The sequence below is a fragment of the Thioalkalivibrio sp. ALJ2 genome (assembly GCF_000378325.1).
Taxonomy (GTDB): domain Bacteria; phylum Pseudomonadota; class Gammaproteobacteria; order Ectothiorhodospirales; family Ectothiorhodospiraceae; genus Thioalkalivibrio.
Genome location: NZ_KB899560.1, coordinates 64,946 through 122,616, shown reverse-complemented (window position 1 = coordinate 122,616; position 57,671 = coordinate 64,946). Strand labels below are relative to the sequence as shown.

Below are 57,671 nucleotides of genomic sequence, written 5' to 3'. Positions count from 1 at the left end.
GAAATGGCCACTCGGCCAATCCCTATGGAGGATGTCGAATCCTCGGGACTCATCGCACGCGAAATGAAGAAGCGCAAGATCCGTTTCCTCGGATCAACAACGATCGAGTCACTCCAAGTGACAGAGGATGGCGTCGCATGCGAAGTGGGCGGTGGATCCACGATTACAGCCGAACGCGCTCTGGTAGCATTCGGGAGACGGGCGGCCGGGAAAGAGCTGGGGCTGGAAGCGCTGGGTGTGAAACTGGGTCGCAACGGTTCCGTATCTGTCGACCCCTTTCTTAGAACTTCCCTCCCTGGCGTTTATGCGGCGGGTGATGTCACCGGGCAGATCCAGCTAGCACATGCCGCCTCGGCACAGGCCAAACGTGCTGTGGATCATATGCTCGGCCGCCCAGTGTCTATTCTGGATCCCGCCCTGATACCTCGGGTGACCTTCACTGATCCGGAAGTCGCCAGTATCGGCATGACCGAGGCTCAAGCGCGGGAGCAACACCCCGTTCGCACGGGAAGCTTTCAGTTTCGCGCACTGGGCAAGGCCCACGCGCTCGATGCCCTTACAGGTTTCGTAAAGGTCATCACGGACGAACGCGACGGGCGGCTCCTGGGCGTACACATCGTGGGAAGCCATGCCTCGGAATTAATCCACGAAGCGGTGGTACTGATGCAGCAAGGTGCAAACGTACGCGCGCTCACGGACGCCATCCACGCCCACCCGACCCTGTCGGAAGCGGTCTTCGAGGCGGCGGAAGACGCACTCGGGCATTCGATACACAAGCCACCCGTACCTAAGGCTGAACCCAAGGAGGACCTCTATGAGCGTACCGCCGGATAGCTGCCTCTTTCATGAAGACCACCTGTGGTGCCTTCCATCAGATGACGGGACCCTGCTGGTCGGCATAAGCGACCACGCGCAGGACAAGCTAGGAGACGTACTCTACCTCGACCTGCCGGAGGTCGGTAGCCAGGTTGAGTGCGGCGTCCCAATGGGGACCGTCGAGTCCGTAAAGGTAGTCAATGACCTGATTTGCCCCGTTTCCGGCGTGATCACAGCACGAAACGACGACCTTGAAGACCAGCCGGAACTCGCCAACAGCGAACCCTATGGAAGTGGCTGGCTTGTCAGAATCAGACCGGCTTCCGCGGATGCAACCGTTGGACTCATGGACGTCGACACGTACCAGAGGCATGTGGACGACTGACTGCCGTAGATTCGGACATTCTATCAATGGGCATTCTCCGCACTCGGTGCCCTCTCTGCCTACGCACGGGAGCCTTCCGACCGTAACAGTTCTACTCGCTACGCCTGCACTGCCGCATTGCGAGCACCAAGTGTTCTACCGCGTTTAATGTGCTTAACTGCTAATTATGGAGTCCATACCCTTCGACTACCTCTGGATCGTAGGCGCTGCCGTAATCCTGGTGGCCTTGGGCGCAATTCACACGTTTCGCCTCAATGTCCGCCTCCGACGCACGGCACAGGAGCTGCAGCGCGAGGTGAACGAAAGGCACCGAACGGAAAACCGTCTAGCTGAACATGAGGCACGCCTGCGACAGATAATCGATACTGAGCCAGAGTGCGTCAAGCTCCAGAATCTAGAGGGCCGACTACTTGAAATGAATCCAGCAGGCCTTGCCCTCCTGGATGCCAATAAACCGCAACAGATCATTGGCACTTCCGTTTATCAGATGGTCGCCCCCGAGTTCCGTGAGGCCTATCGCGACCTGACTCGCCGCGTGTTCGACGGCGAATCGGGCGTTCTCGAATTCCAGATTGTAAGCCTTAAGGGAAGGCGGAGGTGGATGGAAACCCACGCTGCGCCGCTACTTGACGCCGATGGTGCCATTGTTGCGCTGCTCGGAATCACGCGTGACATCACGCCCCGTAAGCTCGCTGAGGATGGTGTGCGCCTGCACTACCGAGAGCTCGCGCGTGCCGCCCGCATCAATACTATGGGCGAAATGGCATCTGGCCTAGCACACGAGCTTAATCAGCCTCTTGCCGCTATCGCTAACTACGCCAATGGCTGCCTACGCCACTTAAATTCCAACGCATGTACACCAGACGAACTCACCTCCCCTCTCGAGTCTATTAGCAGCCAGGCCAACCGTGCCGCTGAAATCATCCAAGGCTTACGTCACTTCGTAAACAAGGATCCGCCCAAGAAGTCCCTGGAAGACCTCAATCGCATCCTTCATAGCGTAATTTTGATCGCCCGCCCGGAGATCAACCTTCACCATGTCCAGCTGCACCTAGACCTCGAACCTGAACTTCCCTGCATCGAAGTTCAGCCAATCCAGTTAGAACAGGCCTTACTTAACCTTATCCGAAACGCTGTAGAAGCCATGGACGAGACACCCCCGTCCCTCAGACATCTCGTGATACGCACATCGTCAGAAAGCCACAAAGTATTCCTTGACGTCCAAGACACAGGCCCTGGAATGCCCTCCCATGTTCTGCTGCGTGTATTCGAACCTTTTTTTACTACGAAAGAAACGGGAATGGGTATGGGACTGCCCATCAGTCGCTCAATTATCGAAGGCCATGGAGGCGAGCTCAATGTCCAGTCGGATACGAAAGATGTGGGCCTTTCGATTCAAATCACCCTGCCAACTGTTACAAACCCCATGCACCAACACTTCCAGGCCCTCAAAGCTGATTCGCCTACTCCACCAAACGAAAACAAATAGCACAAAGCCAGAAAGACAACCAAAACACGGTTTTAGATATAGCGTCATGTACTCTAGGCTAGCGGAACAACCCGAATGAAGTGCATCCCCTAAAACAATACCGCAAGACCGATATCCGCTATAATCAAAACTATCCCGACACATTTACATCCCGACCCTGTCGCGAGGGCGCCCGATTCCACTCTTGTTCAGAAACGGATCAACCAAACGAGGCCTTTCCATCCTGCATAAGGCCACGTGCGTTTTAATCAAGACCCCATTAGGAAGGACAAGATCCGGAGCGATCTCAGCTAGCGGATACAATACAAAACTTCGCCACAATAGATACTGATGAGGAACGATAAGCCGCTCGCATGCGATGTCCTCGTTCCCATAAAGAATCAAATCCAGATCAAGAGTACGGGGACCCCATACTTGCCCCCGTGCACGCTGATGGATGCGTTCGATTTTCTGAAGATGATCCAGCAAATCGAAGGGCGAAAGCTCGGTCTCTAAACATGCCACTGCATTGATGAAATCCGGTTGCCCTGATGGCCCTACTGGCTCAGTGCGGTAGAGTGAGGAGATACGATCTACGCGGGACTGCGGAATTTCGCCAAGTCGGTCCTCGGCTTTGGTTACTTGGGTAATCGGACCATCCAGATTGCTCCCCAAAGCCACATACGAACGGATCCCATTGATGCGTACCATTACTCATCCTCATCGATAAACGCCAGAGTCGTCCAAGCTCTTCCCTCGATCGATCGCCAGTCAGGTTGCTTCAGTGCCCGGAATGGTCTGGGGCTGCTCTGCTTGTAATCGGCACTCTAGACGCAATTTCTACGCCACCTGAGATTAGCCCTCATGTGGCCTGTGCAAGTCTCCCGGCTGGCGCTCCGACTCATGTCAGTCACTGGCTCTGGGCCAGAACAAGTGTCACTGTCTGTGTCCCGAAAACGGTACAGAATGACAAGGTGCTGCCTCAGCAAGGAGCCCCCTTGCCTTGCCACTACATTGAACACATTGACCGAAGACCTCGCATACCCATCGGTACGCGTTGGCATATTATTTGCTGCCCTTTTGATGCCATCTCTTTCGCGAGAACCCTTCCGACATGAACCGCGCACTCCGGGCACCGCCCATCACAACCAATCCGTCTCGACCTCTCTTCCTTGCCAGTGTGCGTGATCGCTCTGAAGCCGAGATTGCGATGAGAAATGATGTTGATGTGATCGACATGAAGGAACCGTCGAACGGAGCCTTGGGCGCTGTCAAGCTGTCCGAATTGAGAAAGGTCATCCGGTTCACAGCAGGACGAAAGCCAATCAGCGCCACCATAGGCGAGCCTGGCATGAACCCAGCATCGATGCGGCGCGCCGTGATGGAACGCTTTGACGCAGGCGCAAACTACGTAAAAGTAGGCTTTCCACGAATCTCTGACGTGAATGAATTCGTATCGACGTTACCGCACGGATATTGTGCCACCCACAACCTGGTTGCCGTATTGCTCGCAGACTTGGAGCCTTGTCTTGGTTGGCTTACTCTATTAAGGGACATGGGATTCGCTGGTGTAATGTTAGACACCAACGCAAAAACATCCGGCAGCCTTTGCCAGCACTTGTCTACTTCAACGCTTGCTCGGTTTATTGACCGCTCGCATGATCTCGGGATGTTTTGTGGCCTTGCCGGCTCCTTGCAAGGTCACGAGGTTCCACGTTTACTGCGTCTAGGACCCGATCTAATCGGCTTTCGATCGGCTCTATGTACAGAGGGTAGATCGAGCACACTCGACCACGAACGTGTCCGCAATGTAGGCCGCATTTTCACGGCTCCCCACCGGGGCCCAAGCGATTACATGTCTGAGCAGGGGCTGATAAGTTATCCTTGAGCCTTCGCTCTTGGGTGGCCCCAGAAAGCTTACTCGCGGAAGTGCAAAGGCACGGACATGGGAGACGATGTGTCATGATAGCCCGAGCGGTCCCACGAGGTGGTCATACGACCGTACATTAAGCCTACCGATCAAAAGCCTTGCCGGGGAGCACCTGCGCAATGAAGGTAATTCCGGTCATTGACCTTCTGAGAGGCGAGGCAGTCCACGCTCGCCGCGGACATCGAGACACCTATCAGCCGCTACGGACTCCAACGTGCGCAGACGGAGATGCACTGACGCTTGCACGATATTATACGGTCGTGCTCGGCCTGGATCTGATCTACATTGCGGATCTCGATGCAATCCAGGGGCGCGGCTCTCAAGCAGGTTTGCTCCACGACATCGCCGCCGAGATTTCACCAGCAACGCTTTGGGTTGATGCGGGAATCCGGCAGCATGGGGATCTTGAACCCCTGCTTTCTAAACCTGGCATCCTGCCCGTTATCGGTAGCGAAAACCTTGTGGATACATTCTACTTGGCCGACCCAGAATCGGGTAGACAAACGGTACTTTCACTGGATTTTGCCGAAGGACAATTTCTGGGTCCGCCGACACTGGAGGAGCAGGCATGCTTCTGGACGGGGGAAACCATTTTGATGGACATCTCGCGTGTCGGCACTGCGCATGGGCCGAACCTAACGAGGCTGTCGAGATATCAACGCGCGGCCCCTTCGGTTGGGTGGTTCGTCGCTGGAGGGATAAGGAATGCCCGAGATCTAGCTACACTGAAGAAACGTGGTGCGGCGGGCGCGTTACTTGCCACATCTTTGCATAACGGACAGATCACCCATAAGGAGGTTGCAGCATTGGTCGGAAGCGATTAAGCCTCAAGTCGATGCTCAACGACTCCCGGCTCGCGCGCAAACAACATTGCCCGTAGCCATCTTGACCGCTTCGCCAGAATCGTTCGAGTCTCCAGAGCGGATCGGCCTTCTCCCGATATAGAGCATATTGGCTCACCCACCCCCACTAATGTGCCAGTCGCGGGTCGATCTTGACTCCAGCCCGGCCACTGAACGGGTCCGATGCGAACTTCCTGCTTCGCGAACAGGATGCGAAGGCCCCGGGTCAGACTGTCGACTGGAAGCGGCTTCGGTAGTTGTCCCATACATGCCCGCAGGTGATATGCAACCAACCCTCCCCTCCGCAACCGGGGCTCATGCAATTCCATGGTGGCGGTAGGACGCGGATTAAGTTCCAGAAACCAGGGCCTTCCTGCTGCATTGACCATGAAGTCCACACCATTAAAACCCCGCAGCCCGAGCCTTGCTGTAAGCGCCGTCACCCAATGGCTGACGGTACTCTCCAGAGAAGCTGGTACGCCTTGCATTGCTACTGCACCAGCGTACAGGTACGGCCGCCCAGGCTTCCGGGTCAGCAAGAGATGGTGATAGCCCAGAATTTGAGCTCGATGCCCATCCGCAACGAACAAGACCGATGCGGGTTTACCTGTGATATATCGGCGATAGCAGCCCGATTGACTGATACCCTTCTTCGCCGGGTAAACACCCATGCCTCCGCAACTCGAGCGAGTCTTGAAAAGCCAGCCATCCAGTTGCTCCGGCTCGTCCATTCGAGTTTCGGGATAAGGAATGTCCAAGTCGTCCAGTACCTTTGCGAACCTATCCGGTGTGTCTACCATGTTCCACACTTCAGGGAGATTCCCCACTACATGGAACCGGCGTTCTAACTCCACTAGTGAGCCTCCTTTTCCTTCGAACCCCGCCCCTGCTATCAGCATTGCGGACTCGAACGGCTTCCCCAATGTGCCAAGCAAGAGTTGCTCTGGGGTCTCCCCGATCGTTCCTTGAACCTTTAGCACCCGCCACGCGGCCTCGCGAGTGTCCAGATCGGAATAATTGTCGACCGCGACAACTCGTAGCCCACTTGCACTCGCGGATTGCGCCAATGAACGTACGCTGTGCCCAGCCAGAACAAGTGTCGGCTCAGGATCCTGCATTGCCGCGCGCAGCTTCAAGAGCGTGGTCGAAATGCAGGTAGACCGGCGTCTCCGTCGTAAGCATTTGCTTCAGAAGCGCTTGCTGCGCCTTGTATTTGACGTTGCCAACAGCAAGTGCCCCAATCGCTCGAGCACAACCTGACCTCGCTTCTAGAGGCTCACTACTGGACGTCACGCCAACGCCCTCGATCCCCTCCGGAGGTACCGCGTTGACGTCGCACGCGACGAGAAGCCGAGCAGCATACTGGAGATGACCGGCGTTCAAAACCTGAATTCCTGCCTTGGCTGCCCCGAAGACAACCTCTGCATCTGCAAGGAGTGTGTGTATTTTTCCGTCATTCGATCCGTCTGCACCCTCGAGGTTCGTTCCGAAACGCTCGTTGCATTGCTGTGCAACCTCATTTGCCTTGGTCAGGCTCTCATGGCTCACAATGCTCACATCCGCGCCTGCTCGCGACGCGAGCGTCCCGCATACCGACCCAACCGGACCCGTTCCACCGAACACCAGCACCTTTCTGTTAGCAAGCCCTTCTTCCTCGACGCGAGAGAGCGAATCCTCGACGCAAGCAATCATCCCGGCCGCGGTCGTGAAGGCTCCGCTCGGATCAGCAAATACCGAGATCTCAAAAGGTGGCACCATCGACCTGCGTGCTGCATCTAGCATGTCCATTGCCAGGAACTGATCCCTTCCACCGACGAACATACCTGTACGGCGTACTCCTTTCGGGCCGCGCGAGAAGATGGCGTCCTGTGTCAGGCCAGAAATCTCCGCCAGTTCCAGGTTGTTATATGCGAGGCAGTGCTCCCAGCCAGCATCGATCGCCATATTGGCGTCAAACGGACTCAAGTTCGCCTCAGGCGTTACCATATGTAATATCGCGGGTCGGGTCATTCGTTTCCTCGCCTTCTGTGTGAATTAAAACTAGAGGGATACAGCTGGCCGGTTAGAGCGAAGCCTCCGGGCAGACTTCGGACACCCTGCGGCCGTGATTGGATGCTGCAACAGTGCGGAAATGCAGTGACTTCTCATCCGAAAAACGGCGATTGGCCTTCGCGCTGACCTCTTGAGCTGTCCTTTCATCAGGCAAGATCACAAACCCCGTTGGGCCCCAGGAACTCTGCCCAACACCCTCAAAGCCAAGCGATTGAGCCCAGGCGAGAACTCTTGCGACCGCGGGACTGGCGAACCTCCCTCCCTGTGCCGGCGCGAAGTGCTCGCCCACCGTGCGCTGGATCTCCCCAATCCCTCTACCAAATCCGTCCAGATCCCGTTCCATTAGAGCCGGCGCTACCTGCATCAGGGCAATGTGACACAGATGTGCTGCTCGTTCCTGGGGAAACACCGGAAGTTGCGCAAAGCCTCCGGACTCCGCACTCCCATGCAGGCCCTGAACATCATTCACCAAAATCAGAAGAATCCGCCACTCACTCGGAAATTCTATCCGCGACAGGATCGGAGGAGGTTCCCCCCCTTCCGTTCGACCGCAATCCATCAGGAAACCGCCGAGATCAAACGCACCTATTCCAACCCCCGAGCGCCCTCCACGATCGAGGATCGTCGCAAGATTTCTCGAATTCGTTTCTAGGTTCGCCAATCGCTGTAGCGCTGTCCCTACCGCCAGAGACATCTGGGTACCCGAGCCCATGCCCGAATGTGCTGGGATAGATTCCTCTACACAGACACGCCACCGCCGCGGCGATAGACCAAAATGAGTCGCCAGCCGATCCAAGTAAGTCTCGGCACGTCGCTGGGATTGTGTATGACCCTCAAGATCCGGCCGCGCAATCTCTTCCAGGTATTCACCGTCACTAGCCACCACGACACGCGTCTGAAACGTATCGATGGCGAGTCCGAGGCTGCCAAACCGTCGGCCAAGGTTCCCGTTGAGATCGAGGAATCCAAGATGCAAACGCGCTGGGGCGCACACCCTTGCAACCGCACCGTGGAATTCCCTGGCATTACAATAATCTAGCATCAGGCGCTCCCAGGTCTCGTCACCTTTCCACCCCTACTCCTCGCCCATTCGTCCGAGCACTGCCAAACGCAACCACGTTGATTGGCTGGGGACACCAAAACAACGACCGTGAACGACGCCCACCCTCGAAACCGCTCACCCGCGATTACAGAGCCAACCTGACCTTGCTCGCCCGACGCCAGAGGTGCTCCTTGTACGGACCTAGAGAACCCCTGCGACTTCATGTTACTCCTTCACAGTAAAAGCTTTCGCTGGGCAAGCGGACACCACCTTAAGAACCTCCTCCCAGCTGGCATTCTCCGGCTTCACAATCAGCTTATCATCTTGAATAAAGAACGCCGTGGGCAAACTGTTCACGCAATTCCCACTATGAATGCACTTATTGCTATCCCAAATCACCTTCATCGTGCTCTCCTTTCTCACTTTTACCCGCATCAGTCGCGGCTTGCAATATACCTAGCGCGATAACAATGCACGTTCTCTTTGGAACCCACTAGCGACCTCACTTCCGGCCCTCGGCTTGTGGGAGCTGTCCAGAAACTTGTCGAAGTGAATTTTTGACTCTTCCAGACCAGCTCGTCTCAGGACCGATATTCCAGCATCTACCATCGGGGGTGGCCCACAAAGATACGCTTCGTACCCATCCAGATTCGATATCACCTCCGTTATCGTGTCGGTAACGTTACCCCGCCGACCTTCCCAATCGCTCTGCTCCGATTCAAGCGACAAAACAGGAACAAACTGAAAGTCACCCGCGCCTTTGGACTCGAAGGCTTTCATCTCGTCCAAGCAATAAAGATCCTCCTGCGTCCGCGCCCCGAACAGGACAGTTACATTTCGTCGACTTGGCCTGGAAAACTCCTGCTCAAGTACCGCTTTTATCGGCGCAAGACCACTACCCCCTGCGACACAAAGCATCGGGGCATCTGTCTCGCGAAGAAAGAAGGTTCCGAAAGGTCCGCGTAGTGTTACAGGCGAGCCTGTCCGGTCTTCACCAAACAGCCAGGTCGTCATGACGCCACCCGGGACGTAGCGGACGAAGAACGTTGCCGATCGGGACTCTTCCGTCTCCGGTGCCCTGGCAAAGGAGTAGTTGCGTGGCTCATTAATAACGCCGGGTACGACGAGCTCGGCATACTGACCGGCGAGATACTCCGGGAGAGGATCATTAAGGCGCACACCCACCTCAACGATATCGTGTGTCAGACGCCGATATCCTCCTATTACGCCTTCCACCTGACCCGGTTCGGGCAAGACCAGCTCGCCCGATTCAAGATCGACTTCCACCTCGATATCGCTCTTAAGCAAAGATTGGCACGCCAAGATGCAACCGGCATCCAAGTCTTCCTCCTCAAGCGTATAACTGAAGTCCACCAGAGGTTTTATCTTTCCACTAACCAACCTGGCCTTGCAGGTCCCGCAACTTCCAACCCTGCAGCTATGAGGCCACGCAATGCCATTGTCCAGGGCCGCTTTCAGAAGGTTGTCACCAGGCTGGACCGTCAACGCTTTGCCGGAAGGCTTGATGTCAGCCTTGAACGGACCCTTGCGGGCAAATAATCCAAACATAAGACAGTGTCCTTGCCAACGTTTACGAGGGGATATGAAGAAGTAAATCCTTACGCAGATGACAACGCTTCTAGCCTTAAAGGTAGACGACTTCGGGCTTAAGCGAGTACAGAATGGAAAGTACTTCGTCCCGTTCGCGCTTACCGACCTGATGCTTGTCGAGGGCCTTCAGGACATCATCCACCACGGCGACAAACTCAGTATCGTTGATGTTCATTCCCTTGTGCGCGGAAATCATGTCTTTTCCGGTATACTTCTCAGGCCCCCCGAATCCCTCGCAGCACATTTCTGTGACCAGCCGCTTTACCTCGTCGGGATCACTCGCCTCATAACGGTTCTTTACAAGGGGATTTGTAATATGATTGTGGAATATGTCTTCTACAATGGCCTCGATACCTGGCCGCTCGCCTAAGCGTTTGTAGAGTGTTGCATCTGCATCGGCCGTGGCATCTTTTACTGACTGTTCCGTAGCACTCATCGCTTTATCTCCTGATCCTACGATTTCCTGTTAGCGCACCAAGGGCGGGTGGTACGGTACGAGACCGCCACCCGCCTGGCACTTTCTTCTACAGGGCGTAATTGACGTCCATGCTGTACCCTTCAATCTCGGACGGATCGACCTCGTATCCGACCTTGCGATTGATCTTCTGCGCGATCTCGCGCTCCTCGGGGCTGGCGAAATCACGATCCCAGATGGCCAGCTTCCGCTTCATGATTCGATGCCACAGTGGCGGTACCAGTGCCAGCACGAACTCCGTGTAGTAACCGAAACCGGTATTTGGGGCACCCTGCGGCGCACCACCGACATTCGAAAGCTCCCAATAATGGGTCTCGCCTCGGTCGTGGTGGTCGGCTTGCCGGCCGATTTCAATGAACGCCCAGCTGGTAAACATGCTGTCGTTATCCCAGGAGTGACGATATTCAATCGGCTCTCCCTTCACTCGAATCAGCCCGTAATGCTCCATGTAATTCAGGGCCTCAAGTTCAAAGTTGGCGATGACCCATACGGTGAGCATGGCCGCCAATCCGATCAGCATTCCTTCCACTCCGCCGCCCCAGTAACCAAGGCCACCGAACGCGACCACCACAGGGACGCTCATCAGGTATCCACGGATCCAGCGGTTGGACAGGGAGAAGAAGGACTTGCCCTGGCGCTTCAGGCGTTTCCGTTCCGTCCGGATGCCGAAGTAGGACTGCCCAATGTGCGAAACAAGGAAGTGCTTATAGATACTGCGCCCGCGAGGTGCCGTAGCCGGGTCGACATCATCGCCCATCTTGTTACCTTCGGGACCCATCCAGGCACGGCCCAGCTCAAGATGATGGTTGTACACGTGCGCAAAGCAGAAGTGCGCCGCACCGGACAGCGCCATGATCCACCGAGAGATCAGGAAGCTGGGCCCCTTGGTATGGGAGAGCTCGTGGCCGTAGATGATACCCAGCCCTTGATGCAGGGCGACAGAAAGTGTTGCCGCCATGAGCTCCAGACCCCTAATGCCGTTGGTGTACTGCAAAGTCCAGCCAAAGGCCGTAAAGGTCTGCGTCTCGATGGGCACCCCGGCGGTATACTGGAAGACCCTCCAAGCCAGGGCCGCCATCAAGGCAACGAACACCGGAAGCATCAGATACATGACGAGATTGTGGATGACTCCAACCCCGGCAGGCCTACCGTCCTTCGTTGTAGCCGCTCCGCTGGTATGAATATTACGGGTCAGCGTATCCAGGATAATATTCAAGGTGAAGACGGTCATACCAAGCCACACCCACATTCCCCCTGCTAGCACGCCCGCCAAGGCAGCCAACAGACCGATGGGTGTCCACAGGTACACCAAGTGTCCAAATACCAATCTGCGTAACATGATGACGAAACCTCTCTCTAGTCACAGAACGTTAAGTCGGCGAATCTGGCTCTAGCCACCTTCCACAAGAGCTTTGCTCGCCTGACCACAATGTTTAGGAGAGATATCCCTACGGAACCATCCGCAAATGTACGCAACCGGTACGTACACCGTGCATCTACAGGCCATACCCTTCCCTGTTTCATGATCGATCGCGAGACCGGAGGATCCCTATCTCGCGCAATTCCCGTGGTGCTTATGCTAGACATACCCTATAAAGCGAGCATGGATTTCCAAATACTCTGTATTCAATCCGCGTTGTCTCGCAATCAGTACCGTAGTACTACCTTTTCTCTACTGAGCTTCTACTACTAGGCGCCCCGATCGACCTTAGTCTAAATATATGCATTACTCTTAATGGCCCTACCCTAGACCATTAGAGCCGTAAGCCACAACAGAACCTATTCGCACTTCCGATCAAGACCTAGAGGGGAGAAATACAATGCTTCAATCAGCACTGGAAAGAGATCTTGAGGCCAGACCCTACGAACGCCCCATCCGAGAGTTCGGCGAAATCGTAGCCAAGGATTCCGACATGCTCACTCAACTGGATGAGTGCCCCGACCAAGACTCATTTATCGAAAAATACCTCAGCATGGCCAAAAAGCACGGAAAAGAATTCACGCGCGACCAGCTTCTCGTTGCTGTTCAGGAACAGAAAATGGGGTCGAACTGGATTATCCCGAAATCGGTGTTGATGATGGTCAGGGATCGTTTTTAAGAGGAGCTTTTATGACGAACGAAATCAAGACTGACGCAGAGCGAGTCGTTGGACAGTGGGATGGTCGGTCTGCAGATGATCTCCAGAGCGAACTTGAACGCATCTTCCGGGAAATGCGAGAGGATAAGGCTCGCGACCGGCTGGTCGCCCGGCAGATGCCCCACCGAGAGCAACTCCCGGAGGACCTGCAAAGTTTTAATGCGTACCATATCTGGGGTTGCGACCCCGAGGGCCGGTGTGTTGTTGGTACGCGTGCAGACCGGATCGAACCCGTCGACAAGATCCGGACGTACTCGCTTATTGACCATCACTAGGTCACAACCATCCTCAAACATCCCTCGCGGTGGGGACTCGACATGGGACGTTGAGCATCGCCCCACCAGCGGGCAGGACCGAACCTCCGGACAGACCTCCGCCCGTCGGGATTTCGAACAACACGGCATTTTGTTGATCCAACCCTTGCATCCATATTTCGAGCCGATCGCCCCGGTTGCAGGATTGAGCACAAGACCCGACCACCGAGACGTCCTCTGGGTGTTAGGAGATGAGGACGCTGCGGTCAGTTCACCCGCTCGTATATCGTATGGTCGCGGGTCCCTCATGGCTCAAGTTTCGACCGTTAGCAAGGTTCTTTTATGTCCACACGAACCCTAATCGAATGCACGGATGCTACTTGGAACGTCGTGACGGGTTGCGAAAAGATTAGCGCTGGATGCAAGAATTGCTACGCTGAGCGCCATTGGCGACGGCTTAGTAAAAACGCAGCCACCCTCTACTTCAACCGCTCCTTTGATGATGTTAAAGCTCACGCTGATCGTTTGTCGCTGCCTCTGCATTGGCGGAAGCCGCGCCTAGTTTTCGTCAACTCGATGAGCGATCTTTTTCATCCAGATGTGCCATTTACGTTCATTCACAGGGTGTGGTCGAAAATGATGTTCGCCCACCAGCATTTTTACCAGATTCTTACCAAACGTCCTGAAAACGCCCTGGCATTTTTTCGGTGGAACTCGTCACTACCCCTCCAGCAGAGGATTCAGCCGTACTGCCGACACATCTGGCTGGGGGTCTCGGTTGAGAGTCAGCCGATGGCTGATTTGAGGATACCGTGTCTCCTTGAACTGCCCATTGCCGTCCGCTGGTTGTCCGTGGAGCCCCTCCTTTCACCGATCGCTCTGACTCCATACTTGACTGTGCGGCAGGGAGAGCCCCCTGAGCCGATCGCGATATGCGCCAAATGCAGTGGCCCAGACCGGGCTCGTGACAAGCCACACTCCATCCATTGGGTGGTCATTGGCGGAGAAACCGGACCTAGGGCCCGCCCATGCCATGTCGACTGGATCCGAGGCGTTTTAGAACAATGCCGAACGGCTCATGTACCGGTATTCACGCGTCATTTGGGCAGCCGAGCCATATGGGACGAGGAGGGGTGCACTGTGTTGCTGCCCAAATCAATTCGAACCGCGCACAACCGGGAAAGATGGCCCAAGGGCCTGAACGTAAGCGAGTATCCTGCATACTGATCTGCCGCGAGACGGATCCAAGCTCTTACTTATAGCACGTGGACAACCCGGCCCCTCTGCGAAGCCCCTTTCCGGCTAGAGACCCTGCCAACCGCATTGGAGCCCCTACCCCAGCCAGAGCGCCCCATTAGTCTGGCTCCTTTTCTGGCTCCAAACCGGCCTTCAAAACAATCTCCATAAGCTCCCCAATCGACCGGGCTCCCAGTTTGCTCATAATACTTGCCCTGTATCCTTCCACCGTTCGAACAGAAAGCTCCATCTCATACGCAATAATTTTATTGGGCCTGCCTTTGCCAAGGCGTGCCAGCACCTCTCGTTCACGTGGGGTAAGGCCGGCAATCTTCTCTTTTACACGCCTTGCATGATCTTCCTGTTCCCAGATCTTTCTGTATTCCTCGATCGAGGTGTTAATCGTGTCAAGGAGATCCTGGTCGTTGAAAGGCTTCTGCAGAAACTCCACCGCCCCGGCCTTCATCGCTCGGACCGTGATTGGCACATCCCCGTGCCCAGTGATAATAATTACCGGTAGTTTTATCCCTCGTTCTCGCAACACATCTTGAAGATCCAACCCACTCATACCTGGCATTCGTACATCTAGCACCAGACAACCACGAGTCTTCTCGTCCACCACGTCCAGAAACTCGGAAGCTGACGCATATTTCTCGCTCCTCAATCCAACTTGGTTTACCAGAAACCCAATTGAGTCACGAACCGCCGCACTGTCGTCCACCACATGTACGACGTTGTGGTCTTCCGATAAATTACTCATCCTTCTCCCCCTTCGCCTGTGGCACTGTAAAGCGGAAGACTGACCCCTGCGGACTTGTCTCCTCCAACCACAACCGACCTCCATGTGCCTCAACAATACTCTGACTTATCCCTAGACCGACCCCCATTCCCTTTTCTTTTGTAGTGAAGAACGGCTCGAACAGACGATTAGCAATATCCGGTGGACACCCATGTCCACTATCACGCACATCCACCGTCACCTCGGTCTCCTCATTCCGCGTAGCCGTTATTGTAACGTTTCTGCAACCGGGATCGCGTTCCGACACTGCTTCCATTGCATTCCGCACCAGATTTAACAAAACCTGCTCCAACTGTATGCGATCCGCCCAGACCGGAGGCAACCTATCCGGAACATCAAAGTGAACGTTTATCAAATTCTGCAATGCTTCGGACTCAACGAAGCTCTCAATCTCCCCAACAATCTGACCTAACTCAACAGAGCACTCTTCAATCTCGCCTTTTCGGGAAAACATCCGCAACCGACGAAAAATCTCGGTTGCGGTTTCAGCTTGTCGTAGCACTTGCTGGAGACCGTAGTAAAGATCATCCGGTTTATATTCCCCCGCAGAGAGCATTCGAAGACACGTCTGGGTAAAAGTGGTTATGGCGCAAAGTGGCTGATTTAGCTCATGCGCCAGTCCTGATGTCATCTCACCCAAGGTGCTCAGCCGTGCCACGTGCGTGAGCTCCGATTGGTGCAATCGATTTTGCCTCTGAGTTTCCACTAACTCGGTTATATCATGCCCTGTTGAAATAAAGTGGGTAATCTCTCCATTGGCATCTCTAAGCGGAGTTATCGTTCTTTGCTCGTGATATATACTTCCATCCTTCTTTCGATTCACCAGCTCGCCTCGATAGGCTTTTCCACTACTAATCAATCTCCAAATCTGATTGTAGAACTCCTGATCATGAAATCCTGAACGCAACACTCCAGCCGGACGCCCGATTAGCTCCTCCTTCGAGTAACCGGTCATGCATTCAAATGAGCCGTTGACGTACTCTATCATCCGGTTTCTGTCGGTTATCATGACAGCATCGGCTGCCTGCTCAAGCGCGCTGGAAAGCTTCCGCATTCGTGCTTCGGAGCGCGCACGCTGCCATTCCCGGCCGAGCCACTGGCCCATCATCTTAATCAACTCTTTATCAGCGTCTGTAAACTCATCACTCTCGGCTTTATTTCCCCAAAAACATAACGTCCCTTCGATAATGTCATTTACCAGATACCGAACTCCGATGTAGGCCACTGGCGTTTCACAACTCTTGTTGATTCCTGAACAGTTTGGACCCTGCCCATCGCCAACATAGGTGTAAGGCTCCTTCGATTTAATGGCTCGAAAGCAAAATCGGTTTGAATGCAACCCGGCGTTCTGTAGTCCATCGAGATCCATGGACCCCACTGATGCGATGATGTCGAATTCCTCACCGTTGATACTCGTTACCATACCCGCTGCCAGGCCGAACTGTGCGCAAGCCAGCTTCAGTACACCGCTCAGTTTTTCGTCGAAACAGATGTCTTCGCGGGTGCTTATCTCGTGGAATTTCCGCAATGTCTTGACGTGCTTCCGTAACTTCTCTTCTGCATCTCGCCGCTCGGCCTCGGCGTCGACCCTCGACGTGACGTCCTGCAAGATCACCATCAAGCCAGGCTGGCGCATGGTATTTCGATAACAAAGCGGAGCCATCGTAATTGCGATATATTTCCTCACGCTATCCGTTTCGCGTAGCCGCACCGTCCTTTGCGCACTCGGACTACGCCCTGTTGCAATTTCGGTTCGAAGATTTGCGATCACAGGATGGTCGTCCTTTGAAAAAAGGTCGTTCAATGCGCCCCCAAGCGTAATGCGGTTTGTGGCGTTAAGGATTTCCTGTGCTTGATGGTTTAGCGTAAGAATGACACCCGATGCATCGATCGTCATGACGCCGATAGGGGCGCAGTCGAGCAATTGGTCGAGATACTGGTTCAATTCCGGTTTTAGGTGCGGAAGCTTCTCGAAACGCACCTGAGCACGACAGAGAGCGTGATGGTGGCGCTGTCTCTGCCTGCGGCGGTTGACCGCTTCCATTAAGGCATTGGGTAGTGCAGTCAGATCCTCACTCGACCAGGGTATGACCTCGCTCCCGAGGAACGGGCTGAACATAAGGGTTCGTCTGAGGGGGCGGCATGCCTCAGGTCGAGTGAGTATGATGACTGGAAGAAACTTGTCGATCGTGTGTATTCGTTGCGCGATTTGGACCGCAAGATCAGGGCTCGTCCCAAGTAACACTACATCAACCGGCTGGCCGTCCTCTTCTAAATGGCTTGAGAGGTCAGCTTGATCATCAAGCGTCTCAAGGTCGACGTCATCCGGGCAATTTTCTCGAATAGCGTCCGCCACGGCGGGCTCGGACCCGATCATCTTGATGACAGGGCATTTTTCGGCGTGAAGAATCTCAGCATTGTGCATTCGGTCAATCCGCCAGTAATGGTTGCCCTAGCAGGGCCCTTCCAGTCCATACACGCAGCAGGTCGGTGGTTGGAGACATCAGCCCCGAGGCGCGTGCATCGCGGAGTAATCTGTGCAAAAGAGATCCGCTGCGATATCCGATTCCTCCGCACAAGGTCATACTCTCGTTTACCACGTTGACAGCGCAATCTGCCACTTCCGCCTTTGCGGACATAACTCCAATCAGTGCGTCCGGTGCACCTGCATCAAAGTTCGCAGCAGCGTAATAGGTGAGACTTCGGGTTCGTTCCAGTTGAGCCCACAGTTCGCCCAACTTGTGCTGGAGAACGGACGAATGCGATAGGCTGGTCCCGGAATGGCTGTGATAGCGACGCATGAGGTGGCCTCGCGCCTCTTCCAGGGCGGCAGTTGCAACGCCGAGGTATGTTCCGGCCAACGCAACGAGAAAATAGGGCAAGATAATGTTGAAGATGTACCAGATCTGCTCGCCTTCGCGGCCTAGTAGATTGGACCGAGGAATCTCGATGCCCTGCATCAGCATTGAACACGAAGAGTTTCCCCTTAGACCCAAACCATCCCACGGCTCACCCCAATCGAGACCTTCGGAATCCGCTGACACTACAACACAGGAAAACCGACCGAGCGAAGCGGACCCATCTCCAACGGTCACGGCGGATACAACATAGGAGTCGGCCTGGCCACCATTCGTGACGAACGTCTTTTTTCCGGTCAGGCGATAGTGTCCGCTTTCTGCATCCTCCAGCGTAGTTTCAGGTAAGTAGAAATGTGCCCCGGTTCCAGCTTCACTCAAGGATAGCGTTGTGATGTGGTGACCCGCGCAAATAGGTTCTAGGAAGCGCTGCTGCTGGTCTGGTGTGGGATTAGCGGCAATCACGGAGGATCCCACGCAGTGCATGCCGAAACAGATAGCCGTTGACGCACATTCTTGGCCCAGAACTTCACACACCTTGGCCAGCGACGACAGACCGTAACCACAGCCGCCATATGCCTGCGGGACCACCATTCCGCCTAGCCCGACGTCCTGTAATGCCCGGATCCCTTCCGCCGGCCACTCCCGCTTCTCATCGATCTGACTGCTGTAACGAGCGACGGTCTCCGTTGCGATTTCTTGGACCCTGAGCAAAACCGTGTCAAAGTTTTCATCCCGCATAAAGGCGCCTCTCAGCTGCTTTTTTACCCCCTAAGCGCTGGCAGGCTGGCCAAGCCGGAGCTAGAGGTTACATCCGGTCATGGATCCATTCACGACGGCTGGGTGGGTCGAAGGATGACGGGAACTGTAGGCAATCCCGCCCGCTCCGGAGATCGCCGTCTGGGCCAGCGTCATTGCCGCGCCCGGAGCGTGCTATATATGGTGGTTCTGCTTATCGCGGCTCCCACGCAAGGAGTGGACGCGAGTCGAACCCAGCCATGAAGTCATGAACTCATGAACAAATAATAGACGGGATGTCTACGGTCCTGTATGCGCAATAGTACGCAAGCGTCTATCGTTTCGGTTAAAAGAGGTATTCAATAGCGTATGAGGGAGTACCGCACTGCCTGTCTTGGGCATGGGTGCGTATGGCGAAGCGGGCATTGGAGTCGCAAGTTGCTTTGAAGACCTCCTCGCCCGGCAAGCAAGGAGCCAAAATGACCGACATGAGCCGGGAAACCCATAGCCGATCCATCCTGGATGCGGTATCGGGTGCCCCAGGGTGGGAAAATTCTACCGACAATCATATCCTTGCATCCTGGAAAAGGTGCCTGAGCGAATACCAGCTTGATCCAGACGCCGCCCCAGAGCCGCGATTTGTCTCCGATGGGGACCTTCGGCATCGTCGGGAAGAGTCCCGCACACTGGTGGAAATCGCCCAGGAAGAGATGACCAATCTGTACCAGCAGGTTGCTGGAACCGGGTACTCGATTCTGCTGACGGACTCCGACGGCGTACTACTAAAGTACGTCGGTGATCCCATATTCACCGATGCGGCCGCTTCAACCGGACTGCAAGCTGGCGCGATCTGGCACGAACAGTATCAGGGGACCAACGGCATCGGGACCTGCCTGGTTGAGCAACGCCCTTTGGTGATTCACAAGAACGACCATTTCTTTGGCAAGAATATCCGCCTCACCTGCTCGGCGGCACCAGTCTTTGATCCGACCGGGCGCGTCTGCGCAGTGCTGGACGCGTCCAGCGAATCACGCATGGCACAGCAACACACGATGGTCCTGGTGAACATGTCGGCCCAGTTGATCGAAAATCGCTTGTTCCTCTGCGGCATGCGAGACCACTATCTGCTCCGTTTTCACAGTCGGCCAGAATTCGTGAACACGCTCGGGGAAGGTATTGTGGCATTCGACCCTGCGGGGCGCATACTGGCAGCCAACCGCAGCGCGCTGTTCCAGTTGAACGAGAATCCTTCAGACAGAATCGTGGGGGAGCTTCTTCGAGACGTCTTCAACATTCGTGTTGACACAGCCCTGCAATACGCCCGTTCCCCGGTGACGCAGCCTGTTCCGCTGCATGACAGTCGCCAGGGTCGACGGTTCTACGTGAGTTTCCAACCACCGGCTAGCCCACCAGCCGCGAATCTTCCGTCGTCGCGAGCAGAGCACGCCAAAGTTCCCGCCCCCCAGTATGCGATGGAGGATCTTCACTGGGGCGATACCCGGATGAATCACAATATCGAGCAGGCCCGCAAGCTGCTGGACAAGGACCTGCCCTTCATGCTCCTCGGCGAAACGGGTTCCGGCAAGGACGTATTCGCGCGAGCGATACACCTGTCCAGCGCGCGCCACCGAGAGCCCTTTATCGCAGTAAATTGTGCTTCATTGCCGGAAACCCTAATTGAAAGCGAGCTGTTCGGATATCGTCCAGGCGCCTTCACTGGCGCGAGCCGCGAGGGGAGCCGCGGGAAGATTGTTCAGGCGGATGGCGGCACCCTCTTCCTTGACGAAATCGGCGACATGCCTCTAGCTCTGCAGGCGAGGCTGCTGCGGGTGCTTGAGGAGCGCGAAGTCGTCCCGCTGGGCAGCGAAACGTCCGTACGAGTGGACATTCGAGTCATAAGTGCAACACACCAGGATCTCCAGCAACAGGTCGCCGAAGGACGCTTCCGTCAGGATCTGTTCTACCGACTCCGTGGCATCAGCCTTACGATTCCACCGCTACGCGAACGTCAGGACCGCAGAGAGCTAATCCAACGTCTTCTGGAAATCGAAGCAGGGGACAGCGAGGCAGTATCCCTTGTGCCGGACGCCCTTGCCATTCTCGATTCATACCCATGGCCCGGTAACATTCGAGAGCTCCGCAGTGTCCTTCGTACGCTGGTCGGATTATCGGAAGATGGCATTATCCGGGCCGAATCGCTTCCGGAATTCACGCTGCAGAACAACCCCGAACTGGAAACACAAGCGGCCGACCTGAGCAACCCCCTGACACTCGCGGAACGCGAGACTCTCCTGCGTGAGCTAGAGGGCTGCCATTGGAATGTTTCCCAGGTTGCGGCAAATTTGGACGTCAGCCGTAACACTCTGTATCGAAAGATGAAGCGCTGCGGTATCAAGCCTCCCCGCTAATACCCAGCACGACCGCTCCAATCGCCATTACCCCGCGCAGAACCCTGGCACAGGTCAACTGCGGCGCGCATCGCCATGTTCACCGAATTCTGCAGAACCTTGGCATGAATCTTGATCCGCCATGTTGCAGTGCATGCACGGATCCAATCACCAGAGGCAATCGACTTGACGAAGGAACATGTCCTCTTCGTAACTGGCAACCTAGCCGCGCCGGCCTTGCGGCAGGTTCTCGAACAGATGAGTCCGGACGCATTCACCTGGGAAGTCCGGTCTCTTGGTGTAAAAGTTGCCGCTCTGTTGACTGGAGACCTGATCCGCAGGCGCCTATCGGATACCGGACAGGCTAACCGAGTGATCCTGCCAGGACTATGTCGCGGTGACCTCGAGGCCCTGAAGGACCATTACGGTGTACCATTCCAACGCGGTCCCGAAGAATTGATGGACCTGCCGGAATGGTTTGGCCTAGAGGGAAAACCGGTCGACCTCAGCCAACACTCGGTGAAGATCTTTGCCGAGATCACTGACGCTCCGCTACTCGATCTCGATTCTCTATCGGAGCGCGCCCATGCCTTCCGTGAGGATGGTGCCGACGTTATCGACCTCGGCTGTCTACCCGACACCCCCTTTCCGTTACTAGCGTCGGCCGTACGTCGACTCAAGGCCGAAGGCTTCTTGGTTAGCGTGGACTCAATAGACTCACAAGATCTACTGACCGGCGGTTTGGCAGGCGCAGACTTCCTGCTGAGCCTGACCGAGAAGACTCTCTGGATCTCGGAGGAAGTGGAGGCAACGCCAATCTTGATTCCAACTCAGCCCGGCGATCTGGATTCTCTAATTCGCTCCTATGAAGCGTTACGAGCTCGAGGGCGGGACTGCATTCTGGATCCGGTCCTTGACCCTATTCACTTCGGCTTCACGGACTCACTGGTCCGATATCACGAGCTTCGCAAGCGCCTCCCGGATGTGGCCATGATGATGGGTACTGGAAACCTTTCGGAACTAACCGAGGCAGACACAACCGGCATCCACGCACTACTGAGCGGCGTCATGTCCGAGCTGCAAATTGGAAGCCTTTTGACTACGGAGGTCAGCCCCCACTGCCGCTCCGCAGTCAGAGAGCTCGACCTGTGCCGACGTGTCATGTTTCGCGCCAGGGAACACAACCGGCTCCCCAAGAAGCTCAGTGAGGGGCTGGCTTGTGTGCACGAACGCAAGCCGTTCCCCTATGGCGTAGATGAAGTCCGAGAAGCTGCGGGCCAGGTCAAGGATGCCAACTTCCGCATCAAGGTCACCGGCAACGGTATCCACATCTATAACCGGGATCGGTTCCTGACGTCTACTGATCCCTTTCTACTGTTTCCGGATCTGGACGTGGAACGGGATGGAGGCCATGCCTTCTACCTTGGCGTGGAACTCGCGCGCGCCGAGATCGCACACCAGCTTGGAAAGCGCTATACACAGGATCAGCCTCTACGCTGGGGCTGCACCGTGAAGCGACCGGAGGAAGACCTCACACGCTACACCCCGCCCGCACCTACGAAGCGGCGCCCCTGAATGGCCTCGAACTTGCAGGGATTCCGGCATGGTGGCCGATAACAAGAATTTTCAGGATTCATCCCCGCTCAAGCCGTGCACGCACAACCACGCCGTGCGTCTGGTGTGCCCCTTCTGTGGACTTGCGTGTGACGATCTGTCACCTCCGCGTGACACAGCCGAGGCGCCCTTCGCTCAGGACTGCTCAGTGGCCACCGAAGGTTATCAAGCGGCCATACAGGCCCCGCACGCTCTCCAACCGCGACTGCACGGAAAATCCGTAGCACTCGACGAAGCGTTGGATCACGCCGCCAACCGCTTGCGTCAGTCTCGACTGCCATTGTTTGCCGGCTTGATCGGCGATCTTCCCGAAAGCCGTGCACTTTGGCGTCTCGCCGACCGTTGCGGCGCTACGGTCGACCACGCCGGCGCTGATGCTCTAAGCCGGATGTATTCGGTAGCCCAGATGCAGGGACTGATAACCACCACCCTCGGCGAGGCACGTAACCGTGCCGACTTGTGGCTGTTCATCGGAGACGGGATATTCCGCCGCCAGCCACGAATCTCTGAACGACTGTTATCGCCGAAACAGCGCCTGCACACCAAGGCCAAATCAAATGTGGTTGTGTTGGGTTCCGGTTCACGCAGCAATATGTTGCCCAATGGGGTGGAGTATGCGGATCTCGACTCATGCTCTATCGCGGATTTTGTGGGCAGCATTCGCGCGACGCTGCAAGGCTGGGAGCTCGGAGCGTTTGCACACCCCAAGACTCAGGGAATCGCCGCCCAAGTTAAGCAAGCACAGTATCTTGTTGTCGCAATGGATCCCGCAGACCTGAGTGGCTCTCGAGGTGACGGCCTCCTCGATCTTGATCTTCTGGGGATCGCCCGTTTAATACGCCAGATCAACGAATCCGGGCGCGCAGCGCTGCTGCCGATGGGTGCCGGGGATGGACTGTCCAGCTGCCAGCAGGCGGGGCTCTGGCATAACGGCTTTGGCTTGAGGACGGGACATCACTACAACGGCCCGCATTTCGATCCGCACGGGCATGACACGGCACGCATGCTGCAGGAGGGAGGCACGGACCTCCTGCTGTGGCACGCCAGCCTGCGCCCAATTCCGCCCCCGGAAACCGGATTGCCCTCACTGGTCTTTGGGCACCCGGGGTTAACATTCGTCCAGGAGCCAGAGCTGTTTGTGCCGCTCACCGTGCCGGGCATCCACCGTACCGGGCAGATCCATCGTGGTGACGGCATCACAGTGCTGCCACTACCCGCCCTGTTTGCTCGTACAGAGAGCGACCTCGCAGCAGGTCCCAGCGTCTATGCCGACCTGCTGACCCGGATCATGGAGGAGAGTGCCGAATGCTGACGCGACTGACTGGTGCCCGAGTATTCGACCCCGTGAACAAGCTTAACGGGAGCGTAAGAGATGTCTGGGTGCGTGACGGACACATCTGCGAGGCCCCGGAAGACCCTCAGGCGGCGGATCACACGATCCACCTGAACCAGAAGGTCCTGATGGCCGGAGCCATCGACATCCATAGCCACATTGCAGGGGGCAACGTCAACAATGCGCGCGTACTGCTGCCGGAACAGCATATCGCGGGTCAACGGCGCTACGCGGACTATCCCTTCATGAATGCGCGTTGGTCAGCCTTTGACGTGGGCTACCGCTACGCGGAAATGGGCTTCACCACTGTAGTCGAACCTGCAGTGCTACCGCTCAACGCCGCACAGGCGCACGCCGAACTCGCGGACATACCGATTATCGATAAGGCAGGTCTTGCGATCGTGGGCAACGATGATTTCCTGCTGCGGATGTTACGTGACGGCGCTGAACAGGAACGGATCAACGACTACATCGCCTGGGTGCTCCATGCGACTCGGTGTCTCGGTGTAAAAGTAATCAATGCCGGAGGCGCGACCTCGTTCAAGTTCAACCACAGACAGCTCTCCCTGGACGAAGAAGTGCCCATGTACGGAATGACCTCGCGGGATATCCTGCAGGCGGTGCAGCGCGCCGTGGTAGCACTGGGTATCCCTCATCCGGTCCATGTGCATTGCAACAACCTTGGTGTCGCGGGCAACGTGGCCACGGCTGAGGCCACAATGGAGGCCGCCGGGGGGCTGCCCATGCACCTTGCCCATATTCAGTTTTACGGGTACGGAAACGAGGGCAAGCGCGGATTCTCCAGCGGCGCGCCGCGTCTTATCGACGCCTTGAACCGGCACCCGAACGTCACGATCGATGTAGGGCAGGTCCTTTTTGGCCAAACAGTAACCATCTCTGGAGACGTACTGCGCCAGTTCGATGCGCGCGGGATCGCCAGTCCCGCCAAATGGACGGTATGGGAGGCTGAAGACGGCGGCGGCGGTGTCGTACCGTTTCGCTATCGAGAAGCCAACTTCGTCAACTCGATGCAGTGGGCGATCGGGCTGGAGATATTCCTGCTCGTTGATGACCCATCACGTGTCTTCTTTACAACCGATCACCCGAACGGTGCCCCGTTCACGGCGTACCCGGACCTATTCCGCCTCCTGATGGACCGGGACTATCGTGCCGAATGCCTGCAGCGGGTTCATCCTGCGGCAGTGGAACAAACCCTGCTCCGCCACATTTCGCGGGAATACAGCTTAGCCGACATTGCCCTGATGACCAGGGCGGCGCCAGCCAGACTCCTCGGCCTTCCGGATCGAGGTCACCTCACGCCGGGGGCAGTCGCGGATATCGCTGTGTATCATGACAATACAGATCGGGCCGCCATGTTCCGTCACGCCCATCTCGTAATGAAGGATGGAATCGTCGTTGTCCAGGACGGACAGGTCACTAATGCCACCCAGGGCCGAACCCATGCGGTTGCACCTCCTTTCGATCCAGGCATCGAAGGCCCCTTGAAAACCTACTTTGACCGCTTTCATCTGTGTCGAATGGAACACTACGGCCTTCTCCATCCCGCCATTTCCGATGGCCTGGGTATGCAACTCGAACTACATTGAGACTAACGCCATGAACCTACCGGTACGCGAAATCATCATCGTGACCGAGAACGCCGACGGTGCCCCGCACATTGCCCCTATGGGCGTGCGGGACCGGGACGCCCATGTAGTGGTGGCACCATTCCGTCCTTCAACGACACTGGAAAATCTACTTCAAACCGGGCGTGCAGTAATCAGCTGTACGGATGACGTCAGGGTTTTTGCCGGCTGTCTGTCAGGACGTCGTGACTGGCCTCTGGAGCCTGTTTCGGGAGGGTTTCGCCTGCGCGATGCACTTGCGCACGAGTCACTGGAACTCTCGACGATGGAAGAAGACGCTATTCGTCCCCGGCTCATCTGCACGGTAGCCGAGGTTGTGCAACATCGTCCTTTTCGCGGATTCAACAGAGCTCAGGCAGCAGTTCTTGAACTGGCCATTCTCGCGAGCCGGCTCGACCGTCTAAGCCCGGAAAAGATCACCCGGGAGATGGAGTATCTTCAGATCGCAATGGACAAGACCGCAGGACCGCACGAGACAGAGGCATGGCAGTGGCTGGAAGCAAAGGTGAACGCCGTTCTTCGGCCTGAGCAACCATCAAGTTTCGGTACCTGAAAGCCGCCCTCTCGGCAGGATTCGGATCCTCTACCCGGTCAAATCCGCATCAGTACGTCCTTCAATTGCAGGCCTTGATCCTGTAGCCGCACCCGGACCACCCGCTACGCCACCCATCAAACTTGCCTGAACGATCCCGATGCAAAAGTGCAATCGGGCACCCTGCTTGCGGGCCATATCGCAGAAAAGCCCGATCCAGCAGGCCCTCCTCGACCAGGTTCATCAGACTGCCGTCCTCCGTGTCAGGCTCCTTCGACTTTACCAGAAGAAGCCCATGCGCCCGGAGCCGTCCGGCAAGCCACGCGGAAAGACTGTCAGACGTGACATCCCACGACTGCTCCACTGAAGAATCCGCCAGGACGTCACGGCTTGGTATCCAGACTCGTACTGCCCGCTCCACCCGACCCGTGTCCGGCATTTCCTGCAGCGACTCCAGTGGGCTCACACCGGGGTGCAGGGCACAAATGGTCTCGGCGAATACATCCATTGCCCGCAGCGCGAGTGCATGAGCCCGTCCATCGTCGAAAAGCCACGTCTGTTGCAACCGCCGCACTTCATCGGCAAAAGGACCTCCGCCTGGCACAACGACAACCGGATCTGGACAGTTCACCAGTTCCGACAACCAGGCGTGCAGGCTCGCATCGTGTGCCAGACTGCCGCCAAGCTTAACCACCCACACGTATGCGCCCCGAATGCCGAAGCACCGAAAGCATGGCGGTCGCCTTGTCCAGCGTTTCCTGGAACTCGGCCGCCTCGGTGGAATCGAAAACGATCCCCCCACCGGCCCAGCAGCGAATTTCCCCTTGGTTGTAGATCATGGTTCGAATCGCAATGTTGACGTCCATCTGTCCCTCGTAACCAATGTAGCCAATGGAGCCGCAGTACAGTCCGCGGCGCTGCGGCTCCAGCTCCTCGATAATCTGCATCGCTCGAATCTTGGGCGCACCGGTGATTGAGCCGCCCGGGAAACAGGCTCGCAAGAGGCCGATGGCATCCTGGTCATCATTAAGCTTCCCGGTAACAGTGCTAACGAGATGGTGGACGTTGGAAAACCCCTCAACGGCGAACAGCGACGGAACGCGAACCGACCCTGCTTGACACACACGACCCAGGTCGTTGCGCAGGAGGTCAACAATCATCAGGTTTTCCGCTCGGTCCTTTTCGCTTTGTGATAACTCCCGAGCCCACTCGCTGTCAGCTTCGGGGGAGCTTCCGCGCGGACGGGTACCCTTGATAGGACGGGTTTCAACTACACCCGCAGTGACTTGAAGGAAGCGCTCCGGAGAAACACTGAGTATCTGGGCATAGGGTGTATTGAGAAAAGCGGAAAAAGGTGCCGGGCTGCGTTCGCGAAGCACCGTATAGGCCCCCCAGCCATCCCCGCGTGCAGGGGCCGAGAATCGTTGGGCCAGATTGACCTGATAACAGTCTCCATCCCTTATGTATGCATGCACACGGGCAAACGCGTCGGAATAGCCTTTTGCGTCGAAATTGCTCGTGACGGGCCCGATCACGCGGAACGGGTCCCTGTTGATCCGAGGCTTCGAAGCACTAAAGCGGTGTAGCAGCCGCCACCATTGGCGGTGTGTTGTCCGTTCTCGCCCGTGCGACACCAGCCAACTCCGGTGTTCTTGATGATCAACGACCAGTGCCCAGTCGTAGATACCAACAGCCATTTCTGGCAGTGCCTCATCGTCCCGAGCGTGAGCAGGAAGCTGTTCGATGCGACGTGCGAGGTCGTAGCTGAACCACCCGACTGCTCCGCCACCGAAAGGCAGGCTCACCCGATCGGACTCACGATCTCCCATCTGCTCCCGGAGCAGTGTGAACGGGTCCGCGCGTGACCGCCGAAGTTTTCCCCCGCGGGTACGGATCTCGGTAAATCCTCCCTTGGTCACTAACGTAGTACCGGGGTCGGATGTGAGAATATCGTAGCGGCCCGCCTCAGATCCCGGGCGCCCGCTGTCGAGAAATACAGCCCACGGATCACTGGCCATCCCATCAAAGACGCGCGAAGTGTCCGGCTGATAGGGCACCTCACTCAGAAGATGCATGGCTAGGCCTCCTCGCGCATAAGATATGCGACGGCAACCGCCGGGCCCATATCGGCTGCCAGGCTAGTCTTGAAATCCGCCTTCCTCAGATCGTCCAGCGGATCACAAACGTCATAGTCCATCCCAAGACGCCGAGCCACGCGCTCGACGAGAAAGCGCCCAATTCCCGCCCCCAGCAAGGGCGTGTCGGCACTGATGCCACGGGAGATCTGCAATTGGCAAGCACACGTCAGTCTATGAACCTGGCACTCGGCCAAATAATCCGCAATAGCTTTCCACATGGCACTTGACCCATTGGACGCATCGGTTCCCAGCATACGGGCCAGTCTGGCTTCACTCTTGGCCAGCGTCTTGTCACGTCCGTCAGCCGTCATGCCCAGATCCGAGTCCTCCGGCAGGTCACCACTAAGGCGATACACGTCCGCAGCCGTCGCGAAATGCTCCGCAACCAGGTCAACCCAGACCCCTCGAAACGGGACTGCTGTAGCCATTTTCATAACGGGGGTTCGCACAACGCCGCTGTATATAAGTTCACCAAGCGCGAGCCGCGTATGATCATTCGTGCCACAAGCATAGACCCGGCCGTCCTGGATCCAGACGAGGTCCGTCGTCGTGCTTCCCACATCGACCAGCAAGCCTCTGGGATAGCAACGAGCGGCCAGAGTAGCTGTCGCATGCCAATTGGCCGAAGCAACGGATTCAAATGCCTGTATCGCCGAGCCAGGCTCCATAAACCCGAGGGCGCCTCCATAAACGCCCACAGAATGTTGCGGAAAACAGTCGGAGAACAAATTGAGCAACGTCCGGACCCCTTCGGCCCGATCCGTGAAGATGTCCGCAAGCTCACCGGTCATGGTAACGGCGTGCCGAACGCCCTGAAGCCCGTAGGTGGTTCTGGCCTCGTGAAAGGACTCGACCAACGCGTCAGTCCCCTTCCAGAGGGGTGTAGACAAGGTCCGAGCCGCACACAGGCGCCCATTGGCATCCAGCATAGCCACCTTCAGATGGGCGCCGCCAATGTCCCACCCCACATATCGAACCTCAGACGGCATCAAGCGTCCCCACTTCCACGTCGACTGGATCCGTCTGCCCAATGGAAAAGTGCGGCGGTTCTGCCTGTGTCAGCTGATCCAGCACCAGGGCTGCTACATTGCATGACAACGATTTGCTCAGGCCCACATACGACAGGGTTAACCTGGGGTTTACTTCGAGTACCACGGGCCCTTCCGTCGTGATGATGAGATCCACGCCTACGAAACCATTCAACCCTGGTAAGGCTGCCACCACCGCCTGCGCCAGCGCATCCACCGTATCGGCAGCCCCGTTCAGGCCGTTTACCACGCAACCCAGGAGAGAAAACCGATTGTCCACCAAGACGACGCGCTGACGATTACGTCCCAAAACCCATACCATGCCGGCGTGCACAAGTAGCGACAGACTGGCTGCCTGCCCAGAAACATAGGGCTGTAACACCCAATCGTCGTCGCCGTAGGGCAGATGCTCCAATGATCTGACGAAACAGGTATTTCTACACCCCTCTCCCCGATCCGGCTTCAGGACCCAGGCCTCTCCCGAAGGCTTCGATAACTGCCCCGGCTTCCATGTATCAATTACAGGTATGCCTCGGGCGCGCAACTGAGTCGCCGTTGCAGACTTGCTCGCAGCAATGGCTACCGTGTCCTCTCGGGTGTTCAGAAGTATCCTCTTCGCTCCTGATACGGAGCGGCATACCTCTTCCAGAATACCGCCGGTCTCGGGCGCGATCGGCCACACAGCATCCGAACGATGGACGCAATATTCCCAAACATCCATATGTTCGCTGGAACTGGACACCCAGTAGGTTTTCACGGAGGGGGACAATACGGGTAGACGGGTGTCACGGGATACAAGAACCTCGACCCCCGGGCAGGCAACCAGATCGCTTACCAGCGCCTGCAGCATCAAGTTGCCTTCCCGCACCAGACCGGGGGGCAGATGTTGGCCGGCAAAACCACCTCCGGTGACAAATTCGTAGACGAACACCCGCATGCTTGCCTCTTCTGGCAGACCATCAATGTCGCTGCCAAGGACCGAATTACGAGCTCCCGTGAGGTACTGCGGTGTCGGCACCACGGATCACTCAAAGTGACAAGGCGATCACTGCATGGCGGTTTGGGTCACGGGGAAGTGATGCGCGAACGCACCACAAGACACCATGGACGATCGTCAAGCGTGCCGACGGCTCCGAAACCAGCCCTGCCCTAGAAATTTTCCGAACAATGCATACCTCTCTGCTTTCCGAGCGCCTCGGTATCGCAATCCCACCGGCCCCGACTCGCTGGGGTACCGTCAAGCTGGGCTCTCTCGGAAACGAATAATCTGTAAGATCCAGCCCCCGCCCGAAGGCGGGAGCCAGAATTACCGGTCACGCGTGAGCCGCGAATGGATGCTCTTGCGACTTGCCCTGCAGCGTTTCGGCAGGTTGGGGATCACCAGCAATGGCACGCTTGATGGCCTCCTTCACGGCGGTGTAATTGTTGTCCTGGATCTTGGCGTCATCGGCCGCTTCCCAGTGAATAAACACCCCGACGCAGATGAATACGTCGTTGGCTTCACTTTCCGGGATCGTGCCGTCTTCCAGGCTGTCCGCCACAGCCATCGCAACCCCACGCTGAGCCGGGCCAAACATCTGAACGGCCTGCGTCGCTCCCTTGATAGTGACCTTATTGAACATCATTGTGTGCGGCTTGCAGGCGAGGTTCGGTGTAATAACCGCCAACAGGCTGGTAAACCCGTCCTTGTTGTTGACAAGGCCATTGCAGAACGCAGTTTCCGCTGCCGAACCGCGTGGACCCATAATGAGGTCGATGTGAGCGACTTCATTTCCATCGCCGGTCAGATATTCACCTATCATCGTCTTATTGATTACAGCCATCTTCATAGTCTCCTCACAGCCCATCCGGACCGCTGAAAGCCAGGTTCACACGACTCCTTGCAGGAAGCCGATGGAACCTGAGGTTGCGCCGGGGTGTGTCCCGACAGAAAGAGCCCGGCTATCGCGTAACCGGGCCAAGCAATGCCCGGCAACGACAAAGTCTGCAGTCGTCCCGGGGTTGATACCGGCGCTCTTCAAGCAACCATCCATACGCTCTAGTTCGCGATGCACGGATGCCCGATTGTCTGAATTCAGAAAGAATTGGCGCATCGATCTCGCTTGATCACGCAACTCTTGAGCTGCTCGAACTCCGTTACGCCGGCACACATGCGTGTCCGGCTGATCAGCCAGCAGATATAAATAAAGGTCCGTGGTCGCCCATCGGAGGTCGCCCCCCCAGCGCTCCAGGGCTGCATCCAGCGTTGGAAGCACTCGATCCCAGAGGCCCTCGAAGCCATTCGCGTATTCACTAGCGATCTGGTCCCAGGAAGCGGCGTGAGTCATCGCCGTGTGCAGGTCCACCGTAGGATCCGCCGCAACATCATGAGCAGGGCTCGCACCCAGTCCACCGGGGGCGGCAAGCCTGATGGCCTGATAGACCTTCTCGGTGTCGTCAACGGTGGTTTGCCGCAGTACATCGGCAACGGTGGTTCGAAAGGAACCACCTGCATGGTTGAGCGCTGCCTGAGCAAGGGGAGCGCACAGCAGGATGATTCCCAGATTGGTATTACAGCGCACCGTTCTCTTGGTGGCTGCCACAGCTCCGTATATCCGCTGCCCGAGTTGAATACCCGGACCCGCAAGCACTGGTGCGCTGACTTGTGCACTGGCCTTGAAGGCCGCGGCCTCCATGTGGTGCCCGGGTGCGCAATGGGAGACGTTCCCTGGCTTCAGGGCCTCCACGTCGAGATAGCAGGCCCTGATATAGGCTGCTTGAACCTGAGCTGGCGTGATCATGAGGCCAGCTCGCCGAGACCAGTCCCGTTGCAATGACGAAGGAAATCGTCCGCAAGCAGTTCCGCCACATCAATTCCTGTGGCCGCCTGCAGCCCTCGCCAGGCGGGAATGCCATTCACTTCGAGCACCCACCAGCGGCCATGCAGATCGCACAGCATGTCCACTCCCGCATAGTTCATACCCAGACAGGCGGCCGCGTCCTCGGCCTTCGCCGAAACAAGGGGGTCCACCACGCCGACGTGACATTCCCCACCCCGTGCCGAGTTGGTAAGCCATCCGTCGCTGGAGCGCCGGATAACCGCGACGGTATGCTCCCCAATGACGAAAATGCGCCAATCCGAGCTGCCGGCGGTTTGCGATTGAATGAACCGCTGGAGATACCAGACCCCCTGCACCTGATCCGCGGTTGGCAGTTCATCCCGGGTACCAATCCGGACGATCCCTTTGCCCTGAGCGCCGAAGAGGGGTTTGCATACGACAGGGTGACCGGCCGCGAGCTCTTGCTCCACAAAAGCAATCGCATCCTCCCGATTGCTGGTAACCCGAGTTGGTGGTACCGACAGGCCTGCTCCGGCGAGAAGAAAGCTCGTGAGTGCCTTGTCCACGGACCGCTCGATGACTCGTGCATCGTTGTAGACCGTGACGCCCTCCGCCTGAAGCGCGTGCAAAATATTCAGCCGGAGGATGACTTCCTCGAGAGTCCCCGCCGGGATTCCCCGCACAAACACCCCGTCGGGGTGCCCCTCCGGGAATCCGGGAAGTACGATTCCGCGATGCATCCCGTCCATATCCAGGGTGCACCGGCCAAGGGGAACCACCCGTGTCTCGTATCCGCGCGCTCTGAATGCAGACTCGAGGCGTGCGCCGTGCCAGCCCGGATCATCGGTCATCAATGCGATCACGCCACGAATCACACGCTGATCCCCAGAGAACGGCCCAGCAAGGCGAGGTTCACGGCGCCCATCCGGAAGCTCCTGCCAGACTGCAGCACGCTCACAATCACGTCAGCGGGACTGAAGAGCATCGGATCAATCTGGAAAAAGTCGTAGTCGTAGTCCTTGAACACTTCTGCGAAGGGACGCCCAAAATCTCGCGAAGCCGCACTGGGCAGGCGCTCACAAAGTGATTCCGCGTCGGCGTCCTTACCATCAACAAAAAGGTGAACTTGGCCCGCGAACAGAATCGCGTCGTTGGTACGCCCCATGGCGGTCAGAAAATCTGGCGCTGGCGCGGGTATCGGGGCACACCCAAATCCATCAATGATGTGTGCTACAGGAAAGCCGAGGGTATGAGCCTTGTGCAAGGCTACTTCGAGCACCCGCGCGACGATCTGAACGGTCCCGGCAAGGCTTCTCGTCGGCGTCAGGATCAAGGTGAGATGTTCCGGCTGGACTCCGCAGTCCGCAGCGATTTTTGCGGTCAGCTCGGATGGCGGTGGTCGATCCACTTCCATGACCAGACACGCCCTACTGGCACGATCCATGATGCCAAGTTCCGCAAACAGAGCTTCCTTGCGGGCCAGCACCCGCCCGGGTCCCGAACCCAGTGCGGAAAAAGCTCCCTTGCCCGAGCCATGGGAGAGACTCCAGCCAGCGTACTGGCTACCCAGACAGGCAATCACCGGTGAGACGCTATGCACGTGCACATACAGGGGCCAGCCGGAGGTGCCTCCGGTACCCGACATACTCACTTTGCCCAGCCCACCCATGCAGATCTCGGCAATTCGCCGACCTGCTTCCAGACCACCTTGAACTTCGATCCCGGCATCGACGATTCGCACATGCGCCTTATCGCGCGAAACCCCCAGGCGGAGCATCACGGCGTCATCTACCAGTGCGTCTACGAGGACTCCAGCGCGTTCATTGAGATCCAGTAGAGCGTACGAAGCATCGGTTTCAGGCTGGCTTGTGCTTTTCATCGAAATACAACTCGCAAAAGATCTGTAGGGTTCTTGATTCGACTCCCCTGGCCGTCCGGCAAAGAGATCTGCAGCACTGGGTTTCACCGGGCACCGCAACGGGCTGTGTGCAACTTCCGTGCCCGCTCGACCGGGCTTCACTACGACACTTGCTTGAGGCCGTCCTGGCGAGACGATAGCCACAGCGTTACTCCGGCCCACTTTGTGTCACCGCAGACGCCGCGGTTCTCCAGAGGGGACTAGCAAATCAACACCCTACAAAGCCGTCGACCCGACCGGTGATAACGGTAGAGGGACGGGTAAACGTTCCCCGCCGGCTATGGGTCTGTGTCCATCACCGGCATCGCCCATCGAGGATCTCTGGTGCCCTCCCGTTCTCACACCTGCCCCACTGCGACGTCGTTGTCACAATGTGTCACTGTGGCCCTGCTTCCGAGGCACACACGCGACCGCACCCAGTCGAAAAACCACGTGTGCAGACAACATGAAGACAAACGGCACGACTTCTGCATGTCTGGAAACAAACACGATCAATCTAGCCAGCAGAAGAATCCCCGAAGCCACGTGGAACACAACGGCATACTCATTGAAGACACCTTCGCGGAGGCCTTTGGTATGAAGGCCACCCGGATCTTGATTACGGCAATCAGCCTGCGTTGGGCACACCAGGCTGCCGAAACCATGACCGGCTTTGCGACCTCGGTAATCGGCTGCGGCGTTGAGGCTGGAATCGAGTCCGTCACGCCCCCGTCAGAGACACCCGATGGGCGGCCCGGGATATCAGTGCTGATATTCGGGATGTCCGGCAAAGACCTTGCCAAGCACCTCGAGCGCCGTGTAGGGCAGTGTGTACTGACCTGTCCCACTACCGCAGTATTTGCCGGAGTCGCGGGCGATGAACCCATTCCATTGGGCCAGAACCTGCGCTATTTCGGCGATGGGCATCAAATCAGCAAGTTGTTTGGTTCTCGACGATTCTGGCGGATACCTGTGATGGACGGCGAGTTTCTCGCCGAGGAAAGCACATCAAAAACCTCCGCTGTCGGTGGCGGTAATTTTCTTGTGATCGGCCGCTCGGTCGATGCCGCGCTGGAGGCCTGCGAAGCAGCCGTGAAAGCTATGCGCGAGCTCCGCAACGTCGTACTTCCTTTCCCTGGGGGAATCGTCCGTTCGGGTTCCAAAGTGGGCAGCAAGTATCCAAACCTGATGGCCTCTACCAACGACGCCTTCTGCCCGACCCTGCGGGCCAGCGGAAATTCTGCGCTGAATGCCGACGACTCCGCCGTACTCGAGATCGTCGTCAACGGGCTCACTCCGGGCGACGTCGCCAACGCAATGCGCGTCGGAATCGACGCGGCATGCGCAGGGGGGAAGGATGGAGGGATCCATCGGATCTCAGCAGGAAACTACGGAGGCAAACTTGGCCAATTCCACTTTCACCTGCGTGAGATTCTCGCATGAGCGCGCTGGTTCTTGAACAACGCGTCGCCACTCCCCAGCGACTGGACATGAGTCCAATGCATGAACTCTTTCATGAGCGGAGCTCCGTCGATGCGGCCCAACGCCTGACGTTACGATGCGGCCGAGATCCAATACAGCTTGGGGACGTCTTTGACGTTACGCGAGGTCACGGGGACAAGATCGTCATCAAAACCAGTGCCAACAATCTGGATCGCGTAGGCGCCGGAATGAGCCAGGGCGAGCTTATCGTGGAAGGCGATGTCGGGCACCACACCGGGGCCCAGATGACCGGTGGGCGGATCAACATCCTGGGCCACGCCGGTGATTTTACGGCAAGCGCCCTGCATGGAGGTCGCATCGAGATCACAGGCGACTGCGGAGCCGGCCTGGGCGCGCCAGCGCCTGGGTTGGTACAGGGCATGTCAGGGGGCTTCGTTCACGTACGCGGCAACTGCGCCCCGCGAGCGGGCGAAAGGCAACGTCGGGGCATCATCTTGGTGGAGGGCAACGCGGGCTCCGAGCTGGGGGCCGGCATGATTGCCGGAACCCTGATCGTCCTCGGCGAAACCGGTGACCACCCTGGCCGGGAGATGCGCCGCGGAACGTTGCTGTTGGACCACATGCCGAAATCCTTGCCCGTTACTTTCACTGACAACGGAATACAGCCCCTGGGATTTCTCGCCGTCTTATGCAACGAATTGGAACGCCTTCAGGTCTTGCCCGCGACCTGGACCCAGCGGAAACTTTCTACCCGACGCTTTATCGGAGACCTAGCGTGTTCCGGTAAAGGCGAGGTACTTGTCTGGACCTAGTCCCCAGAGCATCGCACCGGTCCTATTATCATTAACTAACCGCCCCACCCCTCTCCCTTCGCCCACCGGAATCCACTCGTCCCTATCCGGTCACGTGCCCGACAAGCCGACCCTTTAGAGAAACCGCTCTACAGAAGTTCCCCTTGCGCCCAGCATCAAGCAGTCACTTCGACCCGAAAATTGAGCTCGACGGCCTCTCATAACCCACGCGATCCACATTCCAAGGCTTTCGCAGATATTCCGGCAGTCTGCACGTTCATGATCACCTAGCTAGAAAAAACCCGATAGTCCGTTAAACCACTACTACCCACGTTACCGCCATGAATACAGGTGATCTTACGTACAAAACGCGTATCGGCACCTGTAACACCACAGTATTTCATAGGCTAACATCCTAAACGGGCCTGAGTTACTTCCCACACAAGATGTATCGTCAGTTCGACGTTCATGACGCATGACGGTGCTGAGCGTCTCACCAATCCAATGGGCGCCTCTGTTTTGTCGCTATGGTTACGAGCGTTGAAAACCATTCGGGCCCGTCAGGATAGCTCTTGGATCCAGTGGCAACATGAAAACTACTACAGCTACACAAGGCGATAAAAAGGGAGGAATCAAAATGCAAAAAAAATATTCACTGGCTCTGCTCGCCGCCGGCTTGGCCCTTGGCGCCAACTCAGCACATGCGGGGCCCCATGGATATGACCTTCACAACACCTTGGCACCGGCCAGTGCCGGCCTGGCGGGAACCAGTATCGCGACCCCGCAAGACAACGTGTCCGCATTGTTCGGCAACCCCGCGACCCTTGCTAAGTTTCCCGGAACCGAGTTCACACTTGGCGTAAGCTTCTATCAACCCGAGGCACGACTGCGCCACGACGGAAGCGTGACTGGAGAGGCCTTCAGCGCCCGGTCCGACCAGGGTATCTACCCGATACCACAGATTGCGGTTACCCACGATTTTGAGGACCGTGGACTCCCTGTTACGGCCGGTCTCGGCCTTACCGCGACCTCTGGCATCGGGGCGGATTTCAAGGGCGAGCCCGCCAGTGGCGGAACCAGCGCGCAATTCCTTGTGCTCGGCGTAAATGCGGGCTTGGGCTATCGCGTAACAGAAAACTTTAATCTGGGTGCGGCCGCAACCGTCAGCTACGCCCAATTGGATTTGGGCCTCCAGAATACAGTCCCACCGGGCGAAGACTTTGCTTTTGGTTCCGCAGGTAATACAAATGACATTGGATTTCGTGCGACCCTTGGGGCCACGTACGATTTCGGCGATACCACGGTGGGTGGTTTCTATCAAACCAAGCAACGTCACAGATTCAGCAATCTCGTCGTGGATGGAACTGGCGAATTTCAAAAAGTGACCATCGAGCAGCCCGCCAACGTCGGTGTTGGCATCAGCAATAATTCGCTGATGGATGGCGATCTTCTCCTCATGGCAGATGTCTTGTACAAGGACTGGAGCAGCACTCGCTTTTGGGGTGATGTTTATGATGACCAGTGGGCATTTTCCGTCGGCGCACAGCTGACTCGAAATAACATCAAGTACCGCTTGGGTTACGGATATGCGGAAGATCCTACTCGCTCCACCGTCTCGGGACTGGGTAATCTCGCAATCCCGGTTAACGGAATTGAGTATCTACAGGCCGCCCAGGCGCAGGTCATCTACAAGCACCGTTTGACGGCGGGCCTTGGTGTGGAAGACTTTCTCACTCCAGGCCTAAATCTCGACCTGTCGGCCGGTTGGCAATTCAAGGAAGACCGGGATTACGGGACGGGCACCCTGTCCGGAGGTGGCCACACCAACGCTGAGGTGTATTCCTGGCACGTGGGATTCGGATTGACCTGGCAGTTCTGACCGTCTCGTGGGTTACGCAGTGGCAGCTACGATGACGAGGGTAGCGACTTGTCGGCCGGCTTGGCTCAAAAGGACATTGGCCAGCCGGCTTTTTCGACCTTTTCTCATGATCCCGTTGGGGTGGAGCGTGCGCAGAGCACACCCATACCACCCCCTCTTAGAGTTTCACGTGGCTTGCCTGATCTGCAGTCGATCGGGCATTTTCCGACAACACCAAACCAACGAGTGAGTCATGCCCGATACACAAAGACCCACCGATTCCATTCTGCGTCGGCACTTCGACGCGGCTAATCAACCTGACTGGGCCTCGGAGCCTCCGCAGGAATCCACCCTGATCCGGCACCACGAGCAAATGCGCTCAGTTTGGGAGCATGATGTCGAGCACGGAACCTCTTCGGCCTCGCACACCGACTCGAATCCCGGTGATAACACTCATCCGCTCGCGATCCATCTTGCCCGGCAGCCCGCCGCGCCGGCCCATGCCACTAGCCCATCACCCCGCAGTAGGAGCTCCACGGAGACAAAGGTGGTTCCTCCGGAAGACTCTACGCTCAAGCGGCATTTTGCCCAGCTCAATGACGTCACATTTGCGGAGCACCCACTCGCCACTCACCTGCGCATGTCTGCGGCAATAGCCTCGGCAAAGCACACTGAGGCACCGTCATCACCGGTGGCCAGCGGACAACCTCACGTCGCTTCAACAACTGGGTCCGAACAAGGGACGAAGCAGGCAAAAGCCGCGGCCAACGACGCAGGAGGGGCCTCAAAGCCGCAGCGTCAGGCGTCGACTTCCTCCGAACCTACTACAGGGGGCTGGGTAGCGCGCTTGCTTCGCCGGATTTTCGGCGGGTGATAACACATAGTCCAACACTGGGAGCGACACCGCCAGCTGTGAAACCGACTATGGTCCGGTTACCCAACGTCGGTCCGTCAACGTTCACGAAAGGTTTGATGGACCTGACAGTCCCTGACCACCCTTGCCGTGCGGTCACGCACGCAACACGAAAAACGAAGCCTAGTCCGCCGGAGTTGGCCCGGCATGAGACCTGCCGTTCAAGCATGTGGTGACAGCCGCACTACAGGAGTCTTTCAAAGGTTTGGAATCAGACCCCATTGCAAGGTTAGCCGCCCATATCCCCCGGTCTGTGTGGTCTCCCGCTAAGACATTTCTAAACGAGTAGAAGTAACCACCACCTGCTACATGGCGCGCCTTGTCTCGAAAAACCTGGGGCGCCGACGCGAGTATGTACATTGATCTGTGTACCCCGGCCTCTCACTACAAAACACTGGCCAGAGCCCCTTGCCCTGGCCAGCCACACCAACTTACTTATTTTGTTGCATTAAGGAACTGAAATCAGCCCCAGATATCCTTCGTGATGCCAGCGTACCAAGCCCGAGTGTTTTCGGCTTCGCGCTTCCTGAAATCCGCGCTTTCGCCGGAAGGACTCACACCCCCTGCCCCTTCCACACCCGCCTGAGCTCCATCCTTGTACTGATACACAGCGGCAACACTGATCCCGTGATCCGGTGTCACCAGGCTGTAGCAGGTGTTGACCGACGAGGGATCCAGCGGCTCCTGATCCATCAACTCGCGCACGATCGCCGCGGCAACGATCTTGCCCTGGGTGTTGGCCGAGTGGCCGGATTTCGGCATGGCACCCGCCACACTCGAATCCCCCATGACATAGATGTTGTCGTCCATCTCCGACTTGAAGGTCCTTTGATCGACCCGGACCCAGCCCTCGTCGTTGGTCAGGCCGACATCGTGAACGATCTTGGCCGCACGCTGATGCGGGATGAAGTTCATCACATCCGCCTTCACCCGTTCGAAGCCCTCTTCGGTGCGGGCCATCTTCTCACCGACATCGATCTCTTCGACCCGACCGCCGTCGGAAGCGCCGCGCCACTCGATCATGTCGCCGTAGTGCTCTGCCCAGCCTTCCTCGAACAGGCCCTGCTTGGAGAAGTTGTCCTTGGCGTCGAGCACGATGATCTTGGATTTGGGCTTTTCCTGTTTGAAGTAATGTGCGATCAGCGAGACACGTTCGTACGGCCCCGGCGGGCAGCGGAACGGGTTTGGTGGGGCGACCATCACGAACACGCCGCCATCCGGCATGTCGGTCAGTTGCGAACGCAAGATGCGGGTCTGCTCCCCGGCCTTCCAGGCGTGGGGGATCGCCTCGGCGTCGTCTTCGGAAATCCCTTCGACTGCGTCGTAGCGAAAGTCGATACCCGGCGACATCACCAGCTTGTCGTACTTGATCTCGTCGCCCCCGGCCAGATGCACACGGCGCTTGTCCGCATCCACAGCCGTCACCGAGTCCGCGACGACCTTCACACCGTGCCGATCACGCATGGCGTCGTAGGTCTGGGCAATGTTATCCATGTCCTCGAAGCCGCCGATCACCCAGTTGCTGCCGTAACAGGTGTGGTAGGTCGAGTTGGGCTCGATCAATGTCACGTCCAGCCCCGGAGAAAACGTCTTCAGGTACTTGGCGGCCGTAGCCCCACCCGAACCGCCGCCGACCACGACGATACGTGCGCCATTGGAATAACCACCGGCGATCGCGCCACTGACCCCTGTGACGGAAGCCAGACTCGTAATGCCGAACGCCTGCAAGAAGCGGCGTCGATTGAACTGTTGCATGATGGACCCCCTGTTCAGAATCGGGCGAAGTACGACGCCATGGCGTCGATTTCTTCGTCGGTGTAACCCTTGGCGTGACGTTCCATGATCGTCGCGTCACGATCGCCATCGCGGAATGCCCGCATCTGACTGCCGATTACCTCCGGCGACAGGCGGGCGAGATCCGGCACGCCCTTTTCGGCGCCCGCGGCGTTGTGACACGCCTTGCACGAGGCCGCCATCAGCTGCCCGCGCGTCACTTCGTCGTTCTCCGCCAGAACGGTGCCGGGCACCGCGGCAGCCATCAGCAGCGAGGCCGCAAGCCCCGCGATGTACATGCGCATCTTCATTGAACAAACTCCTCTTCACTTCGTGTGAATCGCGTTAATGTCGGCAGCGTTGCAGCCTGCCATCTTCCTTGGCCCCGGTAATCACCTCAGGCCACATGCCGTCTTCCTGTTAGGGCCGCCCCGTCGCTCGATCGGTTCGCCTACTCCCCTTCCTGCGACGCGCCGTTCGCTGATCACGGGAATACGTTTACTCTTCGGTGCTCCCGCTGCTCATCTCAGGCCCGGTAACCCACACCTCATTACTACGCCAAAATTCGTAGACCATCCCGCCAGGGGATACCATTGCACGATCACCCGTGCTCCCTGTCCCAAAACCAACTGCCAGCGCCCCTTTTTAAATTCACACCGGTCCGCCGCCATCCTTGACTCCCAATGGCCCGACAATACCGCGATCCAAGGCATGGCACCTATCAAGACACTGAGATTGCCCTAACGCTTATTCCGACCGCGACTCTGCCCTTTCAGCCTCTCCTTACAGGCGCTCTCGGATAAACTCAATCACTTCAGGCGAATCCCACTTTCGCGGCCCGATCGCAATAAACTTCCTTTGGCCCGTGGTGTCGACCAGTATGGTAGTTGGCAATGCCTTGATTCCCCATTCTCCAAGATTGAGGCTTGCATCCTCTACCACGGGAAACGAAACCGGCACATCTTCAAGAAACTCGTCCATTGCCTCACCACCTGGACCCGCATGAACCGCCAGAATCTGGAGCTTATCCGAACCGAACTCCTGGTACAGCTTTTCCTTGGCGGGCATCTCCAACCGACACGGCGCGCACCATGTTGCCCAGAAATAGACCAGAACGACGCGGTCCCGATAATCACTCAACCGGTGTTCGCCACCCTGCACAGCCGGCAACACGAAATCCGGCGCCATCGGTTCCCCGGGTACAGGATCCATAGCCTGGTCCGCATTGGCGTTCCCGAAGAACAGCATCACCAAAAGAAAAACAACGCTATTAAACACTACAATGAAACGTCTCATCGATTACAAGCCCTCCCCAGGCTCCAGAGGTACAATACGTCTTTCCACCCCTACGTTCCCTACTGGAGCGGCGAATGCGTCGGACACCAGCTCTCTATACTCGCCGGTAAGGGACCGCAGGAAGGCGACCAAATCTTCCCGTTCTTGCTCAGTCAGACCCAATGGCTGAATCCGCTCATCCTGTAAAGGATTTTCTATACCACCGTCGTTATAGAATTCGACGACCGCTTCAAGTGAATCCAATGATCCATCGTGCATATACGGCGCTGTGAGCGACACATTCCGGAGGCTCGGCGTCTTGAAATGCCATCGATCATCAGGGTCTTCCGTGATCCTGTACCGCCCAAGATCTGGAGCAAGCCGGCTTCCAACCGTTCTAATCGTCTCCTCCGAAATGTTCATATAGACGCCAGGTGCAATCAACACTCGAGACCCCTCAGACGACCCCGACCGCCTTGAACGTTCTACTCCCACACCCGTGTTGTGCAGTTTCTGATCAGTGAACAAGGCGTAATCTTCCTTAACCGTATGACATGCAATACATTGCCCCCGACCCGAGAAGATCTCAAAGCCCCGGATTTGACTCTCAGTGATCGCATCTTCTTCATCACCGAAGTACCAGCGGTCGAAGGGAGAATTCCCCGATATCAGTGTCCGCTGATAGGCGGCAAGAGCCTTGGGAACCGTATCGATATCCGGCCCTCGCCCATCAAACGCCGCTTCGAAACGCCCGTCATAATCCGGCAGCGACTCGATCGTCTGCAAGACGTAGCCGATCGACGGGTTTGCCATTTCATTCTTGTCCAGCATCGGTTGCCAGGCCAGCTGCTCAAGCGACTCTTCTCTCGAATCGTGGAAAAGCTCATCAAAGAATCCAACGTTATACAGAGTCGGGGCATTGCGACCAACGGATCTGCCCATTATTCCAACAGCTGTTCTCGTCTCATTATTGGTGAAGCCCTGCTCGGCAATGTGGCACATCGCACATGACTGGGTTCTATTCAAAGAGAGCCTGCGATCAAAGAAAACCTTTCGGCCTAGTGCAACTCGCTCTTCAGTCAACGGATTGGACTCTGGAATTTCCAGTGGAGGTAGGCCCAGCATGCCTTGCTTTGCCCGGCCGACAAGATCTGCCGGAACACCGATACGTGACTCCAAGGCGAGTGATCGGGTCTGAAAATCCGGCCTGTCATATCCTCTTCGGTCATCGCCTGGGCGATCGAAAATATTTTCACCCGAATCAGCAGAAGAATCGGTATCCTCCGCATAATCCGCGCTCGCCATAAAGGACAGTAACAATGCCGACCCGATGCCAGCTAGGATCCAGAGTCCAGTTTTCATATTAGCCTTCCAACCGTTCATCCCTGCACCTTTCTACCTTAAGCGTGGCGGTTATCATCGTTTAATATCGGCGTTGTCACCCGTCAAGGTCTTGAGAAACGCTACCAGGGCCGCCTTCTCCTCTGTGCTGAGACCCAAGGGTTGTATCAGTGCTGACTGATACCTGTGGGGGACGCCTCCGCGGTCATAGTAAGCAACGACTCCTTCCAGGCTGCCAATAGAGCCATCGTGCATGTACGGCGCTGTCAGCTCCACGTTTCTTAGGGACGGCGTACGGAACTTCCAGCGATCCGCCGGGTTCAATGTCACCTCATACAGACCAAGATCGTTATATGCGCGTTGTTCCGTACCTGTCAGCGCTTCTTCGTTGATGTTAATTGTTTGGCCTGCGACCTCGATCTGCCGACGTTTGGGCCGAAGCCCCATCGAATGCTCGTACCCAATCCCCGTGTTATGCAGGGAGTTATCCGTGAACAGCGCATAGTCTTCATTGACCGTATGGCATGCGGCACAGTTGGCTCGATCGCGAAACACTCTGAAACCCAGCTCTTCCTCCTCATTCAGAGCATTCGACTCCCCCCCGAAATACCACCGGTCGAACCGTGAGTCGCCGGAGACGATCGTGGTCATGTACGCCGAAAGCGCCGCCGCGACGTTAGAAACAGTCGCACCCTCTCCGTCAAACACCTGCTCGAACTTTGCCTCCAGGTCCTCGTTGGAGCGCAGACGCTGCAAGACCTGGCCCATCGAACGATTACCGAGGGAGGGCTGGTCAAGCAGCTTTCCCCAAACCAAGGTGTCTAGAGAGAATTCCCTACCATCCCAGTACAGGCGATCCTGATAGGCGACATTAAAAAGCGAACTCGAGTTTCTGCGCAGACTTTGTCCGCCAATGCCCACCGCACGACTCACGGCGTTCTGAGAAAATCCTTCTTGTGGCTTGTGGCAGGACGCACACGCCAAAGTATTGTTGGACGATAGAACCGGGTTTCGGAACAGTTCGCGCCCGAGGTTTGCACGATCGGCACTCAAGGCGTCCTTCTTTGCGGCCGAGAGCGATGGAAGACCCAGCGGGGCCTCTTCTACCCTACCGAGAAGCAACTCACCCCACGCCTCATCCGTTAGCGTGTGATCTGGGTCATCATCGTACTTTCGGACGGAGGACTTCCCTGCTTCTTCCAGCATCAGCGTGCGAACATCGGTCAACAACAACTCGGGGTGTAGAAAATCGACGCTGTAGATGTTCCTTATACGTTGATCTCGATCAATCAGATACACACGCAGCACGTGTGCAAAATGGCCAGTGAAATTCCCTTCCTTGTCATGCATCCGATTCACCGCTTGACCGTAATCCGAAAGGATTGGGTCCAGCGCGTCTTCGGACTCGGTCGTCAGGAATTTCCAGCTCGCTGTCTCCTGCGTGAAAGCCCTCCGGTACGAGGCCATCACGTCAGGCGAGTCGTTATTGGGATCGAACGACAATGTCAAGAGACGGACGTCACCGTCCAAGTCACTGTCATTCCGAATCTTTTGATGAATCTGTTGCATGACAAATGTTGCCAGGGGGCAACCATTCACGTCATCGCACGAGGTGTACACAAAGCTCAACAGGACGTATTGATCGTCGAACAGATCTTTTAATTCGGCAGAGTCCCCAGTTTCAAGCAAAACATCTCCGGAAGGTGCATTCTTGATTGGTGGCAACCGGTAAGTTCCTGGCTCCGGGAGCTTAAACCCCAACGAACCATATCCGGGAGCAAGAGGTACGTCTTCAGAAGATTGAGCGGCAGCGCCGTCGGTGTGGCGGCCGAGATCATGACCGTCTTGGGCCCACAGCGTATTAGGTACCAGTGCAATGGTCATTAACAAAAGCAAGACACTACGCGGGAAAGAGATCAGTCGACTAATAGAGAGATATCGGATGCACATAAATACTCCGAAGGAAAATCTAGGAGAAAGGGTATCGGCCCAACGGGCCGATACCAATGACCCCAAGCAGGAGAATCAGAGTCTATTCCATGGCCTTGGCTCCAATTCCCCAAACACGGAGGTCTCCATGTCTCCTACCTTTCAGAGGTCTCCTTGGCGGAGAGGATCAATTCGTCAAAGACTGTGTCCTTCATCTTCTCCGAATCGCCGCTCTTTGCAAGGCCGCCCTCAAACAAGCTCGCAGAGTTGAACGTGATCAAATGCGCCCGACCAAGATTCTCTTCGTAGAAATCAATAGTCCACGCTTCAGTCAGCTCGTAGTTACTCTTGTCGAAATGGTACTTGCGGAAGAACTGTTCGTCCTGGTCTCCTTTCTTGTCCCAGTTCGACAGGAGCGAAGTGCTGAAATACACTCGGTCGCCATCCCAGCTCTGGGAAACCATGTTGACCTGTGCGCCGATCTTCCGCTCTTTCACCAGCTTCGCATTGAACGGATCCGAAACATCGAAGAGCCGGGTCTTGCCATCCATAAAGGTGTTGATCCAGAGGTAGCGGTCATCGGAGGAAATTGAGAAGGCGACTGGAAGCGGAACGTCTTCCGGATTACCAATGGTACCGACCTCTTTGGCGGACCACCCTTCTTCCACATCGTCATAGATCACGTAGATCTTCGACGTTAGCGCCGTCGTAACGAAGCAATAGTTGGCACCCCACGCACACCGGATTTCCAAGGGCGCACCGGGGACGTCAAGGACGCGCTTCGCTTGCCGTTCGTGCAAATCCCACACGACGGCGGTATTCCCGAACCGCTGCATGGCTTCCGGGTCCTCGAGCATCTGCCCGAAGTCCATCATGTAATTCGTCCAGCCAGTGAACGAAGACGTGATCATCGCATTTGCTGCAGGCAGGAACCGAACGTCATAGCCATAGCCGTCGGCAAAGTCGCCCGTTTTCTCCGCACCCTGGAGGTTTTCGTCCGTGGGCATCCAGTAGGTTTCGACAAACTCGCCCTCGTTGGTGTATTCGACCAGAGCCGTTCGGCCACCGTGATCGCGGTCGTTCGAGAGCGCACTGATAATCATCCGGCCTGGCAGTGCGAAAAAGCTGTGCGGCCCAACGACACCGCCGGTTTGTTCCACAAAGTCGTCAATCGTCTTGACCAGCTTCGGATTGGATGGGTCCGTGTGCACGTCAAAGATGAAGATCTTATTCGAGTCCAGACCACCCGCCCACAGATAGCGGCGATCATCGGTATAGCCAGAATGGTGTGCCTCGTTCTGACCACCAACCGACACATAGTTGATGACTTCTCCGTAGGTGTCGGAATTGGGATCGACATCAACGGTTACCAGCTTGTCCTGTTCATCGCCTACGCCGTTTTCACCCAGCGTCCAGACGTATGCGTACTCTTCATGCCCGGTGATCTTGGGCGAGTACGGCGACACACAGGTCTCATCCGCCGAGGCGACTCCCGCTCCTCCAAGCCCAAAGCCGAGCATCACTGCTGCAGCTACCGGGGTCATCATCGTTCGCAGTTTCGTGTAACCTTTCTTCATCACTCCTCACCTCTTCTTGTCGCAGGTGGCGTCGAGCGCGTGCTCTGCCACCCTCCTTGAATCGCGCCACCGGGCGCCGCCAATGACGCATAGCCCCAAGCCGTTGCTAGCTCGGCAATTCATCTCCAACCTAGTACAGCAATCTGCACATAAAACAGCCGTAGAAATACGTACGGGCGTAGTAATACCTATTCGGTGAGGAGGAATTACGACCCGACCTCTATAACGCTTGTCTCTGGATCCCTCTCCATGATTACATCAGAAGCGAATGTGTGGCGAGCCCAATCCAGTGATCAGCGGAACACCCAGAGGTACTCCTGATCATCTCTCCAACGCACAGGCCCAATACACCGGACCTACCATGTGATGGGATCGACAAGACTCAGAGGAAAGCGTAGGCCCAATACCCACCTCGATAATGAAGACCTAAAGGACACTTAAATAGGAGGATTGACCTGGAATCAGTGCAAAGCGAGCCGATCCAGGCGATTCATCAGTAGGATTGCGAACGCACAACTAAAGGCAAGACGCTTGCGCCGCAATATAACAGAGCTTTGAGGGGCCGAATATGGGAATACTTTCAGTGAAAGATATCCGTTTCAGAAGCCGACATGGGAATCTCGATTTCGAGCGGGAGGTCGGGAACACTTTTTCCATCGACCTAATATGCCAAACCGATCTGCGCAAGGCAGCAAAAACTGACCGCCTGTCCGACACCCTGGACTATGCGCCCGCAGTCGCAGCCGTAAGAGAGATCATGGAAGGGGAATCGGTACATCTAATCGAAACGCTGCTGGACCGAATCGGCGAATCGTTGATGGCACGATTTCCAGACATAATGTCACTCGAGGTTCACCTACGAAAACTACACCCTCCTATCCCGGAAACCTGCGAATATGTCGAATTGGTCGACCATTGGGAGCGTTAATGAGCCTAATTGGGCTTGCGATTGGCAGCGAGATGTTCCCTTGAGAAACACGTGAAGAATTGGCCTGGCGCCACTTCTGTCGGCAGTTGGTAGAAAAGCGACTCTAGTCGGAACCGACGCAAGCCCGGCAAAGTCGGCCCTCGGAACATGGTATGGAATTCTGATCCACCCAAGAGACAATGACTAGCCGTCAAGTAAAGCCGGGACAGAACATCGGAATAAACCATCGAGGCTAGCACCCTGGGCCCCGCCAACAAATATATACTCCGATAGCCGGCGGACCCTAGCCGCTTAACAAGGGGCGCTCCATCGACCCAACGACCTTCATCTTCGGCCCATACATCGAAGCCTTGTGATCGAAGTGATTTTACACGATCAGAATTGGCCCTCTTGCCAGTTGCGACAATAACCCGCTGGTCACTTGTTTCGGATTTTTGAGGAGTTGGAAAATCCAATGAGGAACTTACGATTACGATATCGGGCTGTTCTTTAAGGCCACGGTGAACGCGCCAATCAAGCAGGTGCCGGGTATCCGGATCGATTCCAACCTTAAGGATATTGCCCAGTCGTCCGGCGGCGAGAGCCCGCAGGTAGGCGCCGTGCACGATTATGCAGTCCGACTGTGCTTCTAGCTCTTGCAACAGGTATATATCTTCGGCTGAACCCATTGCTTCGGGTATGTACGAGTCCGCCTCATCGCGACCTAAAGCAACACGCCCGTCCATGCTCGCGATAAAGTTCCCATACACGAAAGGCTTTTCGTTTGTCCCAAGGAGGTGCAATTGATGCCCCAAGTAGAGGCCTAAGACTGAACGCATTTGGGACGGAGCAGGATATAGCTGAAGAAGTTCTGTATTAATCATCGTATAAAGGCCAAGATTTTACGTAGTCGTCGCAACGGTCACCAGTATTATAGGCAATAGCTGGAGATATGAAATGAGTAAGGATCGCCGAGATGATACGACCTATAGCGTGGATGAGATAAATGCCAGGCTTCAGGAGGAATTACCTCACTGGTACTATAAAGATGGGTGGATTCGTCGGAAATATCGAACGAATGGCTGGAAGGGAACTCTAATGGTTATCGGGGCAGTCGGCCATGTTGCCGAAGCCGCGTGGCATCACCCGGACATTAGCGCTTCTTATGCATTCGTCATCGTGAAGCTCATGAACCACGCCGCTAAGGGCGTGACAGACAAGGATTTCGAGCTGGCGCGCAAGATTGAGGAGATGGTGCACTGGCAGCCGGATCCTAACGGTGCACTAGAGGGGACGCCCGACGATTCGCGTTTTCGCTACATCAAGTACGATTAAGCTGGGTCAGGCGACTTTCTTCGGCATCAGCGCGCGCTCTGACTTAACGATTATCGGCTCGCACCCGCTCACGTAGTCTCTTTAGACGGACTTGGGCCTCTGGTGCGCGCGGAAGCTGTTCGGCGTAGTGTAACGCCCGATCCCAGTCTCCTCGCTGGTGCTCGTGATACTTCGCCAGGGCCTCCAGGGCCTCCTGGTGGCCCTCTTCGGCCAACGCTTCCCAGATCGGCACTGCGCGATCAAAACGCTGCGTACGACGCCACTCCCGTGCCAGCCAGAGCTTTCCCCGTGGCGACAGGCTTTCCTCGCCCACTTCAAGGATCCGGCGGGCGGCGTCTTTCCCATCCAGTCGCTCCACGAGTCGTGCGGCCCCTTCGATCGAGCCCTTATGGGACAGTGGATCCTCCAGTACCCGAGCCAGCACGGGGCCCAGTAGGGTCAGGGAGAGGATGTCGTCGGTGTTGTGTTGAATCACGCGCTCCAGCTCATCGCTGCGGCCGGAGGCGAGATAGGCCTTCCAGGCCCACGGGGCCTCCGACCCGGGCAGGTCGTCCTGGCGATCCAGCGCCAGCAAACGTTCCTCGACCGTGCGCAGCCGACAGTCGGGCCAGGCGTGCCCGAACAGGCTGCGCACCGGGTGCAGGAAATCGGTGTGTGCAGTCTCCGGCACATCCGGACGGCGCTGCATGCGGCGGCGATCACGCAGCAGCGGCAGGTCGAAGGTCTTGCCGTTGTAGCTGACCAGGTGATCGCATTCGTCCAGGGCGGCGTCGACCGCGGCCAATAACGCGCCCTCTCCCGCAAACGCGGTCATCAGCCACTGGCGCAACCGGACCCGTCCGCCCTCCAGCGTGGCCAGGCCGACCAGAAACGCGACGGTCCCGGCACCTCCGGCAAGGCCCGTGGTCTCGGTGTCGATGAAGCCTACCCGCGGAGCTGGGCTCCAGAACGGACTCGCCGAAGCGCGCGCCATCGAGAGTGCATACCGTCCATGCGCGTGGTCATCGGGGATCACCCGGTCGATCTCGATCACATGCTCGGCGAGTCGTTCTCCTCCCAGTCGGTTCGCCAGCGCCTCAGGTGACACCGCCTTCCGGCGTGATGGGGTCTTCGCTCGGGTGCGCCCGGTCCCGGCCACGCCCATCCGATCCAGCCGCGCCCGGATCTCGTCGAGCACATTGCCGCTGCCGGGCGCGATAGGAGAGGACTCGGTCGACGCTCGGCCAGGTGCCGGTGGCTCGCTACCGGCCTGGCGACGCAGCGTGTTCAGGCGGTCATGCAGACCCATGGGATTCCAGGCCTTCGAGGACCGTGATGGCGGCCTGTTTCGGGGAGAACCCGCGGACCTCGTCGCTTGCGAGGATCGGGCCGATGCATCCCGGACAGCCATGGGCGCAGTCGCACTGCCGGATGAGGCTCAGTGCATCTCGGATCACCCGTTCACGGCTATCGAACAGGGGCGCGGAGAGACCTACACCACCCGGATAATGGTCGTACAGGAACACGGCGGGCCGGAACCGGCCTTCCTGCTCCGGATCGCACTCGCCGCCATCCAGCGTGCGGAGCTGGCCGCGGCCGTTCGATCCCACAGTGGCGAACCACCGGGCATCGCCATCACCGACCGCCCGTCCCAGATCCTGCGGCTCGGCCATCACGACGAGCGAAGCCACGTGGTGCATTGCATACGCAGCGCCCAGAAAACCGTCCAGGGCCTCGTGGCGCGAGGCAAAGCGTTGCTCCAGCGTATCCGGTGCCATCTGCCACCAAACGGCCGTGGTGTGCATCTCTTGGTCCGGAAGATGGATGTTGCCGTACCCGATGTTCTCGTGAGTGTAATAGCGGATCTTCTTGTACCCCGGGATGCGCCGGACGATGTGCACCTCGCCGCGGGCGGCCTCACCCTCCCCTGCGGGTGAGCGCTCGAAGTCATCCAGGATCTTCAGACGCGTGTAGTCGATCGCGTCGGTGTAGTAGTCCGCGCGGGTGCGCGTGACGAACGCTTTGCGCCCGGTCCAATCCAGCCGCTCGACCTGGTAGGGCACGGCCTGGACCAGATAGATCGCCCCTTCGTAAAGCGTCTCGGCCGCACTGGAGAAATCCACCTCGGCGATGATCTGCTGCTGACCCTGGATGGTGTCCACCACCACGAAGTTGCCCTCAGCGACTGAGCGGAGGCTGACGCTCTGGGCCGGGTAGCTGTCTTCGGTCCAGTGCCAGGTGTCGGACTCCCGGTGCAGCACGCCCTGCTCCTCGAGATACGCCAGCAGCGACTCCAGATCCTCGCCCCCGAACGTCTCGCCCTTGCGAAAGGGCAGCTCGAAGGCGGCGCAGCGCACATGGTCCAGCAGGATCAGGAGCTGATCCGGCGCGATGCGGGCCTGCTCCGGGGACTGGCCGAGGAAAAACTCCGGATTGCGGATGATGTACTGGTCCAGCGGATCGGAACTGGCGACCAGCACCCCCAGCGAAGGACGGTTGCGCCGGCCGGCCCGGCCCAGGCGCTGCCAGGTGCTGGCAATGGTCCCGGGGTACCCGGTCAGCAGGCAGACATCCAGGCTGCCGATATCCACCCCCAGCTCCAGTGCGGAGGTAGCGATGACGCAATCGACGTTGCCGTTGCGCAGCGCCTTCTCGGTCTGGCGGCGCTCGTTCGGGAGGTAACCACCGCGGTAGGCCGCGACGCGCGTGGCCTTGCGCGGATCGTTATCGAATACATCCTTCATGTAGCGGGTGATCACCTCGACCATCAGTCGCGTGCGCGCAAAGATGATGGTGGTGAGCTTGCCCCGCAGGGCCATGCGCGCGATGCGCGTGACCTGGGAACGGGCCGAGGCGCGGATGCCGAGGTCCGCATTAACCACCGGAGGGTTCCACAGCAACAGGTGACGTTCCCCGACCGGTGCCCCGCTCTCGGTGATCGCCGTCACCGGCTCGCCGACCAAGCCCGAGGCCAGTTCTTCCGGGTTGGCAATGGTGGCCGAGCTCATAATGAAGACCGGGTCCGCCCCGTAGAACCGACAGATACGGCGCAGCCGGCGCATCACGTTCGCCACGTGGGAACCGAACACGCCGCGATAGGTGTGCGTCTCGTCGATCACAACGTACTGAAGGCTCTCGAAGAACTGGGCCCACTTGGTGTGGTGTGGCAGGACGCCCTGGTGAAGCATGTCCGGGTTGGTAACGACGATGTCGCCGCGGGTGCGCACCGCCTTTCGGGCATCCCCCGGGGTATCGCCGTCGAACGTGTAGGCACGGACTCCCAGGTCCCCGGCCTCATTGAGCTCCATGAGCTCCGCGACCTGGTCCTGCGAGAGCGCCTTGGTCGGGAACAGATACAGCGCCTTGGCCTTCTGCGCGCGGGCTGCCTGCAGCACCGGGAGGTTGTAGCAGAGGGTTTTCCCCGACGCGGTTGGCGTAACCACTACCGTGTGGTGGCCAGCGCGGATCTGGTCCCAGGCCGCGCGCTGGTGGCTGTAGAGGCGTTCCACGCCGCGCGATCGGAGAGCGCCGGCAATGGCCGGATCAAGATCGGTGGGCAGATCCGCGTACTGGGCCGGCCGTGCCGGGAGGACCAGCTCGCCGGTAATGCGCTTGGCGTAGCGCTCCTTGATGCGCTCGACCAGGCGTCGTGCACCCGCCTCGCCACCCTGGGGTTCGGCGCTCAGCTCGGGGACAGAATCTTCGGGGAGGACGCGCGCCGGTTCGGTCATGGCAATCTTCTCGCGGGAGCCGTACAGTGGCGATCATAGCTTGGAGAACAAAGGGAGAACAATGTTCTCTTGCCTGTGCGATCACGAACCTGGAGAACGGATGCCATGGAGGCAGTGACCCCGCACCAGCGTCGCGTGCTCGAAGCCCTGCAGCGCTTCGCCGCCGAGGGCCATGCGCCGAGTCTGGATGAACTGGCCGAGACCTTGGGCCTGCGCTCACGGGGATCCCTTCACAAGCACATCCGCGCCCTGGAAGCGGCCGGCTATGTAAAGCCCGCCCGTGGCCGCCATCGAGGGATCCGCCTGGCCGATGGCCTGGAAGCGTCGTTCCCGCCGGAAGACGAAGCGCCCGCGAGGGGTTCCTGGGGTCCCGACACCCTGCCCCTTCTCGGACGCATCGCCGCCGGACAACCGATTGAGGCATTGGCACATCCGGAAGCCGTCGAGGTCCCTCCGGCCCTTCGCGGCCGGGGTGAGTGTTACGTCCTCGAGGTCAAGGGCGACTCCATGCAGGACGCCGGCATCCTGGACGGCGACTGGGTCGTGATCGAGTCCCGTAGTCACGCCCGCAACGGTGAGATCGTGGTCGCTCTAATCAATGGCGAGGAAGCCACCCTTAAACGGATCGAGCAGACGCCGAACGGCATCCTGCTTCATGCAGAGAATCCGGCGTATAACCCACTGACCGTTGACGCGGAAGCACTCGAGATCCAGGGCGTGCTCGTCGGGCAGATGCGCCGATACGCTCCGTGATGGAGTGCCCGTCTAACCGCATGAATGGGTCGGGAGACCAATCTGAAAGCGCATACGCCAAACAGCGGCTTATCCACCAGCGGCTGTCAGAACTCCAAAAGTTAAGCTGAGCCATAGGATTGACAGGTAATCGAGCCGTGAGACCATCAGTCGCACTCAGACATCATCGCGCCGCGGTCCAGCAGATCGTCGAACGGCACCACGCCAGGAACGCTCGCGTCTTTGGTTCAGTTCTCCGTGGAGACGACAAACCAGGAAGCGATCTGGATTTGCTCGTCGATCCGACTGAAGAGACCTCTCTACTGGACATCGGTGCAATCCGCGGTGAATTGACTGAACTGCTCGGGGTGGAAGTCGACGTCGTCACCCCCGGCGCGCTCCCCGAAAAGTGGAGATCTCAGGTGCTCGAGACAGCGCGAGCCATATGAGCGAAAGGGCCGGAGCACGCGCTATGGCGTCAGCAGTGCCAGTTCTGAATGCTCGTCGTTCGCCTTCAGCATAACGAGAGCCCAACAAACCCCGTACACCCAGCGGTGCCGGGCAGCCTCGCCACTTCGTCGGTGCCGGGCAACCACGACGCCTCTGCGTTTCTCGGGGCGATGCTCCGCGAACGGCGCGGGATTGGCGTCACCAGACTCGAGCGTGACCGGTGCGCGCTGCGCCCAGTATTGATACTGCCCCATCGGCGTTTCTCGGCCTTCACCCTTACCTGAGAAAAGCATGTATTCGAAGGCATCATCGAGCTGCGTCTCTCGGAGGAACCGCACCCATAGATTGAGCGCGGGCAAGGTCGGCAAGACAACGTCGAACGGACCAGTCGCTAGCTTGCCTGACAGAAAGATCCGAAGGAGCCGCGCGCGTTCTTCCTTGCTCCAGACGCCCTTCACACCCAGGAGTAGCTGGACCGCTTCCCTCGATAACCCCAGTCCCTGTTGAGTCCGGGGTGAAGACATGATCCGTTCATGGCGCCCTGTGGGAGGTCTGCGAAAGTGCTCCGGAAGGTCCGATAGCCAGGCCCTCAAGGCATCCAGTGTGGGCCCTTGCCATGGTCCTACAAAACGAACGACCTTCGGGTCGTCCTCCGACGCTCGATTCAAGTGCTGAGTCGATGAACGTAGTGATTCATCGTGATCTCGGTCGTCAGGTGCCCCATGAGCGCGCTGATTAGCCGTAGGCTGCGGCGCTGAACCGCATCCGCGCGCGCCGCGAGTTCCGTGCCGAATTCTTCCGCGAACCCGCGCCCAACCAGCTTCTGCTGGAGGGCACTGAAAGGCCGTAATGGCGACACACCCAACGGCCTGGCGCTATCCGACCACAGGATGCATCGAGTCGGTTGTTGCGCCACCGCCGGTCCTGCGGCACCCTCGCGGGACTTCCGCGCCTGGCGGGCGTGTTCCCAACGGCATCCTCCGAGCGAAGGCCATGAGTGAAGCGACAATGACGGCGGTGGCCCGGCAGCGACTGCTGCTCCAGGGGCAACTGTCGACCGCCCTGGCGCGGCTGGTGACCCCCTGTGCCGAGAGATGGGGTGATCGCGAGGCCCTGGAGCAGCGACTCGCGGTGGCTCTGGGCGCACTGCCGTCCTGCAAGTACCTCTATGTGCTCGATCATCGCGCTCACCAGGTGACCGCCAACGTATCCCCAGAAGGCCCCTTGCCAGACCAGGCCGGACGGGATCGCAGCACCCGGCCCTACCTGGCCGATGCCCTGGCCGGTGCCGAGTTTTCCATGTCGTCGGCCTACATCAGCCGCAACCGGCGCCGCCCTACCCTGACGGCCGTGCAACGGCTGACCCAAAGCGATGGCACATTGCTGGGGTTCCTGGGGGCGGACTTCGACCTGCGGGAGCTGCCCCTGACCCGCGACCTCTATCAGCAGCCGGACCAATGGATGCAGCTCAAGGGGGATCCAGCGATCCGCGGGGGTCTGTTCAACCAGCATCGGGTGGACAGCCCGCTCGACACCCGTATCGACGAGGTACTGGACCTCCTGACCGAGCTGGTGGCCGCCCACGGCGTATTCCACGGCAAGCTGCATTTCTCCAGCTCCCGGGCCACCTTGTGGCTGCGCGACGACCCATTCCGCTACCGCTTGCTGGACTACGAGGACCTCACGGATCCCGGGATCTGTCTCGCCTATCCTCAGCGGGCCTACCCCGAGGAGGCATTACTCTCCACGGAGCAGGTAGCCGCGGTGTTCCGTACCTTCCGTGAGCTGCGCTTCATGGACGACACGATCTACCTGCGCTCCGGCTCCCTCAATATCTTCAACGGCATGGTTGGCCTCAACTTCTCCTGTGACGGGTCCCACTACATGAGCGGGCAGGAGTTTCTGGCCAAACGCCTGGACTTCTGGCTGGGCTCCGGAGAAGAGCACGAAAGCCCGTAATCCCTCGGCCTCCGGGGAAGGGCAACCTGGGCAAGAATCACAACGCGTCGTAATGGCCCCCGATCGCGAAGATATAGATGGCTTGATCGTCGAAGCGGTAGATCAGTCGGTCCCGGGCGGAGAGACGTCGGGACCAGAAGCCCGAGAGCGAATGCCGGAGGGGTTCCGGCTTCCCGGTTCCGGTGGCCGGGTCGTTCCGGAGCATCTCCTTCAGGATCCGGCGCAGGGTTCGATGCAGCTTTGGGTCGCGCTCCCGGAGCGTTTCGTACGCGGCCCAGGTATTACCCTCGAATACCAGTGATCTCATCGATCTCCCCTTCCGTGGGTCGATAACCGTCTCCCTTCCGATGGGTGGCGGCGGAGTCCGCAATCTGCTGCATCAAGCTGGAGTTCTGAAGCACATAGAGCGTTTCCTGCTCCCGCTCCCAGTCATCCGCGCTCATCACTACGAAGGCTTCACCCGCGCGCCGCGTCACCTTGAGCGGGGTGTGCGTGGATACCGCTTCCTCGACAAAGGCCTTCAGGTTCTCACGAAACCGGTTGACGCTTACTGTTTCCATGGTCGCTCCGAACCGTACGGTAATTCAGTACGAGAATAGACCAATTATTGGGGGTGATTCAATCGCCAAACATGGCTGGAAGCATGCGAAAGTGGACACCCATCTTGTTCACATGCCGCCACAGCCCCTTTCTCTCGTAGGAGCCCAGCCCTCTGGGCGATGGGGCACTGGACATGCCCGCTCGGCGAGAGGGCTCGCCTCCTACAGTGGTAGGACCCAGCCTCACCAGGGAACGGGCGTGGGGTGATTCCGTTGCTACAGGCTACGGACATGCCCCTTGGGGCGCTGGGTCAGGCGGCGTCTAGTGGGTGGATGCGGTTTATGTCGTCCTGAATGGCCTGGGCGGCGTCCCAGAGGTCCACGGCACGTTGAGCATTCATCCAATACTCCGGGGTAGTCCCGAACAGCCGTGCGAGCCGCAGTGCCATCTCCGGACTTAGAGCTCGACGTTCGCGCAGCAGTTCGTTGATGGACTGGCGCGATACGCCTGCCGCCTTGGCCAACTCCGCGGTACTCAGGCCAAAATCCGGAAGAAAGTCCTCGCGCAGCATTTCACCCGGATGGGTCGGCCGCCGCTTCAGGCCGGTGGTGTTGGTGATGCTCATCACTATTGCCTCCTAGTGATAATCCGTGATTTCGACATCGAAGGCGTCGCCATCCTCGAACCGGAAGCAGAGCCGCCACTGGTCATTGACGGAGATTGCATACTGACCCTTGCGATCTCCTTCCAGCGCGTGCAGCCGATTGCCGGGAGGAACCCGCAAGTCATCAAGCTGCTCGGCTACCGAGAGATAGTCCAACTTGCGGACCGCCCTTCTGGCAACATCTGGCGGGATCCGCTTCGACTTCCCTGTCGCGTACAACTCTTGCGTACGCCGATCCGCGAACGTCTTGATCATGGCACCAATGTCTCGTATCACGTGACACGTGTCAATCTGCTAGCTAACGCGGCGAGAAAGCGGAGTCCCATCTTGTTCACATGGCGCCACAGCCCCTTTCTCTTGTAGGAGCCCAGCCCTCTGGGCGATGGGGCACTGGACATGCCCGCTCGGCGAGAGGGCTCGCCTCCTACAGTGGGTAAGC

General features: G+C 57.7%; 54 protein-coding genes and 1 pseudogene (1 of these 55 cut by a window edge). 21 read left to right on the top strand and 34 right to left on the bottom strand.

The window, feature by feature from the left end:
* The 3 genes from lpdA to F468_RS0112975 form a co-directional block, all read left to right on the top strand.
* Positions 1-834 carry the 3' portion of a dihydrolipoyl dehydrogenase gene (gene lpdA / locus F468_RS0112985; RefSeq protein ID WP_081616995.1) on the top strand. The gene continues 591 nt to the left of window position 1, outside the view, so only the last 834 of its 1,425 coding nucleotides appear in the window; the start codon falls outside the window, past its left edge; its stop codon occupies positions 832-834.
* Complete coding sequence (gcvH, locus tag F468_RS0112980) at positions 815-1,201, top strand: glycine cleavage system protein GcvH (RefSeq protein ID WP_018174278.1); 387 nt, start codon at positions 815-817, stop codon at positions 1,199-1,201. Before lpdA ends, gcvH begins: the two co-directional genes overlap by 20 nt.
* Positions 1,202-1,496: 295 nt before the next feature.
* Positions 1,497-2,690: a sensor histidine kinase gene (locus F468_RS0112975; RefSeq protein ID WP_231373199.1), complete on the top strand. Its 1,194-nt coding sequence runs from the start codon at positions 1,497-1,499 to the stop codon at positions 2,688-2,690.
* 144 nt (positions 2,691-2,834) lie between these two features.
* Here F468_RS0112975 and folK read toward each other — a convergent pair whose 3' ends face one another.
* A complete protein-coding gene (gene folK / locus F468_RS14430) occupies positions 2,835-3,380 on the bottom strand; it encodes a 2-amino-4-hydroxy-6-hydroxymethyldihydropteridine diphosphokinase (protein WP_081616859.1) in 546 nt (181 codons plus the stop codon).
* A gap of 403 nt (positions 3,381-3,783) precedes the next feature.
* Between folK and F468_RS14425 the strand changes: the two genes are divergently transcribed.
* On the top strand, positions 3,784-4,557 hold the full coding sequence (locus tag F468_RS14425; RefSeq protein WP_081616994.1) for a (5-formylfuran-3-yl)methyl phosphate synthase: 774 nt from the start codon (positions 3,784-3,786) through the stop codon (positions 4,555-4,557).
* Between the two features lie 161 nt (positions 4,558-4,718).
* A complete protein-coding gene (locus F468_RS14420; RefSeq protein ID WP_081616861.1) occupies positions 4,719-5,423 on the top strand; it encodes a HisA/HisF-related TIM barrel protein in 705 nt (234 codons plus the stop codon).
* On the opposite strand, the gene F468_RS14795 is transcribed toward F468_RS14420, so the two are convergent.
* From F468_RS14795 to F468_RS14410, 3 genes and pseudogenes are all read right to left on the bottom strand, one after another.
* A complete protein-coding gene (locus tag F468_RS14795; protein WP_369773910.1) occupies positions 5,420-6,241 on the bottom strand; it encodes an ATP-grasp domain-containing protein in 822 nt (273 codons plus the stop codon). The two genes, F468_RS14420 and F468_RS14795, sit on opposite strands and share 4 nt — an antisense overlap.
* Positions 6,242-6,545: 304 nt before the next feature.
* A complete protein-coding gene (locus F468_RS0112965; RefSeq protein ID WP_231363222.1) occupies positions 6,546-7,406 on the bottom strand; it encodes an NAD(P)-dependent methylenetetrahydromethanopterin dehydrogenase in 861 nt (286 codons plus the stop codon).
* Between the two features lie 97 nt (positions 7,407-7,503).
* Positions 7,504-8,427 (bottom strand): annotated as a pseudogene (locus F468_RS14410) (beta-ribofuranosylaminobenzene 5'-phosphate synthase family protein); the annotation flags it as partial.
* Here F468_RS14410 and F468_RS14695 point away from each other — a divergent pair.
* Positions 8,332-8,532 carry a hypothetical protein gene (locus F468_RS14695; RefSeq protein WP_231362972.1) on the top strand — a complete coding sequence of 67 codons (201 nt, stop codon included), beginning with the start codon at positions 8,332-8,334 and terminating at the stop codon, positions 8,530-8,532. The pseudogene F468_RS14410 and the gene F468_RS14695 sit on opposite strands and share 96 nt — an antisense overlap.
* A 228-nt stretch (positions 8,533-8,760) precedes the next feature.
* Here the strand turns inward: F468_RS14695 and F468_RS0112950 are convergent, their stop codons facing one another.
* The 4 genes from F468_RS0112950 to F468_RS0112935 form a co-directional block, all read right to left on the bottom strand.
* Positions 8,761-8,940 carry a (4Fe-4S)-binding protein gene (locus F468_RS0112950; RefSeq protein WP_018174272.1) on the bottom strand — a complete coding sequence of 60 codons (180 nt, stop codon included), beginning with the start codon at positions 8,938-8,940 and terminating at the stop codon, positions 8,761-8,763.
* Positions 8,941-8,991: 51 nt separating this feature from the next.
* The gene (locus F468_RS13850; protein ID WP_018995337.1) at positions 8,992-10,104 is read right to left on the bottom strand and encodes an NADH:ubiquinone reductase (Na(+)-transporting) subunit F; all 1,113 of its coding nucleotides are present in this window, start codon (positions 10,102-10,104) and stop codon (positions 8,992-8,994) included.
* A 76-nt stretch (positions 10,105-10,180) separates the two neighbouring features.
* Positions 10,181-10,582, bottom strand: coding sequence for a group 1 truncated hemoglobin (locus F468_RS0112940; protein ID WP_018174270.1), 402 nt, complete (start codon positions 10,580-10,582; stop codon positions 10,181-10,183).
* Positions 10,583-10,670: 88 nt separating this feature from the next.
* On the bottom strand, positions 10,671-11,852 hold the full coding sequence (locus F468_RS0112935) for a fatty acid desaturase (protein WP_231373198.1): 1,182 nt from the start codon (positions 11,850-11,852) through the stop codon (positions 10,671-10,673).
* A 589-nt stretch (positions 11,853-12,441) separates the two neighbouring features.
* On the opposite strand from F468_RS0112935, the gene F468_RS0112930 reads away from it, so the two are divergent.
* Positions 12,442-12,720, top strand: coding sequence for a hypothetical protein (locus F468_RS0112930; RefSeq protein WP_018174268.1), 279 nt, complete (start codon positions 12,442-12,444; stop codon positions 12,718-12,720).
* Here F468_RS0112930 and F468_RS14605 read toward each other — a convergent pair.
* Positions 12,717-13,031 (bottom strand): hypothetical protein, encoded by a 315-nt coding sequence (locus F468_RS14605; RefSeq protein WP_196800032.1) that lies wholly within the window; start codon positions 13,029-13,031, stop codon positions 12,717-12,719. The genes F468_RS0112930 and F468_RS14605 overlap by 4 nt on opposite strands.
* A gap of 324 nt (positions 13,032-13,355) precedes the next feature.
* On the opposite strand from F468_RS14605, the gene F468_RS14790 reads away from it, so the two are divergent.
* Positions 13,356-14,240: a DUF5131 family protein gene (locus F468_RS14790; protein WP_018995335.1), complete on the top strand. Its 885-nt coding sequence runs from the start codon at positions 13,356-13,358 to the stop codon at positions 14,238-14,240.
* A 127-nt stretch (positions 14,241-14,367) separates the two neighbouring features.
* Here F468_RS14790 and F468_RS0112920 read toward each other — a convergent pair whose 3' ends face one another.
* From F468_RS0112920 to F468_RS14400, 3 genes are read right to left on the bottom strand one after another with little or no spacing between them, the layout of a single operon-like run.
* Positions 14,368-15,009, bottom strand: coding sequence for a response regulator transcription factor (locus F468_RS0112920; RefSeq protein WP_026278839.1), 642 nt, complete (start codon positions 15,007-15,009; stop codon positions 14,368-14,370).
* Positions 15,002-17,473: a PAS domain S-box protein gene (locus F468_RS0112915; RefSeq protein WP_018995334.1), complete on the bottom strand. Its 2,472-nt coding sequence runs from the start codon at positions 17,471-17,473 to the stop codon at positions 15,002-15,004. Before F468_RS0112915 ends, F468_RS0112920 begins: the two co-directional genes overlap by 8 nt.
* Positions 17,474-17,477: 4 nt before the next feature.
* Positions 17,478-18,644 carry an acyl-CoA dehydrogenase family protein gene (locus tag F468_RS14400; RefSeq protein WP_026278840.1) on the bottom strand — a complete coding sequence of 389 codons (1,167 nt, stop codon included), beginning with the start codon at positions 18,642-18,644 and terminating at the stop codon, positions 17,478-17,480.
* A 476-nt stretch (positions 18,645-19,120) separates the two neighbouring features.
* Between F468_RS14400 and F468_RS0112910 the strand changes: the two genes are divergently transcribed.
* The 5 genes from F468_RS0112910 (at position 19,121) to F468_RS14395 (ending at position 26,174) form a co-directional block, all read left to right on the top strand.
* On the top strand, positions 19,121-21,049 hold the full coding sequence (locus F468_RS0112910; protein ID WP_018174264.1) for a sigma-54-dependent Fis family transcriptional regulator: 1,929 nt from the start codon (positions 19,121-19,123) through the stop codon (positions 21,047-21,049).
* Between the two features lie 165 nt (positions 21,050-21,214).
* Entirely contained in the window at positions 21,215-22,603 is a 1,389-nt protein-coding gene (locus F468_RS0112905) for a DUF6513 domain-containing protein (protein ID WP_231362969.1), read from the top strand.
* Positions 22,604-22,790: 187 nt separating this feature from the next.
* Entirely contained in the window at positions 22,791-23,954 is a 1,164-nt protein-coding gene (locus tag F468_RS0112895) for a hypothetical protein (protein ID WP_231373197.1), read from the top strand.
* Complete coding sequence (locus F468_RS0112890; protein ID WP_018995332.1) at positions 23,948-25,582, top strand: formylmethanofuran dehydrogenase subunit A; 1,635 nt, start codon at positions 23,948-23,950, stop codon at positions 25,580-25,582. The genes F468_RS0112895 and F468_RS0112890 overlap by 7 nt, the downstream gene beginning before the upstream one ends.
* 10 nt (positions 25,583-25,592) lie before the next feature.
* A complete protein-coding gene (locus F468_RS14395; protein WP_038038750.1) occupies positions 25,593-26,174 on the top strand; it encodes a DUF447 domain-containing protein in 582 nt (193 codons plus the stop codon).
* A gap of 61 nt (positions 26,175-26,235) precedes the next feature.
* Here the strand turns inward: F468_RS14395 and F468_RS14785 are convergent, their stop codons facing one another.
* From F468_RS14785 to mch, 8 genes are all read right to left on the bottom strand, one after another.
* Positions 26,236-26,847, bottom strand: coding sequence for a hypothetical protein (locus tag F468_RS14785; RefSeq protein ID WP_369771465.1), 612 nt, complete (start codon positions 26,845-26,847; stop codon positions 26,236-26,238).
* Entirely contained in the window at positions 26,840-28,228 is a 1,389-nt protein-coding gene (gene pabB / locus F468_RS13835; protein WP_038038748.1) for an aminodeoxychorismate synthase component I, read from the bottom strand. The genes F468_RS14785 and pabB overlap by 8 nt, the downstream gene beginning before the upstream one ends.
* Positions 28,229-28,230: 2 nt before the next feature.
* Positions 28,231-29,280, bottom strand: a complete 1,050-nt coding sequence (locus tag F468_RS0112865) for a hydantoinase/oxoprolinase family protein (protein WP_018174255.1) — start codon at positions 29,278-29,280, stop codon at positions 28,231-28,233.
* Complete coding sequence (locus tag F468_RS0112860) at positions 29,270-30,256, bottom strand: ATP-grasp domain-containing protein (RefSeq protein ID WP_018174254.1); 987 nt, start codon at positions 30,254-30,256, stop codon at positions 29,270-29,272. Before F468_RS0112860 ends, F468_RS0112865 begins: the two co-directional genes overlap by 11 nt.
* A gap of 376 nt (positions 30,257-30,632) precedes the next feature.
* Positions 30,633-31,142, bottom strand: a complete 510-nt coding sequence (gene fae / locus F468_RS0112855) for a formaldehyde-activating enzyme (protein WP_026278841.1) — start codon at positions 31,140-31,142, stop codon at positions 30,633-30,635.
* A gap of 45 nt (positions 31,143-31,187) precedes the next feature.
* A complete protein-coding gene (locus F468_RS14390; protein WP_018995331.1) occupies positions 31,188-32,099 on the bottom strand; it encodes a triphosphoribosyl-dephospho-CoA synthase in 912 nt (303 codons plus the stop codon).
* Positions 32,096-32,989, bottom strand: a complete 894-nt coding sequence (locus F468_RS0112845) for a RimK family alpha-L-glutamate ligase (protein WP_038038774.1) — start codon at positions 32,987-32,989, stop codon at positions 32,096-32,098. Before F468_RS0112845 ends, F468_RS14390 begins: the two co-directional genes overlap by 4 nt.
* A 20-nt stretch (positions 32,990-33,009) precedes the next feature.
* Positions 33,010-34,017 (bottom strand): methenyltetrahydromethanopterin cyclohydrolase, encoded by a 1,008-nt coding sequence (mch, locus tag F468_RS14385; RefSeq protein WP_081616991.1) that lies wholly within the window; start codon positions 34,015-34,017, stop codon positions 33,010-33,012.
* Between the two features lie 564 nt (positions 34,018-34,581).
* Between mch and fhcD the strand changes: the two genes are divergently transcribed.
* The 3 genes from fhcD (at position 34,582) to F468_RS0112820 (ending at position 38,148) form a co-directional block, all read left to right on the top strand.
* The gene (gene fhcD / locus F468_RS0112830) at positions 34,582-35,478 is read left to right on the top strand and encodes a formylmethanofuran--tetrahydromethanopterin N-formyltransferase (RefSeq protein WP_018174249.1); all 897 of its coding nucleotides are present in this window, start codon (positions 34,582-34,584) and stop codon (positions 35,476-35,478) included.
* Positions 35,475-36,290, top strand: coding sequence for a formylmethanofuran dehydrogenase subunit C (locus F468_RS0112825; protein WP_018174248.1), 816 nt, complete (start codon positions 35,475-35,477; stop codon positions 36,288-36,290). Before fhcD ends, F468_RS0112825 begins: the two co-directional genes overlap by 4 nt.
* 568 nt (positions 36,291-36,858) lie before the next feature.
* Complete coding sequence (locus F468_RS0112820; protein ID WP_231373196.1) at positions 36,859-38,148, top strand: OmpP1/FadL family transporter; 1,290 nt, start codon at positions 36,859-36,861, stop codon at positions 38,146-38,148.
* A 1,354-nt stretch (positions 38,149-39,502) separates the two neighbouring features.
* On the opposite strand, the gene F468_RS0112815 is transcribed toward F468_RS0112820, so the two are convergent.
* The 6 genes from F468_RS0112815 to F468_RS0112785 form a co-directional block, all read right to left on the bottom strand.
* On the bottom strand, positions 39,503-40,795 hold the full coding sequence (locus tag F468_RS0112815; RefSeq protein ID WP_018995327.1) for an NAD(P)/FAD-dependent oxidoreductase: 1,293 nt from the start codon (positions 40,793-40,795) through the stop codon (positions 39,503-39,505).
* 14 nt (positions 40,796-40,809) lie between these two features.
* Positions 40,810-41,124 (bottom strand): c-type cytochrome, encoded by a 315-nt coding sequence (locus tag F468_RS0112810; RefSeq protein WP_018995326.1) that lies wholly within the window; start codon positions 41,122-41,124, stop codon positions 40,810-40,812.
* Positions 41,125-41,596: 472 nt separating this feature from the next.
* Positions 41,597-42,109, bottom strand: a complete 513-nt coding sequence (locus tag F468_RS0112805; protein ID WP_018995325.1) for a TlpA disulfide reductase family protein — start codon at positions 42,107-42,109, stop codon at positions 41,597-41,599.
* 3 nt (positions 42,110-42,112) lie between these two features.
* Positions 42,113-43,450: a cytochrome-c peroxidase gene (locus F468_RS0112800; protein ID WP_231362957.1), complete on the bottom strand. Its 1,338-nt coding sequence runs from the start codon at positions 43,448-43,450 to the stop codon at positions 42,113-42,115.
* Between the two features lie 54 nt (positions 43,451-43,504).
* Positions 43,505-45,313, bottom strand: coding sequence for a cytochrome c peroxidase (locus F468_RS0112790; protein WP_231373194.1), 1,809 nt, complete (start codon positions 45,311-45,313; stop codon positions 43,505-43,507).
* A gap of 200 nt (positions 45,314-45,513) precedes the next feature.
* The gene (locus F468_RS0112785; RefSeq protein WP_304412303.1) at positions 45,514-46,935 is read right to left on the bottom strand and encodes a selenium-binding protein SBP56-related protein; all 1,422 of its coding nucleotides are present in this window, start codon (positions 46,933-46,935) and stop codon (positions 45,514-45,516) included.
* Between the two features lie 583 nt (positions 46,936-47,518).
* On the opposite strand from F468_RS0112785, the gene folB reads away from it, so the two are divergent.
* Entirely contained in the window at positions 47,519-47,863 is a 345-nt protein-coding gene (folB, locus tag F468_RS14380) for a dihydroneopterin aldolase (protein ID WP_196801188.1), read from the top strand.
* 5 nt (positions 47,864-47,868) lie between these two features.
* Here folB and F468_RS14780 read toward each other — a convergent pair whose 3' ends face one another.
* The gene (locus F468_RS14780; protein ID WP_369773909.1) at positions 47,869-48,681 is read right to left on the bottom strand and encodes a RibD family protein; all 813 of its coding nucleotides are present in this window, start codon (positions 48,679-48,681) and stop codon (positions 47,869-47,871) included.
* Positions 48,682-48,799: 118 nt separating this feature from the next.
* Here F468_RS14780 and F468_RS13830 point away from each other — a divergent pair, with 118 nt between their 5' ends.
* Positions 48,800-49,177, top strand: coding sequence for a 4a-hydroxytetrahydrobiopterin dehydratase (locus F468_RS13830; RefSeq protein WP_038038899.1), 378 nt, complete (start codon positions 48,800-48,802; stop codon positions 49,175-49,177).
* Positions 49,178-49,220: 43 nt separating this feature from the next.
* On the opposite strand, the gene F468_RS0112775 is transcribed toward F468_RS13830, so the two are convergent.
* Positions 49,221-50,465: a ribonuclease H-like domain-containing protein gene (locus F468_RS0112775; protein WP_018995323.1), complete on the bottom strand. Its 1,245-nt coding sequence runs from the start codon at positions 50,463-50,465 to the stop codon at positions 49,221-49,223.
* On the bottom strand, positions 50,452-52,887 hold the full coding sequence (locus F468_RS0112770; RefSeq protein ID WP_018995322.1) for a DEAD/DEAH box helicase: 2,436 nt from the start codon (positions 52,885-52,887) through the stop codon (positions 50,452-50,454). Before F468_RS0112770 ends, F468_RS0112775 begins: the two co-directional genes overlap by 14 nt.
* A gap of 105 nt (positions 52,888-52,992) precedes the next feature.
* Here F468_RS0112770 and lexA point away from each other — a divergent pair, with 105 nt between their 5' ends.
* A complete protein-coding gene (gene lexA, locus F468_RS0112765; protein ID WP_018995321.1) occupies positions 52,993-53,640 on the top strand; it encodes a transcriptional repressor LexA in 648 nt (215 codons plus the stop codon).
* A gap of 137 nt (positions 53,641-53,777) precedes the next feature.
* Positions 53,778-54,068 carry a nucleotidyltransferase family protein gene (locus F468_RS0112760; RefSeq protein ID WP_026278846.1) on the top strand — a complete coding sequence of 97 codons (291 nt, stop codon included), beginning with the start codon at positions 53,778-53,780 and terminating at the stop codon, positions 54,066-54,068.
* Between the two features lie 21 nt (positions 54,069-54,089).
* Here the strand turns inward: F468_RS0112760 and F468_RS0112755 are convergent, their stop codons facing one another.
* A complete protein-coding gene (locus tag F468_RS0112755) occupies positions 54,090-54,593 on the bottom strand; it encodes a hypothetical protein (protein ID WP_018995320.1) in 504 nt (167 codons plus the stop codon).
* A gap of 484 nt (positions 54,594-55,077) precedes the next feature.
* Between F468_RS0112755 and F468_RS0112745 the strand changes: the two genes are divergently transcribed.
* Positions 55,078-56,028 (top strand): PDC sensor domain-containing protein, encoded by a 951-nt coding sequence (locus tag F468_RS0112745; RefSeq protein ID WP_018995319.1) that lies wholly within the window; start codon positions 55,078-55,080, stop codon positions 56,026-56,028.
* Positions 56,029-56,065: 37 nt separating this feature from the next.
* On the opposite strand, the gene F468_RS0112740 is transcribed toward F468_RS0112745, so the two are convergent.
* The 4 genes from F468_RS0112740 to F468_RS0112725 form a co-directional block, all read right to left on the bottom strand.
* Positions 56,066-56,335, bottom strand: a complete 270-nt coding sequence (locus tag F468_RS0112740) for a Txe/YoeB family addiction module toxin (protein WP_018995318.1) — start codon at positions 56,333-56,335, stop codon at positions 56,066-56,068.
* Complete coding sequence (locus F468_RS0112735) at positions 56,310-56,588, bottom strand: type II toxin-antitoxin system Phd/YefM family antitoxin (protein WP_018139190.1); 279 nt, start codon at positions 56,586-56,588, stop codon at positions 56,310-56,312. Before F468_RS0112735 ends, F468_RS0112740 begins: the two co-directional genes overlap by 26 nt.
* A gap of 290 nt (positions 56,589-56,878) precedes the next feature.
* Entirely contained in the window at positions 56,879-57,193 is a 315-nt protein-coding gene (locus F468_RS0112730; protein ID WP_018995317.1) for a HigA family addiction module antitoxin, read from the bottom strand.
* Positions 57,194-57,205: 12 nt separating this feature from the next.
* Positions 57,206-57,487, bottom strand: a complete 282-nt coding sequence (locus F468_RS0112725) for a type II toxin-antitoxin system RelE/ParE family toxin (RefSeq protein WP_018861293.1) — start codon at positions 57,485-57,487, stop codon at positions 57,206-57,208.
* Positions 57,488-57,671: the final 184 nt, after the last annotated feature.

Excerpts from the sequence above, each read along its gene's own strand:
- gcvH (WP_018174278.1), top strand. The coding sequence starts at position 815 with ATGAGCGTACCGCCGGATAGCTGCCTCTTTCATGAAGACCACCTGTGG.
- folK (WP_081616859.1), bottom strand. The coding sequence starts at position 3,380 with ATGGTACGCATCAATGGGATCCGTTCGTATGTGGCTTTGGGGAGCAAT.
- F468_RS14425 (WP_081616994.1), top strand. The coding sequence starts at position 3,784 with ATGAACCGCGCACTCCGGGCACCGCCCATCACAACCAATCCGTCTCGA.
- F468_RS14420 (WP_081616861.1), top strand. The coding sequence starts at position 4,719 with ATGAAGGTAATTCCGGTCATTGACCTTCTGAGAGGCGAGGCAGTCCAC.
- F468_RS14795 (WP_369773910.1), bottom strand. The coding sequence starts at position 6,241 with ATGGTAGACACACCGGATAGGTTCGCAAAGGTACTGGACGACTTGGAC.
- F468_RS0112950 (WP_018174272.1), bottom strand. The coding sequence starts at position 8,940 with ATGAAGGTGATTTGGGATAGCAATAAGTGCATTCATAGTGGGAATTGC.
- F468_RS13850 (WP_018995337.1), bottom strand. The coding sequence starts at position 10,104 with ATGTTTGGATTATTTGCCCGCAAGGGTCCGTTCAAGGCTGACATCAAG.
- F468_RS0112940 (WP_018174270.1), bottom strand. The coding sequence starts at position 10,582 with ATGAGTGCTACGGAACAGTCAGTAAAAGATGCCACGGCCGATGCAGAT.
- F468_RS0112935 (WP_231373198.1), bottom strand. The coding sequence starts at position 11,852 with ATGACCGTCTTCACCTTGAATATTATCCTGGATACGCTGACCCGTAAT.
- F468_RS0112930 (WP_018174268.1), top strand. The coding sequence starts at position 12,442 with ATGCTTCAATCAGCACTGGAAAGAGATCTTGAGGCCAGACCCTACGAA.
- F468_RS14790 (WP_018995335.1), top strand. The coding sequence starts at position 13,356 with ATGTCCACACGAACCCTAATCGAATGCACGGATGCTACTTGGAACGTC.
- F468_RS0112920 (WP_026278839.1), bottom strand. The coding sequence starts at position 15,009 with ATGAGTAATTTATCGGAAGACCACAACGTCGTACATGTGGTGGACGAC.
- F468_RS0112915 (WP_018995334.1), bottom strand. The coding sequence starts at position 17,473 with ATGCACAATGCTGAGATTCTTCACGCCGAAAAATGCCCTGTCATCAAG.
- F468_RS14400 (WP_026278840.1), bottom strand. The coding sequence starts at position 18,644 with ATGCGGGATGAAAACTTTGACACGGTTTTGCTCAGGGTCCAAGAAATC.
- F468_RS0112910 (WP_018174264.1), top strand. The coding sequence starts at position 19,121 with ATGACCGACATGAGCCGGGAAACCCATAGCCGATCCATCCTGGATGCG.
- F468_RS0112890 (WP_018995332.1), top strand. The coding sequence starts at position 23,948 with ATGCTGACGCGACTGACTGGTGCCCGAGTATTCGACCCCGTGAACAAG.
- F468_RS14395 (WP_038038750.1), top strand. The coding sequence starts at position 25,593 with ATGAACCTACCGGTACGCGAAATCATCATCGTGACCGAGAACGCCGAC.
- pabB (WP_038038748.1), bottom strand. The coding sequence starts at position 28,228 with ATGCATCTTCTGAGTGAGGTGCCCTATCAGCCGGACACTTCGCGCGTC.
- F468_RS0112865 (WP_018174255.1), bottom strand. The coding sequence starts at position 29,280 with ATGCCGTCTGAGGTTCGATATGTGGGGTGGGACATTGGCGGCGCCCAT.
- F468_RS0112860 (WP_018174254.1), bottom strand. The coding sequence starts at position 30,256 with ATGCGGGTGTTCGTCTACGAATTTGTCACCGGAGGTGGTTTTGCCGGC.
- fae (WP_026278841.1), bottom strand. The coding sequence starts at position 31,142 with ATGGCTGTAATCAATAAGACGATGATAGGTGAATATCTGACCGGCGAT.
- F468_RS14390 (WP_018995331.1), bottom strand. The coding sequence starts at position 32,099 with ATGATCACGCCAGCTCAGGTTCAAGCAGCCTATATCAGGGCCTGCTAT.
- F468_RS0112845 (WP_038038774.1), bottom strand. The coding sequence starts at position 32,989 with ATGACCGATGATCCGGGCTGGCACGGCGCACGCCTCGAGTCTGCATTC.
- mch (WP_081616991.1), bottom strand. The coding sequence starts at position 34,017 with ATGAAAAGCACAAGCCAGCCTGAAACCGATGCTTCGTACGCTCTACTG.
- F468_RS0112825 (WP_018174248.1), top strand. The coding sequence starts at position 35,475 with ATGAGCGCGCTGGTTCTTGAACAACGCGTCGCCACTCCCCAGCGACTG.
- F468_RS0112820 (WP_231373196.1), top strand. The coding sequence starts at position 36,859 with ATGAAAACTACTACAGCTACACAAGGCGATAAAAAGGGAGGAATCAAA.
- F468_RS0112815 (WP_018995327.1), bottom strand. The coding sequence starts at position 40,795 with ATGCAACAGTTCAATCGACGCCGCTTCTTGCAGGCGTTCGGCATTACG.
- F468_RS0112810 (WP_018995326.1), bottom strand. The coding sequence starts at position 41,124 with ATGAAGATGCGCATGTACATCGCGGGGCTTGCGGCCTCGCTGCTGATG.
- F468_RS0112805 (WP_018995325.1), bottom strand. The coding sequence starts at position 42,109 with ATGAGACGTTTCATTGTAGTGTTTAATAGCGTTGTTTTTCTTTTGGTG.
- F468_RS0112800 (WP_231362957.1), bottom strand. The coding sequence starts at position 43,450 with ATGAAAACTGGACTCTGGATCCTAGCTGGCATCGGGTCGGCATTGTTA.
- F468_RS0112790 (WP_231373194.1), bottom strand. The coding sequence starts at position 45,313 with ATGACCATTGCACTGGTACCTAATACGCTGTGGGCCCAAGACGGTCAT.
- F468_RS0112785 (WP_304412303.1), bottom strand. The coding sequence starts at position 46,935 with ATGAAGAAAGGTTACACGAAACTGCGAACGATGATGACCCCGGTAGCT.
- F468_RS14780 (WP_369773909.1), bottom strand. The coding sequence starts at position 48,681 with ATGCGTTCAGTCTTAGGCCTCTACTTGGGGCATCAATTGCACCTCCTT.
- F468_RS13830 (WP_038038899.1), top strand. The coding sequence starts at position 48,800 with ATGAGTAAGGATCGCCGAGATGATACGACCTATAGCGTGGATGAGATA.
- F468_RS0112775 (WP_018995323.1), bottom strand. The coding sequence starts at position 50,465 with ATGGGTCTGCATGACCGCCTGAACACGCTGCGTCGCCAGGCCGGTAGC.
- F468_RS0112770 (WP_018995322.1), bottom strand. The coding sequence starts at position 52,887 with ATGACCGAACCGGCGCGCGTCCTCCCCGAAGATTCTGTCCCCGAGCTG.
- lexA (WP_018995321.1), top strand. The coding sequence starts at position 52,993 with ATGGAGGCAGTGACCCCGCACCAGCGTCGCGTGCTCGAAGCCCTGCAG.
- F468_RS0112755 (WP_018995320.1), bottom strand. The coding sequence starts at position 54,593 with ATGTCTTCACCCCGGACTCAACAGGGACTGGGGTTATCGAGGGAAGCG.
- F468_RS0112745 (WP_018995319.1), top strand. The coding sequence starts at position 55,078 with ATGACGGCGGTGGCCCGGCAGCGACTGCTGCTCCAGGGGCAACTGTCG.
- F468_RS0112740 (WP_018995318.1), bottom strand. The coding sequence starts at position 56,335 with ATGAGATCACTGGTATTCGAGGGTAATACCTGGGCCGCGTACGAAACG.
- F468_RS0112735 (WP_018139190.1), bottom strand. The coding sequence starts at position 56,588 with ATGGAAACAGTAAGCGTCAACCGGTTTCGTGAGAACCTGAAGGCCTTT.
- F468_RS0112730 (WP_018995317.1), bottom strand. The coding sequence starts at position 57,193 with ATGAGCATCACCAACACCACCGGCCTGAAGCGGCGGCCGACCCATCCG.
- F468_RS0112725 (WP_018861293.1), bottom strand. The coding sequence starts at position 57,487 with ATGATCAAGACGTTCGCGGATCGGCGTACGCAAGAGTTGTACGCGACA.